Origin of the sequence: Maribacter algae (genome assembly GCF_047345745.1) — a bacterium.
GTDB lineage: Bacteria > Bacteroidota > Bacteroidia > Flavobacteriales > Flavobacteriaceae > Maribacter.
This window is the reverse complement of record NZ_JBLFES010000005.1, coordinates 287450-345120: the sequence shown is the minus strand read 5'-3', so window position 1 is coordinate 345120 and position 57671 is coordinate 287450. Positions and strand designations below refer to the sequence as shown.

Here is a 57671-nt window from a genome sequence, read left to right as displayed (position 1 = left end):
GTTGTAAGCTCATTGTTGTGGCCTGTAATACGGCGACCACAAATGCAATCGATTATTTGAGGAAAAACTACGAAATTCCCTTTATAGGAATCGAACCTGCCATAAAACCAGCTGCACTGCATACAAAATCTAAAAAAGTGGGTGTTTTGGCTACGAAAGGAACGTTGAGCAGTGCATTATTTCACAGTACCGCGCAATTGCATGCCAGTGGGATTGAAATTTTGGAAAGGCAGGGAAAAGGTTTGGTAGAACTTATTGAAAACGGCGAAATGAAAAGTGAGGAAACTCGCGCCCTTCTGCAGGAATATGTAAACCCGATGTTGAAAAAGGATATCGACTATTTAGTATTGGGATGTTCCCATTATCCATATTTGATTCCATTGTTGAGGGAAATACTGCCGAACAATGTAACGGTAATAGATTCTGGCGAAGCTGTTGCCAGACAAACAAAATCTATATTGGAAGAAAAAGAACTTTTAAACAGTGATGATAGCAACGGGAAGCATCTGTTTTATACCAACGTTGCTACGGATACGTTGGAAATGATTTTAAAGAATGCTACTGAAAATCTAATAATAGAACAATTGGATTTTTAATCGTTTGTCCATTCGTTTTGATTACCTAGTATAAAGGTTAAAACCCTAGAATTCCATTGCAGTTACTTTCAGTTTCCTTAAACTTTTTAAGAGTATCTGTCATTTCGAACGCAGTGAGAAATCTCATGATGAAATGATGCCGTGGGATTCCTCGTCGCCGTGCTCTGTCGGAACGACTCTTGCTCAAAAAGAATTTCGTTCTTTAAAGAAAACTATGGATTTTAAATCTATTGTTATTTATTCTTTCTGACATAGGTCAGATAGGTAAAAGAGTATTGATGCTTTTCGTCCTTTGGATGAAATTCATCTTTAATTAATTCCCATTTGTTTTCATCGATTTCAGGAAAAAAAGTATCGGCCTCAAGAGTAGCATGCACTCGGGTCAATTCAATTTTGTTCGAATACTTTTCGCCTTGGGCGTAGATTTCTCCACCACCGATAATAAAGACGTTTTCATTTTTTATTAATTCCAAAGCTTCGTCCAAGGAATGTACCACAAGGCAATCATCAAAGGCTATTGTATACTCTTTGTTTCTGGTAATAACAATATGAGTTCTATTGGGGAGCGGTTTTGGAAAACTTTCAAACGTCTTACGTCCCATAATAATCTTATGCCCGGTCGTCAATTTTTTAAAACGTTTAAAATCGTCCGGAAGGTGCCATAGCAAATCGTTATCCTTCCCTAAAGCATTGTTTTCCGCTGCTGCGGCAATCATGGTAATCGCGTTCACGTTAATTTCTTCACAAATTATACAAGATAGAACAACAAAAAGCAAGCCAACAAAATAAGAGGATGACTATCTTTATGACAAAGATACTTTAATAGAAAAGTTTTCTTAAGAATTTGTATTGCAGAATTATCATTTATATGCTTTTGAGCGATTCATGAAACAATTACTTATTATAACCTATTTACTTTTTGTTCAAGGTTGTTTTTCCCAAGCCGAGGTTCAAGAAAAAACACTATCGGATTATGCACTGCAACTTACCGAACAGGACGTGACCTATGATGGAAGTTATTTTTCCATTGGATATCCAAACGGGGATGTGCCAAGGGATAAAGGGGTTTGTACTGATGTCATAATCCGGGCCTACCGCAAGATGAACATCGATTTACAAAAAGAAGTACACGAAGACATGTTGAAATCCTTTGATGCCTATCCTAAAATCTGGGGACTAAAACGTACGGACAAAAATATTGACCACAGGAGAGTTCCCAATTTAATGATGTTCTTTGAAAGGCAGGGTGCGTCGCTACCGGTTACGAGTAATCCAAAAGAGTATCTTCCCGGAGATATCGTATGTTGGAACTTGGGCGGTGCCATTACCCATATCGGAATTGTGGTCGACAAAAAATCAGCGGACGGAAGAAGAAGCCTTATCGTGCATAATATTGGTGCAGGTCAGGTAATGGAAGACTGTCTTTTCAATTTCAAAATAATAGGTCATTATAGATACATGAATTAAATGGAAAAAATAAGAAATAAATTCCCGGCCCTACGCAAGGGTATATATGCGAATACGGCAGTATATGGGGCATTGTATGACGAACTCATTGATTGGCGACAGGAACATGACCTGGATTTTTTGCTTCACGCCAGTGATATGCGAGAAAAATCGTTGCAACTCATAGCCGATACGCGAACTGCTGTGGGGGATTTTTTCAATTGTAAGCGAGAGAACATTGCTTTGGTCAATAATTTTTCAACTGGTTTGAATATATTATTGGAAGGCATGCCGCAAGGGAAAAAAGTACTACTTCTAGAAAACGACTATCCCTCGGTGAATTGGTCTTTTGAGAATAGGGATTTTACTATTTCCTATCTTAAGATTGAAGCCGATGTTGAACAAAAAATAAAAGATGCCGTAACAAAAGATCATATTGATGTTCTCGCACTCAGCTTAGTGCAATGGCAGGATGGGTTTTTAATAGACCTTGATTTTCTAAAAAAATTAAAGCAGGAACATCCAAATCTATTCATCATTGCGGATGGCACACAATTTTGTGGCGCAATGGATTTTGATTTTAATGCTTCCGGTATCGATGTACTGGGAGCCAGTGCCTATAAATGGTTGTTGGCGGGTTATGGAAATGGGTTTATGCTATTTTCGGACCAATTGATAAATGAGATAACTATTCAAAATATAGGTTTTAATGCAGCTGATGGCGATTTCGACAAAAAAGATAGGATCAGATTTGCCAAAAGGTTTGAAGCCGGTCATTTATCCTGTCTCAATTTTGGTAGTTTAAAGTTCTCCCTAACCTATTTTCAAAAAATAGGAATGGACAATATTACTCGGCACAACCAGGTTTTGTCCCAAAAAGCAAAAAAAGAGTTTGCGGCATTGGGTCTTTTGGAAGAACACATAGTAGCTAGAAAAAGGCATAGTACTATTTTCAACATTAAAGGGGATGATAAGGTTTTTCATCACCTGTTGGAAAATGATATTTTATGTGCGCAAAGGGGAAATGGAATCCGACTTAGTTTTCATTTTTACAATAATGGGGATGACATTGATACCATTGTTAAAACCTTAAAAAAGTTGTTGTAGAAATTATCTAATTGTCATATTGGCAAGGGATAGATTTGACAACTTATGTTAAATGTTATTATATTTTTATCAAATTGATAAAAATGACATTAGTCATTGGAAATGAGCGTTTTAATGTAGTAGTTTTGCCTCTTAAAATAACATTCAAAATAAGTACCATGGCAATTGCAAAACAATATTTAAAAACAAAACCGGTATGTAAGGTAACATTTACCGTACCGGCGGAAGAAGCTAAAAAAGTAGCTGTAGTGGGTGATTTCAACAACTGGAATGCCAAAGATAGCACTTTAAAAAAATTAAAGAACGGTACGTTCAAGGGAACATTTGATCTACCAAAGGAAAGTACTTATGAATTTAAGTATTTAGTAGACGGTGAATACGTAAACGAAACATCAGCAGATCGTTACCAATGGAACGACTATGCAGGTTCTGAAAATGCCGTACTGGAATTATAGTACGCATCTAAAATGAATAAAAGAGGGGAACCCGCAGGGTTCCCCTCTTTTGCTTTATATCATTTTGTTACTTCTACCCCTTTCCAAAAAGCGATCCTACCTTTTATCCCTTTGGCAAGTTCACTTACTTCCGGATAATACCAAGCAGCATCTGGATTTGTTTCCCCATCTACTTCTAGACTATAATAGGAAGCCTGTCCTTTCCATGGGCAAGTAGTGTGTGTTTCACTTTCTTTGAAAAATTCTTTTTTAATACTATCCGCTGGGAAGTAATGGTTGTTTTCTACCACTACGGTATCGTTACTTTCAGCGATTACGGTGTTGTTCCAAATAGCTTTCATATTATTTTTAATTATTAGTTTGCCTACCCTTTCCTAAAAACATAGTTTTTGTATAGAGACTCGGCATCACTAAACTCGGTTAGAATCTCTAATCCTGCATTTTCGCACAGCCAAGCAACTATTTGGTCGTCATATTTTTGAGAAATTTCAGTATGGATGGTTTCCCAGGTATTAAAATGTACTTCTAGGTCTATTTTATCAATATGTACGGTTTGTTCTTTTTTGGAAACCAAAAAACTTTTTGCCGTCCCGGTTTCCGGATCATATGTTTCCCAGTGTAAAAAGTTATCGACTTGAAAATCGGCATCCAACTCATCATTCATACGAACAAGAAGATTTTTGTTGAATGCTTCGGTGATGCCCTGGGCATCATTATAGGCATCCAGTATGGTCTGCGGGTTCTTCTTTTGGTCAAAACCCATGAACAGTAGGTCATCCGGAGTCATTAGGTCTTGAATATCGTTCAAGAAATCTATGGCTTGATCGTGCAAAAGATTACCGATGTTGGAGCCTAGAAATAAAATTACTTTAGGGTCTGTATTCAGTTTTGAAATTGCTTCCAACGTTTCAAAATACGTGCCCTGCATTATTTTGGTAGAAACTTTTGGCAATTCTTCTTGGATGGAATCCGCGAGTTGGTCCAATGCATTTTGGCTAATGTCAATGGGTAAATAATTAAAATTGATGTTGTTCTCCGATAGATGACGAAGAAGAATTTTTGTTTTCTTTCCATCTCCGGCACCCAATTCTATAAGATTGAAGGTTTTGTTTCCTTTGGAAAAAAGAGAACAGATGGCTTCTTTATGTTGCTCCAAAATATTGAACTCACAATCCGTAAGATAATATTCTGGCATCGCCATAATATCCTGAAACAGTTTATCACCTTTTTTGTCATAAAAATATTTGGAGGATAAGTGCTTTGGAAAATCGGTAAGACCTTTGCGAACATCCTTTTCAAAATCGGACGTTAAGACAGGAGTTAGAGTTTCTTGCATAAATTGTTAGTAGAGTGTTTATCGTGCCAATCTCAATCCGGTGTACTGCCACCTTAAATTGGTCTGAAAAAAGTTTCGGTAAGTATGTCGCGTATGTTTTGCTGGGGTGGCTACGGAACCCCCTCTGAGCACTTTTTGGTTCACCATAAATTTCCCATTGTACTCGCCTAGGGCACCATCTGCCTTCTGATAGTTGGGGTAGGGCAGGTACGCACTTTCCGTCCATTCCCAGCGTTTCCCCCAAGGAAAAAAGGATTGGGCAGTTTCCCATTCAAATTCTGTGGGCAGCCGTAATCCTTTCCATTGTGCGAAGGCAAATGCTTCAAAATAGGAGATATGGGAGACCGGAGTTTTTGGGTCAATTTTTTCGAGTCCTTTTAGGGTGTAATGATACCATTCTCCATCTATTTTATGCCAGTAAAGAGGAGCCTTTATGTCATTTGTGTTCACCCAATCCCAACCTTCGGCATGCCATAAATCAAACTTTTGATATCCATCGGTTTCAATAAAACCTATAAATTCTTCATTTGTCACCAGTTTATTCGAAATTTCATAGGCATGGAGATAGACTTTATGTCTTCCCAACTCATTGTCATAACAAAATGCTTCCTTATGGTGGCCTATTTCATAAACCCCTTCGTCCATCGAAATCCAATCCTGTTGGTGTTTTTCTATTTGATGCTCTTTGAACGTGTCAGAATATTGGGGTAATAAAGGATTGTTTCCTAGAATATATTTGATATCTGTCAACAATAATTCTTGATGTTGCTTTTCATGGTGAATTCCAATTTCCAATAAATCGGTCAGCTTCGTATCCTGATTTTCAGAGAACAACACTTTTATGGCATCCGTTACATACTTGCGGTAAGCATATACTTTTTCTACGGAAGGCCTGGATAGGTTCCCACGGTCCGAACGTACAACGCGTTTCCCAACGGTTTCATAATAGCTATTGAACACGAAAGAAAAATCTGCATCAAAGATTTTATAATCGGGCAAATGGGATTTTAAAATAAACTCCTCAAAAAACCAAGTGGTATGTCCTAAATGCCATTTTGGAGGCGAAACATCCACAATGGGCTGTACCACATAGTCTTCAATTTCTAAGGGAGCGCATATAGTTTCTGTGTGATTTCGGGTTTCTGTAAAGAAGTCCAAAAGAGAATCGGTAAGCAGCATTAAAACAATTTTCCTTAAAGATAAAGAAAATACTGAGTGTACTATTGCAACAAAAGGTTAATAGATTGCTATTATACCGCTACCATGCCTTTTATGTGTGGATGGGGATTATAATCGACCAGTGTGAAATCTTCAAACTTAAAATCAAAAATATCCTTGACCTCAGGATTAATGACCATTTTTGGTAAAGGTCTTGGTTCCCTGCTTAACTGCAATTCCACCTGTTCCATATGGTTGTCATAAATGTGCGCGTCGCCAAAAGTGTGAATAAAATCACCTGCCTCGTAACCGCAAACCTGTGCCATCATCATGGTGAACAAAGCATAGGATGCAATGTTGAACGGCACACCTAAAAAAATATCCGCACTTCTTTGATAAAGTTGTAGGGATAATCTAGGTTTGGCACCCTCACCCCCTTCTGGGGCCGGGGGGCTTACATAAAACTGAAAAAAAGCATGGCATGGGGGGAGCGCAGCCTTACCATTAGCTACATTCTCAGAGAAGGATTTTGAGGTATCCGGCAAAACACTGGGATTCCAAGCAGAGACCAGCATACGTCTACTGTTCGGATTATTTTTTAAAGATTGGATTACTTCTTTTATCTGATCAATCTCATCATTGTTCCAATTTCGCCATTGATGTCCGTAAACAGGTCCTAAGTTGCCGTTTTCATCGGCCCACTCGTTCCAAATACGGACTCCGTTTTCTTTAAGGTAATTAATGTTCGTATCACCCTTTAAAAACCATAACAATTCATATACGATGGATTTCAAATGCAATTTTTTAGTGGTAACCATGGGGAATCCTTCGGATAAATCAAATCGCATCTGGTAACCGAATACGCTTTTGGTACCCGTCCCGGTACGGTCCCCTTTTTGGTTTCCTTCCGCTAAAACATGCTTTAATAAATCGTGGTATTGTTTCATTGCCCCAAAGGTAAAAGGTAATGGGTAAAAGATTAAAAGTCTAATGCTTTGAGTTATTATATTTTATTAACGATGCTATTCGTTTTTGCAAAACTTGTGTTTTTCTAATTATTTCGGATATTTTTTCATTACTCACAAATTCCAAATCGCCACAGAGTATCAGATGCGATTCAAGTTCATAAGCAGAACCTAAACTTATTTGTAGAAAACGGACAAAATCTTTTTGAGAATATTTAGCAGAACCCTCTGCGATATTTGCTGGAATGGAAACTACACATCTATTGATTTGTGAGATAAGCCCAAACTTTTCGGATTCAGGAAGCAATTTACTTAATATATAAACTTCTTTGACTAACTTTCTGGCATCCTTCCAGACTTCAAGTTCTCGAAAATTTCTCATTTGATTCAGAAGTTTACCTTTTTCCCAAAAAACTTTTGCCTTTTACCTGTATTTACCCCAAAATCATTCCTGCAATCGTTGCGGAGAGCAAAGAGGCCAATGATCCACCGAGAACGGCCTTCATTCCAAATTCGGAAAGTGTTTTACGTTGTCCAGGAGCTAAAGAACCAATACCCCCTATTTGAATACCAATAGAAGCAAAATTGGCAAATCCGCAGAGCATATAGGTCGCCATGATTACAGATTTATTAAACTTAAGATGTGGGAGAGTGGTTAAATCCTTTAATTCGGCCAATTGTATATAACCTATGAATTCACTTGCCGCCAGTTTAATTCCCAATAACTGCCCCATGAGCATGACATCTTCTTTTGCTACACCAATAAGCCACATTAAAGGAGCGAATACTGTTCCCAAAATGGCTTCCAAAGAAAATTTCTCATAGGCGGTATGTTCCGCAATCCAAGAATTTAAGGAAGTCCATTCGCCAATACCGCCCAAAATACCATTGATCATGGCTATGAAAGCAACGAACACTAAAAGCATGGCCCCTACATTTACGGCTAATTTCAATCCTTCTGTAGTCCCATTGGCGATGGCATCCAAAATATTGGAGCCTATCCTATCTTGAGAAACTTTTACATCCGTATTAATCGTTTCGGTCTGCGGATATAATATTTTAGAAATGACGATAGCACCAGGAGCCGCCATAACGGATGCAGCCAACAAATGTTTAGCAAAAATAAGCTGTAACGCAGGATCGTCTCCCCCTAAAAAACCAATGTAGGCTGCGAGCACTGCCCCCGCAACGGTGGCCATTCCTCCGATCATGACCAAAAGAATTTCAGATTTGTTCATTTTTTCCAAATAGGCCTTTATAAGCAATGGAGCTTCGGTCTGCCCCAAAAAGATATTTCCCGCAATGGATAAACTTTCCGCACCCGAAATCCCCAAAGATTTGGTTAATAGCCATGCCAATGCTTTTACTACTTTTTGGATAATGCCCAAATAAAAAAGAACAGAGGTCAGGGCCGAAAAGAAAATAATGGTGGGCAATACCTGAAATGCAAAAATATAGCCGAAAGTGTCCATATCTACAACAAGCCCTTCAAACAAAAATTTGCTTCCCGCTCTCGTAAATTCTAAAATATCTATGAAGCGTTCCCCGATCCATTCAAATACAATTTGTACAAAAAGAACTTTTAGAACGCCAACAGCTATGAGCAACTGCAGTGCCAAGCCAATCCCGACCGTTTTCCAATTAATGGCCCGTCTGTTGGAACTGAATAAAAAAGCAATGACTAGCAAGACGAGCATTCCAAGCGCGCCACGCCCCAGACTATTTATGGAAAAACCTTCATTGGGAAGTATTTCCGATTGCTCTACCGGCACTATATCATTGAAGGTAATAGTGTCTACAGTGTTGTTTATCGTTTCCGGGATTTCCGAATCTTGAGAGAATACGGCAAAAGTATAAAGCGAAAAAATTAGTAAAAACCCTATTTTTTTATACATATAGAAGAGATTGCTCCATCAATTTCTTTTGGATATCTCATCCCTAAGTTTAGCCGCTTTTTCGTAGTCCTCATTGGTAACGGCTTTTTTGAGTTCGGCCTCTAATTCATCTATAGTGAGTTCCGTGTAGCCGTCAGTAGCTCCGGACTCGATAGCTACCGTTTCTCCCTCTTGGAGAATTTCATCTACCATAATGCTGCCTTCGGTCTCTTTTTTGTCTTTATCCTTGGAAGAGAATTTCAAGAAAATACCGGCCTTGTCCAATATGGTTTTGTAAGTGAAAATAGGAGCTGAAAAACGAAGGGCCAGCGCTATGGCGTCGCTGGTGCGGGCATCGATAATCTCTTCTATGCCATCGCGTTCGCAGATAATACTGGAGTAGAATACACCATCTACCAATTTGTGGATGATGACCTGCTTGATGACAATATCAAACCTATCCGAAAAATTTTTGAAAAGGTCATGTGTCAAAGGTCTTGGTGGTTTTATTTCCTTCTCCAAGGCAATGGCGATCGATTGTGCTTCAAAAGCACCGATAACGATTGGCAGCTTTCGTTCCCCATCCACTTCATTTAAAATAAGGGCATAGGCACCATTCTGTGTTTGGCTATAAGAAATCCCCTTTATTTTTAGTCGTACTAAGCTCATGTAGGTCGTGTAAAATAAAAAAGGCCGTTCAAACGATTAGGACCCTAATAATTTGAACAGCCCTTTCGGGCACAAAATAACAAAAATTAGCTGTTTTGGGCTTTAAAATCCTTTAATTTTTCAATCAATTCCGGGACAACTTCAAAAGCATCACCTACAATGCCGTAGTCGGCCGCTTTAAAGAAAGGAGCTTCCGGATCCGTATTAATGACCACTTTGGTCTTGGACGCACTCACACCTGCCAAATGTTGAATGGCTCCAGAAATACCGATGGCAATGTATAAATTGCTGGCAACAGGTTTTCCGGTCTGCCCAACGTGCTCACCATGCGGTCTCCAACCTAGGTCGGATACCGGTTTTGAACAAGCGGTAGCCGCTCCAAGAACATCGGCCAATTCTTCTATCATTCCCCAGTTTTCAGGTCCTTTAAGACCACGACCTGCGGAAACAACAATATCGGCATCTGCAATAGTAGCTTTTCCTACTACTTTATCAATTTCGGTCGATTTAGTGCTGAATGCGGAATCCGCTAAACTTGCATTAAAATCTTCAACCGTAACATCCTTATTATTTTCAACAGTCCCGAAAGCATTGTTGGAAACACCGATTACTTTTATATCCGCATTTACCTGGGTATGCGCAAAACCTTTATTACTGAAGGCTGTCCTTTTTACGGTGAACGGACTTGTGCTTTCCGGGGCGGCAACTACATTGGGGACGTAACCAGCTTTTAAGGAAGCGGCCAATAAAGGTGCCATAAATTTGGTGTCCGCACTGGAACTTACTATGATTACTGTTGCGCTTTCTTTTTCAACGGCCTGTGCAATCATATTGGCATAAGCTTTGGCATTGAATACTTTTAAAGCATCGTTCTGAACATTCAATACTTTAGAAACGCCATATTTTCCAAGTGATTCATTATCGGTAGCGTTCACGGCTATTGCCGTTACTTCCGTTCCCATTTGTTGGGCCACTTCCGCAGCATAGGAAGCTACTTCAAAAGCGTTTTTCTTGAATTTTCCGTTATCGGATTCTGTATATACTAGAACTGACATATTTTTTTGATTAGAAATTTTAAATCACAAATCCCAACTCAAAGTTTGGGCATCTGACTTTTCGATTTCGGTTTTAAATAACTTTAGCTTCGTTGTGCAATAGGTTCAATAAATCATCTACATTGTCGGATAGTTTCACGGCTCCTTTGGCAGCAGGTTTGTCAAAACTAATGTCTTCCGTAGTTTTTGGTGCTTCGATAGGCTCTACAACATTTAATGTTTTTTTCCGAGCCATCATGATGCCCCGCATATTCGGAATACGTAAATCGCTTTCTTCCACCAAGCCCTTTTGCCCACCAACAACCAAGGGAAGTGATGTGCTAAGTGTCTCCTTACCTCCGTCTATCTCACGAACGGCGGTAACATTTGTACCATCGACCTCTAAACTAATACAGGTGTTTACAAAGTTCATGTCCAATAAGGAAGCGATGATTCCGGGAACCATACCGCCATTATAATCAATGGATTCACGACCGCCGATAACTAAATCATATCCTCCGTTTTTTATTACTTCGGCCAATTGGGAGGCAACAAAAAAACCATCGGTCGGCTCTGCATTAACACGAATAGCTTCATCGGCACCAATAGCCAAGGCTTTTCTCATGGTAGGTTCTACGGAAGGACCGCCAACGGTTGCAATATGTACTTCGGCACCTTGTTTTTCTTTGAACCACATGGCTCTGGTCAAACCAAATTCATCGTTTGGATTAATGACAAACTGTACCCCGTTGGTATCAAATTTAGTATTGTCATCCGTGAAATTTATTTTAGAAGTAGTGTCCGGGACATTACTTATACAAACCAATATTTTCATTTATTAATTTCTTTAAAAATGCTGTGCGTAAAGATAACTATTTCTTTATTATTTATTATGCATGCATAATAAATTTATAACTTTTTTTTGATTCTTTGACGGGCTAAATTGATATATAATTTCCTATTTTTGCTTGCTTTCAAAGAGAGCTAATCAGCTAATTTATCCATTCAGATGAAAACGATACAATTTAGGGAGGCCATAGCAGAGGCCATGTCAGAAGAAATGCGCAGGGATGAGTCCATCTACTTAATGGGCGAGGAAGTAGCGGAATATAATGGTGCGTACAAAGCTTCTAAAGGAATGTTGGACGAGTTTGGTGAAAAACGTGTCATAGATACGCCAATATCCGAGCTTGGTTTTGCCGGTATCGGTGTGGGCTCTACCATGACGGGAAATAGGCCCATCATAGAGTTTATGACCTTTAATTTTGCATTGGTCGGGATAGATCAGATTATCAATAACGCAGCAAAAATCAGGCAAATGTCCGGTGGACAATTTCCATGCCCCATTGTATTTAGAGGACCTACCGCTTCGGCAGGTCAGCTGGCGGCAACGCATTCACAAGCTTTTGAAAGTTGGTATGCCAACTGTCCCGGTCTAAAAGTAATTGTACCATCCAATCCAGCGGATGCAAAGGGTTTATTAAAATCGGCCATTCGTGATGATGACCCGGTTATTTTTATGGAATCCGAGCAGATGTACGGGGATAAAGGAGAAGTACCAGAGGGCGAATACACGATTCCCATCGGTGTGGCGGATATCCGAAGAGAAGGAAAAGATGTTACCATAGTTTCTTTTGGAAAAATTATTAAAGAGGCCGATAAAGCTGCGGAAGAATTGGAAAAAGATGGAATTAGCTGCGAAATCATTGATTTACGTACCGTAAAACCTTTAGATTATGAGGCCGTTTTGAAATCGGTTAAAAAAACCAACAGATTGGTCGTGCTGGAAGAAGCTTGGCCGTTTGGTAATGTGGCCACGGAAATCACCTATCATGTCCAGGCCCATGCCTTTGACTATTTGGATGCGCCTATTGTAAAAATAAACACTGCCGATACTCCGGCACCTTACTCTCCGGTACTTCTAGCGGAGTGGTTGCCAAACCATGAGGATGTCATCAAAGCCGTTAAAAAAGTGTTATATAAATAGGAGAGAACTATTGTAAAAGTATCTTAGCTTCTTCGACCAAGGTGGAGGAAGCTTTTTTATTGGTATGCTATTTGTTATATAGCTTCCTGAGAACACATCATCATTCATGAGACGATTACTTTTTACCTTTTTGTTTTTCTTGGTTTGCTTTTTGAACGCACAGACAAAAGTCAGTGGTATTGTAATAGATGGGACCGGGGAACCGGTAGCATTTGCCAACGTTTTTTTCAAAAGTTCTACGGAGGGTACTATTACCAATGATAATGGCCGATTTTATTTGGAATCGGAAAATACCTATGATACCTTGGTCATATCGTTCATTGGCTACGAAAACCAAGAAATTGAGCTTGTTTCCCGGGTTACGTATGAAATGAACATCAAAATGGAAGAAGCTACCGAACAGTTGAACGAAGTAGTCCTGATTTCCGGGAAGCAATCCAAAAAGAACAATCCGGCTATTGATATCCTCCGAAAGATATGGTCCAAAAAACGGGAAAACGGTATTAGAAAGTTCAAACAATATGCTTTTGATAAATATGAAAAAGTAGAATTTGATTTGAATACTATTGATAGCGTATTGATGAAACGTAAAATATTCAAGGGCTTGGAATTTATTTTTCAAGATTTGGATACATCGCGCATTACCGGAAAAACATATTTGCCCATTTTTTTGAACGAAACCTTTTCCAAGGTATCCGGTGATAATATTCTGAATGAAGAAAAAGAACAGGTCTTGGGAAATAAAAATTCGGGATTTGATAACAATCAGGCCATTATTGCTTTTGTTCAAGATCTGTATCAGAATTATGATATCTATGACAATTATTTAAAGTTCTTTGATAAAAGTTTTACGAGTCCCCTTTCCAGAACAGGGATAGACACCTATAATTACGCCTTACGGGACAGTGCTTTCATAGATAATAAGTGGTGTTATAATATTGTGTACTATCCCAGAAGAAAAAATGAATTGACCTTTAAAGGCGATTTTTGGGTGAACGATTCCACTTGGGCCATAAAAAACATAAACTTGGAAGTCACAAAAAGTGCGAATATCAACTGGGTAAAAGAAATTTATATTGAACAGGATTTTGATGTGATGAACGATTCTGTTTTTCTTTTGAAGAGAGATTACATGCTCAGTGATTTCAGTTTTCAGAAAAAAGAAAAATCCAGGGGCGTATATGGTAAAAGAACCACGGTTTATGATAACTACGACTTTGATATCCCAAAACCGAAAGAATTTTATAGGAAGGAAAAAAATCCTTTGGACCCAGCTTTAATAGTAAAGGGCGATGCATTTTGGGAAAAGAACAGACTGGAATCCTTGAACAAGGATGAAGCAGGTATTTATAAGTTGTTGGATACCTTAAAGACCGTCCCCAAGTTTAAATCCTATTATAATCTGGTAAGTATCTTAGGTTCCGGATATGTAGAAATCGATAAATGGAACCTGGATATTGGTTCCGTGTACGATGTTTTTGGTTTTAATGATGCGGAGGGCCCTAGATTGAGAATAGGGGCGCGAACCTACTTTGGTCAAAATGATCCTTGGCGTGTAGAAGGGTATGGGGCTTATGGTTTTAAGGACAACAAGTTTAAATATGGCCTCTCTGGAAAGTTTCTTCTGGACAAAAGGAGCAGACTGATCGTTTCGGGCGGAAACCGCAGGGATATAGAGCAACTAGGGGTCAGTCTCACGGCAACAAATGATGTTTTAGGTAGAAGTATCGCCTCATCGGCACTGCTCACAGTGGGAGCAAATAATAGGTTGACCAATATAAATTTAAGTGCCCTTAATTTTGAGATAGAACCTATAAACAACCTACGGGTGGGATTGGGAAGTACTTTTAGAACCTTAAGCTCTGCATTGCCCAATGATTTTAGCCTTGATTATATTGATGCTGAATCCCCAAACGGGATATCTTCGGAAATAAGACAGTTTGATGTCAATGCCATACTGATCTATACTCCGGGAAAGAGAACAATAGGCTATGGAGTGGAGCGTAGGGATGTTAACGATACGTATAGCACCCTAATTCTAAATTATACAAGAGGTGTTGAGGGACCGCTTGATAGTGATTTTAACTACAACAAATTACAGTTTTCTTATAGCCAACCTTGGCAACTCGGAGGTTTTGGTCGGCTTTTAAGTACCGTGGAACTGGGAAAAACATTTGGAGAAGTACCTTTGGGCCTCTTGAGCGTTGTTCCAGGGAACCAAACGTTCTTTACCAATTATGGAACCTTCCCCAATCTAGATTTTTACGAATTTGTGACGGATACCTATGCTTCGGTTCATTTGGAGCATAATTTTAACGGAAGGTTATTTTCCAGAATTCCGTGGTTGCGAAAGCTCAATTTAAGGGAGATTATTGGTCTTAGGGGAGTGTGGGGAGACCTTTCGGACGAGAATATCGCGTTAAGCGCTCCAGCTACGGTGAACACTCCCTTACGGGCACCTTCGGAAACTATTTATTACGAATATTCAGTTGGTGTGGGAAATATCTTTAAAGTATTTAGAATCGATTTTAACTTCCGGGGCAACTATTTGGACAGCCCTAATGCCAGGCCCTTTGGCGTAACGGGAACTTTTGGGTTTAATTTTTAAAATGAATTTATTTTCATTCCTTCGGAAGCGCTAATCTCATTAACTTTGTGTATTCTTTTGAATCCGAAAATCTTTACGCTTTATTAGTAATTTTCACCTAGTTTTTGCGTTCACCTACATAAATTTTAAAGTCTTAAAAAACTACACATGTCAGATAAACAAATAGTCACTTTTGATGTCCTCATAGAAATCCCAAAGGGGAGTAGAAATAAATACGAATATGATTTTACATTGAACAAGATTCGTTTTGATCGTACGCTGTTCTCTTCTATGATGTATCCCGGAGACTATGGTTTTGTTCCCGAGACATTAGCTTTGGATATGGACCCCCTTGATGTTTTGGTAATGACTACGGAACCCACATATCCTATGGTAGTCATGGAAGTGAAACCGATCGGGGTCTTTCATATGACCGATGAAAAAGGACCGGACGAGAAAATTATCTGTGTACCAGTTTCCGACCCTATTTGGAATCAAAAAAATGATCTATCGGACATCAACCCGCACCGAAAAAAAGAAATCGAGCATTTCTTTCAAGTGTACAAGGATCTGGAAAAGAAGAAGGTTGATGTAGGCGGTTGGGGAAATGCGGACGAGGCCGTTAAAATATACCATGAATGTGTAAAACGTTATGCTGAAAGTGATCATAAGGATAAACGCACTTTTATGATATAGCTAAAAAACACTGATGTAAAAGCCACTTTTTGCAAAATAAAGTGGCTTTTTTTATTCACCTCAATTTTACTACTTTAGCAGCCGTTAAAAAAACTAATAAAGAATCAACAAAATGGAATTAATTGTACAGTTTTTACCTGCATTTGGGGTCTTGGCACTCTTGTTCGTAGCGATCAAAAATGCTTGGGTAGGCAAACAGGAAGTCGGTGACGCCAAAATGGCGCGTATTGCTAAAAATATTGCAGATGGCGCAATGTCTTTTTTAAAAGCGGAATACAAAATCTTATCGATTTTTGTTGTTGCCGTGGCCGTTCTTCTTTTCTTCAAGGGAAATAGTGAGGAAGGTTCAAATGGAATGGTTGCCGTGTCCTTCATTGTAGGGGCAATTTGTTCTGCACTTGCTGGATTTATTGGAATGAAAGTGGCTACCAAGGCAAACGTAAGAACAACGAATGCTGCTAGGCAGTCTCTGGGAAAAGCTTTGGAGGTCGCTTTTGCAGGAGGAGCTGTAATGGGTCTTGGTGTTGTAGGTCTTGGTGTTTTAGGTCTTAGTGGTTTGTTTATGATATATAGTGGTCAAGGTTGGGCACTCGGTGAAGTATTGAATGTTCTTTCCGGTTTCTCTTTAGGAGCTTCATCTATAGCATTATTTGCCCGTGTTGGTGGAGGTATCTATACCAAGGCGGCCGATGTTGGAGCGGATTTAGTAGGAAAGGTTGAGGCTGGTATTCCAGAAGATCACCCATTAAATCCTGCTACTATTGCAGATAATGTTGGTGATAATGTTGGTGATGTTGCCGGGATGGGAGCTGATCTTTTTGAATCTTATGTAGGTTCCATTATCGGTACAATGGTTTTGGGTGCTGCCTTTACGCAGATTCCCGCTTTTGCCTCCTCTTTTGATGGTCTTGGTGCAGTATATCTACCATTGGTATTGGCCGCAGTAGGTATCATTATGTCTATAATCGGTACTTTCTTCGTAAAGGTAAAAGATGGTGGCAACCCTCAAACGGCATTGAATATTGGTGAATTTGGTTCGGCTGGTTTAATGTTGGTAGCATCTTTCTTTATTATCACAAATATGTTGCCTGAAACTTGGACTTTCGGAGGTGCTGAGTACGGTGCAATGGGTGTTTTCTGGGCGGTACTTGCCGGTTTGGTAGCAGGTCTTGCCGTAGGTAAAGTTACAGAGTACTATACAGGTACGGGTACTAAGCCGGTGAATTCGATAGTGCGTCAATCAGAAACGGGCGCTGCCACAAACATCATTGCTGGTTTGGGTGTCGGTATGATGTCCACAATGATTCCTATTTTATTGATTGCTGCCGCTATTTTGGTTTCACATCATTTTGCAGGGCTATATGGTATTGCAATCGCCGCGGTTGGGATGTTGGCCAATACGGGTATTCAATTAGCGGTTGACGCTTATGGTCCTATATCCGATAATGCAGGTGGTATCGCTGAAATGGCGGAGTTGGAGCCGGAAGTTCGTGAGCGTACCGATAAATTGGATGCTGTGGGTAATACAACGGCTGCAATTGGTAAAGGTTTTGCAATCGCTTCTGCTGCCTTAACGGCATTGGCATTATTTGCTGCTTTTATGCAGACGGCAAACGTAACGGCAATTGATGTTTCCAAGCCTACGGTAATGGCAGGTTTGTTGGTAGGAGGAATGCTACCTTTTGTATTCTCCGCACTTTCTATGAATGCGGTAGGTCGTGCCGCAATGGCCATGATTGAAGAAGTTCGTCGTCAGTTTAGGGACATACCACAATTAAAAGCGGCGTTAGAGGTGATGAGAGCCGTAGATTCCGATATGTCAAAAGCTACACCCGCGCAACGAGAAATCTTTGATGCTGCTGACGGTGTTGCCGAATATGATAAATGTGTCGCGATTTCTACACAGGCTTCTATAAAGGAAATGGTATTGCCGGGTCTTTTGGCCATAGCGGTTCCAGTTGCCGTTGGTTTCTTGGGTGGTGCAGAAATGTTAGGAGGTCTCTTGGCCGGTGTTACCACCTGTGGTGTTTTAATGGCTATATTCCAATCCAATGCTGGAGGTGCTTGGGATAATGCGAAGAAAATGATAGAGTCCGATGGACGTAAAGGTTCGGACGCTCATAAGGCCGCGGTAGTGGGTGACACTGTTGGTGACCCGTTCAAGGATACTTCTGGGCCTTCTTTGAACATCCTATTAAAGTTAATGTCGGTTGTGGCATTGGTCATTGCACCAAGTATTGCTTTAAACGGTGACACTGGGATGGCGAACGTAACGGAAGAAGTTTCCAAAACGATTACCATGAATGTGGAAAACGATGGCACGGCAGAAGCTATTGTCCATTATAGTACGATCGTAAATGGAGAGGAAGTTTCCGAAGAAAAAGTATATACGGGAACAAAAGCCGAAGTAGAGGCCCAGTTGGCTTCTTTGGAAAACGTTACAAACAATAGTAAAGGCAAACTTACAGAAGTCGAAATAGAGAAGAAGATTCAAAAGTAACTTCTGTTTTCAATAATTAAAAAAAGGGCTTTGAATAATTTCAAAGCCCTTTTTCGTATTTCACTTTTTGAGGAATCAAGTTGCTTTGGTCTCTAATATGATGGATTCTTTCTCGGGGGCATTCTCCACTTCATAACCATTGGTGTCATGTATCGTTTTCCATTCCAATGCAATAAAAACAATTGCCAATAAAAGTAGCAGGGCAATAACAAAGTACAACCCAGTTTTGGGGTTTAGGTCTTTATCACGATACTTTTTGGGCTGCATATCCTAATTTTTATAAAAAAGTAACCATCCCAAAGCTTGGGATGGCTTACGTAAATCAAAGTTTATGCCATTTCTTATTGTAGCTTAAAGGTAATTGGAATACTAAAAGGTACTTTCACGGCATTTCCACGTTGTTTTCCTGGGGTCATTTTAGGGAGTTTTGAAATAATTCTAACGGCTTCCTGTTCTAAATTTTTGTCCGGTCCCCTAAATTTTATATCTCCGATGGTACCGTCTTTTTCTATCGTAAAAGTTGTGTATACTTTTCCTTGTACGCCCATTTCTTGGGCAATAGTGGGGTATTTAAAAACTTTACGAATGTGTTTTTGCATCATTTTGTTAAAACAACTTCTCTTATCCTTTGTATTTTCGCAACCGGGAAATACGGGTACATCCTCAATAACTGAAAAAGGAACAGTTACATCTACAGGTACTTCAATTATTTCGAAATCGTCTGCTTCTAATACTTCTTTGTCTTGGTCCGTATCAACAGCGTCAATTATTGTTTCAATTATAGGGTCATCATCTTCAACGACCTCAATTTCAGTCGGTATTACCGGCGCAGGTGGAGGCGGCGGTAGCGTTTCCAATTGAAAAACCGGAGCTTCTTCGTCAAGTAACTCATCAACATCATTCATACCAATATCTGGTTTATAAGCATTATCATAGGTCTTCCATTCCAGTGCTATATAGGAAAGTGCCATTACGGACAGCAGTCCAATTACGAAATACAGACCGCTTTTTTTGTTGAGGTCTTTTTTGGGATTCTTTTTTGGTTCCATTTTTTTAAAGTTTTTATGTTCGCATTTAAGCGAAATGGGTTAAACATGAATTAATCGTCACCTAAATCTACTGCCAACAAATGGCTTAAAATAGGAACAATGAGGGAACACGGCTTTTAAATGAGGGAATAGGATTTATATCAAATGAGTTTGGATACGGATGAATTGGAATAACGGAATACCTTAAAACATGATACTTTTGTTTTATGACAGTATTCAAAAAAGATAAACTACAGATTATAGGGTTTCAAAGTTATGGTACGCCTTCAAAGTTATATGTACGCGGACGTGCATTGGAGGATGAGGAAATAGATTTACAGCAAAAAGGAATTTTTAATCTATTGCTAAATACATGGAAACGTTTTGAGACGGATGAAATAAAACATACACCGATCAACATTCATTTATCGAACAAAAAGACTTTTCGTGCCGAAACCGACAAAGACGGTTATTTTACAGTGGATGAACCACAAGAAAACCTAGAAGAATTGATCAATAGTGAAGGTTGGTTAACCTTTGAAATTTCTTATGCCGATACCCATTTGAAACGAGAAATAATACATCAAAACAAATTTCCCGGAGAGATGCTTATTCCAAGTAAAACTTCGGAATATGGTGTCATTAGTGATATAGACGACACCATTCTGCACACGGGCGTGGTATCTTCCCTCAAATGGAAGGTGCTGTTGAATACGGCTTTCAAAAGGGCCACAAAACGAAATGCCTTGGAAGGCACGGCCGATTTTTACCATCAGTTGCATCGCGGTAAAACTGGTGCCGCTGTGAACCCAATTTTTTATGTAAGCCATAGCCCTTGGAATTTGTACCGATATTTAGAGCTTTTTTTGAAGACCAATAATTTCCCAAAAGGACCTATTTTATTGCGGAGCATGGCAAGTTTCAGGTCTAGGAATAGAATAGGTCCGGCACCGCAAAAGCAGCATGAAATCATTAATATACTAAAAACCTACCCAGCATTACCGTTCATATTGATCGGGGATAGTGGTGAAAAAGATGGGGATATTTACATCACTATAGCAAAAAAATTTCCCGGTCAGATAAAAGCGATATACTTAAGGAGTGTCAGTGATCTAAAAAGAGTACAGCGTATTGAAGATTTATTTCAAGAATATACGCAAATTCCTTTTCTATTGGTTAAAAAGACAGCGGATGCCATTGCACATGCCAAACAGCATGGTTTTATTTAGAACAAGCCGTGAATTTCGGCATCAATCTTATTGATAACGCTTCCCAAGTCTTCGGGTTTGTCCACAAAATCCAGTTCATCAACGTTGATGACGAGTAGATTTCCTTTTTCGTAACCATGTACCCAAGCTTCGTAACGTTCGTTTAGTCTGCTTAAATAATCAATAGAAATAGTGTTCTCATATTCCCTACCGCGTTTATGTATTTGTTTTACTAGATTGGGAATAGAACTGCGTAGGTAAATCAGTAAATCTGGTGGCTGTACAAGACTTTCCATCAATTCGAACAAACTCGAGTAATTTTCGAAATCGCGATTGGTCATCAACCCCATTGCATGCAGGTTAGGCGCGAAGATATGGGCATCCTCGTAAATGGTCCGGTCTTGAATGATGTTTTTGCCGCTTTCCCTGATCTGAAGAATTTGTCTATAGCGACTGTTCAAAAAATAAATTTGAAGGTTAAAACTCCAGCGTTCCATCTGTGTGTAAAAGTCATCTAGATAAGGGTTGTCCACCACATCTTCAAAGTGTGCCTCCCATTGGTAATGTTTAGAAAGTAGTTTGGTGAGTGTGGTCTTTCCGGCCCCAATGTTTCCTGCTACCGCAATATGCATTTCACTTTATTTTTTGGTTAGTGTCTTCATAGAAGAGTACCGCACAAGATACAAAGTCTAATGGGTTTGAGAAAAAAATGTAGATGAAATGCAGATAATATTTTAGGTCTATTTTAAGATAAAAAAGGAAGTGTTTAATTTTTAAAAGGAACAATTTTCATATTTTTGGCATTCAATAATGAGGAAGGATTTGACTGATTGCAACCTCGGTAAAAAATGCTAAAAAGTGGTGCGAACTTCTTTGAGCCTTTCCGTCAAATCTTCTCGACAATTTTATAATAGAATGGCTTATTTATTTACTTCTGAATCTGTTAGTGAAGGACACCCGGATAAAGTTTCCGACCAAATCAGTGATGCACTTTTGGATAATTTTTTAGCTTTTGACCCACAGAGCAAAGTGGCCTGTGAAACGTTGGTAACCACGGGACAAGTGGTACTTGCGGGAGAGGTGAAAAGCCACACCTATTTGGATGTTCAGAACATTGCCAGAGGTGTCATCAATAAGATTGGGTACACCAAAGGAGAGTATCAGTTTAGTGGCGACTCTTGTGGGGTCATTTCATTGATTCATGAACAATCCCAAGACATCAATCAAGGAGTGGACAGGGGCACAAAAGAAGAACAAGGCGCGGGAGATCAGGGGATGATGTTCGGTTATGCCACCAAAGAAACGGAAAATTACATGCCGTTAGCCCTGGATATTTCACACCGAATTTTACAGGTTTTGGCCGATTTACGCCGAGAAGAAAAAGAAATAACCTATTTACGACCCGATGCCAAAGCTCAAGTTACCATAGAATATTCGGACGATAACCAACCCATTAGAATCGATACAATCGTTGTTTCCACGCAGCACGATGCTTTTGATGCCGATGATGAAAAAATGTTGGCCAAAATTAAATCGGACATTGTTTCAATTCTCATTCCAAGGGTAAAATCACAATTACCGGAAGCAATTCAGGAACTGTTCAATCAGCAAATCAAATATCATATTAATCCAACCGGAAAGTTTGTGATAGGTGGTCCTCACGGGGATACAGGATTAACGGGTCGTAAAATCATAGTGGATACCTATGGTGGAAAAGGAGCGCACGGTGGTGGTGCTTTCAGTGGAAAAGACCCCAGTAAAGTAGACCGTAGTGCAGCCTATGCAGCAAGACATGCCGCCAAAAATTTAGTGGCCGCAGGTGTAGCGAAAGAAATTCTGGTCCAGGTGAGTTATGCGATTGGAGTAGTAGAACCGACTTCTATTTTTGTGGATACTTATGGTACTTCGAACGTGGATTTATCCGATGGTCAAATAGCGGAAAAAGTAGCACAATTGTTCGATATGCGTCCGTTTGCCATAGAGGAGCGCTTAAAATTGCGTAATCCCATCTACCTGGAAACCGCGGCATATGGCCATATGGGAAAAGAACCAAAAACAGTGACCAAAATATTTGAAAGCCCCTATAACGGTCGCGTTGAAATGGAAGTGGAATTGTTTACTTGGGAAAAATTGGATAAGGTTTCTGAAGTAAAAACCGTTTTTGGGCTTTAAAATTACAGTAGCGGTCAAATTGAGCGGAGTCGAAATGGTTATCAACTAAATTCTATTTTCCAAACCTAAAAAATGAGAGTAGGAATAGATTCCTGACGAGGTCAGGAAGAAAGGGGAGATATTTTAAGTGTACCTTTTATCTTTACTTTTCAATCCCTTCGTGAATTTTGCTTTGCTCATTGCCACCTCCCTTTGCTAAAGGGAGGAGCTTTCTAATTGCGGTAACGGTCACATTGAGCGGAGTCGAGATGTTTATTAGCAAATCCTCTTAATCTTTAGTAGTTTTAATATTTAAAATAAATTCCATGAAAAAATCCAAAGCTAAATATCTTATTCTTTTCATTGCGCTATTTGCTATAGTGCTGTCCTGTTCAAAAACCAACAAAACCACCTCGGAATCCAAAATTTCAGAGACTTATGTGATAGACCACTATACCAAAAAAGAAGTGGATATTAAAATGCGGGATGGTATCACATTGCATACCACCATTTATGCTCCAAAAGACACTTCCAAAGAATATCCCATTATCATGCAACGTACGCCATACAGTTCAAGACCTTACGGAGAGGGTGAATTTAAAACCCAGATAGGCCCAAATATCCATATGATGCAGGAAGGCTATATTGTAGTGTACCAAGATGTCCGCGGGCGTTGGTTGAGCGAGGGGCATTATGAGAATATGCGTGCCTATATCCCTAACAAGGAAACGGATGCAGATGTGGATGAAAGTTCGGATACCTATGATACGATTGAGTGGTTGGTGAACAACGTGGAAAATAATAACGGTAGGGTCGGTATTTGGGGAATTTCATATCCCGGATATTATTCCACTTACGCCACGGTAGATGCGCATCCGGCCTTGAAAGCGGCGTCTCCACAGGCGAGTATCGGAGATTTCTTTTTTGACGATTTTCATCACAACGGAGCCTATTTATTGAGTTATTTTAGGGCAACATCCCTTTTTGGAACGCCACGGCCCAATGGAAATCAGCCCATAGACACCGCTTGGTATCAATTGCCGGATTTAGGTACAGAAGACCAATACCAATTTTTCTTGGACAAAGGACCTTTGAAAAATCTGAATTCTTTCTTTGAATACGACTTAAAGGACCAGGTTTCTATTGCTCCCGATGAAATGACGGATGATTTCTTTTGGAACGAATTGAAGGAACACCCCAACTATGATGAATTATGGCAAAGTAGAGGGTTGGTTCAGCATTTGAAAGATGTAAAAAGTCATGTGGCCACTATGGTCGTTGGTGGTTGGTTTGATGCCGAGGATTTATATGGCCCATTGGAGACCTACAAGAATATAGAAAAATATAACAAGGACAATTATAATACTTTGGTTTTCGGTCCTTGGGACCATGGGAGATGGGCAAGAAGAGATGGGAGAACCGTAGTGGGGAACTACTATTTTGGCGATGGAATCTCGGAGTTTTTTCAGGAGAACATCGAAACAAAATTCTTTCATCATTTTTTAAAGGGCGAAGGCGATAAAAATAGCGGTTTGCCAGAAGCTTATGTGTTTGATTCTGGTAGAAAAGAATGGAAACAATACGATGCTTGGCCGCCAAAAGAAGTAGGGAAACAGGAAATGTTCTTGTCCGAAAATCAGGAACTGACTTCTGAATTGAAAAATACCGAAGGAATCCAATTTATTAGCGATATTAAAAAACCGGTCCCGTATTCCGAGGATGTAAAATCTGTTTTTACCCCCAGAAAATATATGACGGACGACCAGCGTTTTGCCGCGCGCCGTTCCGATGTTTTGGTGTTTGAGACCGAAGTAATGGATGAGGATTTTACCCTAGCGGGAGATATCATGGCAAAACTAAAAGTAGCCACCACGGGTGATGCCGCGGATTGGATCGTAAAAATAATTGATGTACACCCAGCAGTTGCAGAAACCAACGAAGAAATGCAGGACCATTTAAAGATGAGCAACTACCATTTAATGGTACGTAGCGAGGTGATGCGTGGGCGATTCAGAAATAGTTTTACCAATCCGGAACCCTTTGTCCCTAATCAAAAGACCGAAGTAAACATTAAACTACAGGATGTTTTCCATACCATCAAAAAAGGGCATAAACTACAGGTACAGGTGCAAAGCACTTGGTTTCCCCTTATTGATTTAAATCCGCAGACCTATGTGGAGAATATTTTTAAGGCGGATGAAGAAGATTTTAAAACCCGGACTCATACAGTGTTTACGGATTCTAGTATTGAGTTTTCGGTGTTGGAGTAAAAACAACGTTTTTCAACGGTTTTATACCAAAATGGGCGTATAAAGATGTATTATATATTTATATAAACAAGTTGTACACAATATGAAAAAAGCACTTTTTCTTCACTTAAAAGTTATTGGAATTTTAAGCATTCTGATTTTTTCAAATTGTGTAATGAAAACCGAACCAGAAACTTATTTAATTCCGTCAGATTTTAGAGGTCGGGTGAACATTATTTATGACCAAAAATGCGGAATGGAAACCGAATTTGAAAATGATAGAAGAGTTTATCGAATTCCTGATGATGGAATTTTATTGACAAAATTTAAAACACCATCTGGACTTATTGACCATAAATACTTCCTAGTTGATAATAATGGAAATCGAACCGAATTGACAAAAATGGATGTTCGTGACTACAACGAAGAATACACTAATACAAAAAATCCGAATGAACCACCACGCGATACTCTAGGAATATTTGGCTGGGGAGGTTTAGGGAATATGATTGGAACAGGGTATACTGAAAGTGTTTCATTCCAGTCTTTTTCAGTTTCTACTTATGACAGTTTGAATAATTTCAAAGGTAGAAAGTCTATGGATTTCGATAATCTGATTCAAAAAAAGATTACGGATTGTAAGTAAAACGCAAAAATACTGTGTACAACAAAACCTATAAACAATACGGGTTTCGGGCTTAATCGCAAGGTTTGTGTATTTTTATGAAGTCCGCAAAATCTTTTGGATTTTGCTCTGTATAGGAAAAAATAAATCAAAACAAAAAGATTTTGCTATGTGCGTGGCGGAAAGCAAACGCTAGTTTGCTCCCGTACTGTTCATAGCTCAACCGTTGTGCAACATATTGCCATGAGAAAGTTTCTGATTATTTCACTTATAATATTATTCCACGGTTGTAAAGAACAATCGACAAAGAATTTTGAAGATTATAATGAAGAGAACTTTGTTGAAGTGCAAGGACTTATAATAAAAGTCGAAAAGGAATTTGCCTATCAAAACAGAAAAGTGGACGTAACATACATTTACGATTTAGAAAAGGATAACCCAACCATTGGCCATGAAAAGAATTCTCCATTTATTCCTATGGTTGGACAACCTAAGGTAATTATGGTACATAAATATGAGGACAATGTTTCCTTTTTAGGTGTAAATACTTATGTAGAAGATGAAAACGATTTAGTAAAAAAATACTTGGAAAAGAGCGACCGATTTGGAGTTGAATATTACGGAGTTGACCAAAACGCATTGGATTAATAATACTGCGAGAAGTAAGGAAAAAATAAAATACGTTGCACAACACGGTGTATAATTAATTGCGGTCGGAATTTCCACTTGGAAATTCCTGCAATCAATTATCTTTAGTCTCAGGCGGACATTTTCCATTGGAAAAGTCCGCAACGAATCCATACACGAACCGTTGTGCTTCATTATAACCAATCACTAACCAATGATAAAATTCTTTAGAAAAATTAGACTAAACTTGCTTTCAGAAGGAAAAACTGGAAAGTATTTTAAATATGCTGTCGGAGAAATTGTTCTTGTTGTCATAGGAATCCTTATCGCACTTCAAATTAATACTTGGAATCAGAAGAAGAAAAACCAAAAATTAGAACAACAATATTATTGTAGATTATTGGAAGATGTCGAACAGGATTATATTAACTACAACAATTCTATTGACTTACTGAACGAAAAAATTAACACTAATAATACCTTAATTCAAAAGTTACTTGACAATAAAATGCCATTAGATAGTATTTCACCATACATTATAAAATCAATAAAATATTCTATTAGAAATGTAAGTGCCACAACAGATGCGTTTGAGGATATTAAGTCAAGTGGAAACTTAAATATAATAAAAGATTTTTCAGTTAAAAATAAATTGACATCCTATTATGAATCACTAGGGAATACAAACTCTATTATAGAAAGTAATGGAAAAGCGATAACAGAGAAACGTTTTTTTGAAAGTGAGGATTTACTAAGCTCAGGTTGGATACAATTCTTAGAAGATTTCAATGAAATTGACACGTCAAAAGTCAGCCTTAAGTTACTAAAATCAAAGGTTAAGTTTACAAACGAAGCTAGATTAAGAATGACAAATGATGCAATATTTTATTTAGCAATCAACTCTCGAAACAAACAACTTTTGAAATTGCTTGAAAATGAAATATTGTCAACAAAAAGTTTACTTGAAGAAAAATGCCAGAATCAGAAAGATTGAATAATATAAAATAACGAAAGCACAACAGTGGCTCCTATGAAAAGCCTTAGTCCAGTTTCTTTAAAGTCAATGAGCAAATTTAGTAAAAGTCCATATTTGATTTTTTTTATTGCCGCAGCTGTAACCATGCTAGTAGGAATTTTGAGCAGAGATGCCACATTGGATATAAATATTCATGATACTTATTTCATAATTGGGTATTTACACCTTGCTGTATTGATTTCAATATTTTTCGGATTAATTGGTTTGGGGTATTGGATTATGCATAAAATGAATAAAAGACTTTCCATGTGGTTGAATTGGACCCATATTTTATTGACTATTGGGGGATTAATAGTGTTGTTCATGACTCCATATTTTTCATTCACTTTTAAGGACCAATCTGCATTTCCCCTTTTTGACGAACTTGAAAGAAAAAATCTAATAATGATATCTACAATTAGCTTAATGATTATCGCTCAATTTATTTACCTCATAAATCTGATTATTGGAATGTTTAGAACAAGATAAAAACCAAAGAATATGAACCGTAGAAAGTTATTGATTTTCATGTTTTCGCTACTACTCTTCTTAACAAGCTGTAGAGAAGTTAAAAAAGAAACCCAAGACCTTGAAGTCGTGGAACCTGATGAAAACACAATTGACAAAAGTGTTTATGCCATGTGGAATGACTTCACTGAATCAAATCCTGGATTTAAAAATGAGAAAATGCCTGAATCATGGTTCTTTCATAACAATGAGCAAGATGCCAATCGGTTGGCTGACTTGACGGTAAACAGAAAAAAGCAAGCCAGTTCTGGTTTGTATGTTTGGTATAAAGAGGCCAATGCAGATTTACCAAAAATCGGTACAAAACATATTATAACGGATTTTAATGAAAAAGCCCGAGCAATAATTGAAATTAGAAAGGTTGATACCATCCCGTTTCATCAAATTTCCGAAGAATATGCGAAGATGGATATGGGTACAGAAATAGAGCCGCTCAAAAAATGGAAAAAAGCGCATTGGGATTTTTTTTCCAAGGCTTTGGAGGAGAGTGGTGAAAAGCCAACGGAAGAAATGTTGGTAGTTTGCGAAAGCTTTGAAACCATTTGGCCAATAAAGTAGATGATGTTATGAGGTTTCTCAATCGCCAGTGCCACGTCTTCAACGTTTTACTTCGAAAGAATACTAGAGAACAAAAGTCATTTTGAACCCAATGAAATGTGTGTTAGAAGTCTTGATACTTGAAAAAAAGTATGATTCTTTGAAATTTCCAATACAATCATGATTTTTTCAGACCTAAACGACTTTCCCTTTTAAAGCAATTTCCATCGTCCACCAATAGAAATTTGCTCCATTGAATCTGTAAAACGGATTTCTATTTTGTTTCATGGCCAATACATCCCAATGGCCTAAATAGGTCCATTCCCATGTGCCAAAAAGGGACCACTTAATTTTTTTTCGAATGGCCGTGAGCTCAGATTCGGTAAACCCTAAATGTAAAAGTGTTGCTTTTTGCTTTTCAGCTTCTTCCTTTTCAATTTCAGTATCCAAAAATTCATTACAGAGTAGACTCCAGACATCAATTTTATTGGACTGTTTTATGTGATTTCGTTCTGCGAAATTTTTAATTTCTTCGGTATCGCCATGATTAAAAAAGATGATTTCACCGTTATCTATTTTCATAGTATAAGGAAAGGTGTTAAAATCTACTTCTTTGATCCTATTAAGCGTTAGAACTTTGTTTTTTCGTAACGAGCTGAAATGGAATTCGTAAAAATCAAATGCTATTTTATCTTCGTAAATTTTGTATTTGCTATATTTCATTTTTACCGAATTCAAAAAATCCCTCGACCGCCCGTCTCCGATAGTTTTATCTTGAAATGACATAGAGGACGAAAGTCATTTCGAACCCAATGAAACGTGTACGAGAAATCTAAAATTTTTCAAAAACTATGTCAATTCCCAAGCTACAACTTACTTTCTAATAAAAACCTTCTTTATGCCCTTATATAGAACAAGGGCCAAAAATCCGGCAATCAGCCCTACCACAAACTCCACAAGAATACTCGGTACGGCTGGAAAAATACCATGAAGAAAATCCAGATTATGTACAAAAATACCACCTGAAACCAGTAATAGGGCTATTGTACCGATAACGGATAATGATTTGATGACCATAGGCAAGGCCTTCACAAAAAACCGACCGATTTTATCCGAGAGACTATCATCACTTTCGGTTAGGTTGATCAAACGAGCTCCAAATTCATCCATTCTTACAATCAAAGCCACAATACCATAGACCCCTACGGTAGCAATAAGTGCTACCACGGAAACCACTACAATTTGGGTAGTCAAGGGTTGGTCCAGCACAGTGCCCAAAGCAATGATGACAATTTCGATAGAAAGGATAAAATCCGTCACAATGGCCGATTTGATCTTGGCCTTTTCCATCTCCAAGATGTCCGTTTTACTGGGTGTTTCCATATCGGAAGGAATAGATGCACTTTCGTGAGGCACAAAGAATTCGTATATTTTTTCGGCACCTTCATAGGCAAGGTAGAGCCCACCCAGAACAAGGACCAACGTCACGGCCCATGGTAAAAATGCACTTAATAAAAATGCAATGGGTAAAATAATAATTTTATTGAGAAGTGAACCTTTGCTGATGGCCCAAAGTACCGGAAGTTCGCGTTTGGAGACAAAACCGGATGCTTTTTCCGCATTTACGGCCAAGTCGTCACCCAGAATTCCTGCGGTCTTTTTGGTCGCTATTTTACTCATAGATGCTACATCGTCCAATAGTGCTGCTACATCATCTAAAACTGCAAAAAATCCTGAAGCCATAACGTTTTTGTATAGGGTTCAAATATAAATCAGGAAATTGGGTTGGCTGAATTCATTTGTCAAAAATAGGAACTCAAAGTAAAAGTAGTGGTTATGTAGTTTTTAGAAAAGCTATGATTTTGTTTTGATTTCCCGATTGTCTTCCCTCGGTGTTCTCGTTTCTGGATAAAAAAGAATTGAAAGTCATTTTGAGCCAAATGCAATGTGCGCGAGAAATCCAGAAAACTATTTGAAAACCCTTTAAAATAATCGGTTTTTGAGAAATTTTAAAAATTCATTAGGTTTTTAGAAGTTTCTGACTTTAATTTGTCCTTTCAAAGTTCAAACACGTATTGAATAGTTATCAAGAAAGGTGGAGGGATTAGACCCTTTGAAGCCTTAGCAACCCTTGTTTTCCCCGATTCCTGATCGGGACCAAGAAGGTGCTACATTCTACCAGAAACTCTGGAAGGATAACCGTAACAAATTACCATCGGTAGTTTTTCACTTTCTTATAACTTTTTGATTTTACCTAACCGCAAGTCGGCTGGCTAGGGTTTGGCTTTACATTATTTATCTTTTGTCATTTCGGGCGAAAGCTAAAAGTCATTTAAAAACTAGTATTTCTAAAAAAGAGGATACACAAAACCTTTAAATCATGAGTAATCAAAAATTTGAAACAAACGCTTTACATGCAGGGCACGACACTACACAAAATGGAGGAACCAGAGCGATTCCTATCTATCAGTCCACAGCATACGTATTCAATAATACGGAGCATGCGGCCAACTTATTTTCCTTGGCGGAACTGGGCTTTATTTACACACGTTTAAACAATCCTACGAACGAAATTCTACAGAACCGTTTGGCAGCATTGGAAGGTGGTGTTGGTGCTGTGGTATTCGCTTCGGGTACATCTGCAATTTCTACAGGTTTAATGACCTTATTAAGGGCGGGAGACCATATCGTTGCTTCAAGTAGTTTATACGGAGGTACTTATACACTATTGAGCGTAACCTTACCAAGACTGGGTATTACGACCACATTTGTAGACCCTTCCGATCCTGAAAATTTTAAAGAAGCTGTACAGGAAAACACAAGAGCCTTTTTTGTAGAGTCCTTAGGAAATCCAAAGTTGGATGTATTGGATTTAAAAGGAATATCCAAAGAGGCGAAAGTTGCAAAAGTTCCTTTTATTGTTGATAATACGGTAGCTTCCCCGGCATTGTTAAACCCTATTGAGCATGGGGCCAATTTAGTGATTCACTCCCTTACAAAATACATCAACGGCAATGGTACCGCACTTGGTGGTGCTATAATCGATGCCGGAACTTTTGACTGGACCAATGGCAATTTTCCTGAATTTACCGAGCCTTCTGCAGGATATCACGGTTTGGTATATAGCGAGGCTTTAGGGGCTGCTGCTTTTACCTTTAAATTGATTTTAGAAGGATTACGGGATTTTGGTGGTGCCTTAAGTCCATTCAACGCTTTTCAAATTTTACAAGGCTTGGAAACTTTACCCATTAGAATGAAGCAACACAGCCAAAATGCTTTGGCCTTGGCAGAATGGTTAGAATCCAGGGAAGAAGTGGCATGGGTGAATTACCCGGGGCTTAAAAGTAGCGCTTACCACGATTTGGCTAAAGAATACCTGCCAAAGGGACAAAGTGGTTTGGTTACTTTTGGGATTAAGGGTGGCTTTGAATCGGCCAAAAAGGTGACGGACGCTACCAAGATTTTCTCGCTATTGGCGAATATTGGTGATTCCAAATCCTTAATTATTCACCCTGCAAGTACAACGCATCAACAATTGGACGACGCTGCCCAAGAGGCAAGTGGGGTTACTAAAGATTTAATCCGACTTTCCGTTGGGTTAGAAGATATTGAAGATTTAAAAACCGATTTGGTGAATGCTTTTTCAACAATAGATAAATCTGTTTTGGCATAATGGTCACTTCGGCTCCGCTCAGTGACCCTAAATGGTGGCTGAGCGTAGTCGGAGCCACAAAAGATGAAAAACAATAAAATGTTACATCAATTAGATATAAAAAAATATACCACCATTAGTGGTGTGACCCAAGACATTCAATTGTCCTATCAAGTATTTGGCAGGGAGCTCCACACGGCACCTATTATTTTGGTAAACCACGCTCTGACCGGGAATTCCAATGTGACGGGGAAAGACGGTTGGTGGTCCGCTTTGATTGGGGACGGTAAATGCATAAATACCAAAAAATACACGGTTTTGTCCTTTAATATTCCGGGTAACGGGCACGATAAATTCGTCATCGAAAATTATAAGGATTTTGTGGCAGGGGATATGGCGCATATTTTCTTGTTGGGACTGGAAAAATTGTCCGTCAGTCGCCTTTTCGCCATTATCGGCGGTTCCCTGGGCGGAGGAATTGCTTGGGAAATGGTTGCCTTGAAACCTAATCTTGCGGAACACTTGATTCCGGTAGCATCGGATTGGAAATCAACGGATTGGTTGATTGCTAATTGCCAAATTCAGGAACAGTTTTTGGTCAACTCCAAGCAACCCGTTCACGACGCGCGCATGCATGCCATGTTGTGCTACCGCACGCCGGAATCCTTTAAGGAACGTTTCAAACGCAGTACCAATGAAGAGCTTCAGGTGTTCAATGTGGAAAGTTGGTTGATGCACCATGGAGAGAAGCTGCAAGAGCGATTTCAATTATCGGCCTATAAACTCATGAACCAATTGTTAAAAACGATTGATGTTACCCGAGATGGGGAGGAAAACTTCATCAAACTACAAAATAGCGATACCAATATTCATATTATCGGTGTGGATTCCGATCTGTTCTTTACGGCACAAGAAAATAAGGATACGTTCAAACAACTGGCACAGGCAAATAGCAATGTTACGTATGGTGAGGTACAATCGCTCCACGGTCACGATGCCTTTTTGATAGAGTTTGAGCAGATGGAAAAGCTTTTGGATGGCATTTTCAACAGCAATGGGAAATCCGGAAAAGTCAAAGTCTTAAAATTTGGAGGAAAATCCCTGAGCAATGGCGAAGGTCTGGAACGTGTTTTGGACGTCATCGTATCCAAAGCCAATGCCGGGGAAAATATTTCAGTGGTCCTGTCCGCACGTGAAAAAGCAACGGACCAATTAGAGCTAATTTTAGAAAAAGCGGCCAAGGGAAAGGATTATAAAAAGGATTTTGAGGCTTTGGAAAAGTATCAACAGCATACCTATACCAACATCAACCTCAATAATGAGTTCAGGGCTTTGGCAAAACTCTTTGAGGGTGTTTTTTTGCTAAAGGATTATAGTGCCAAGATAAAAGATGAGGTACTCGCGTATGGCGAAGTGATTTCGGCAAAACTGGTAACCAAGTTATTGATCGGAAAAGGAGTGAAGGCCAAGTTCTTGGATTCGAGAAAATTGATAAAAACGGATAACACTTTTGGTGATGCCAAAGTACTGGAGGCCGTTTCCAAAGAGAATGTTTTGCTCGCCTTTGCGGCATTGCCCAATAATACCGTTCCGGTAACAACCGGTTTTATAGCCTCTACCCTAGAAAATGAAGTGACCACATTGGGCCGAAATGGCAGTAATTACTCCGCTGCGCTAGTAGCCAACTTTTTAGATGCCGAGGAACTGCAAAATTATACGCACGTAGACGGTATTTATACGGCCAACCCGGATTACGTAACCGAGGCAAAACGAATTTCCAATCTTTCCTATGCCGAAGCGAACGAGCTGGCCAATTTTGGAGCTACCATTTTACATGCCAAAACCATAATCCCTTTAATTGAAAAGAACATTCCCTTACGAATCCTGAACACCTATAATGACGATAACGAAGGCACGTTGATCAGTGCAAAATCAAGTAAGGAAGGTATCAAATCCTTATCTGTCATCGAGGACGTGGCCTTGATCAATCTAGAGGGTAGGGGGTTGTTGGGAAAAGTGGGTATAGATGCCCGTATTTTTAAGGCTCTGGAGGCCAATAACATTAGTGTCAGTATTGTTTCCCAAGGTTCTTCGGAAAGGGGCATAGGTCTGGTCGTGAAGAGGAGCAAGGCGCAAAAAGCTAAGCTGGCTTTGGACGGTGAATTTATAAATGATTTCCATACACAGGATATCAATATGATCAAAGTGGTCAACGATGTTTCGGTCATTTCCATCGTAGGTCAGGATTTGAGCACTTTTCATAAACCGTACAATGCCTTGATCAAAAATCAAATAACACCTTTACTGTTTAACAACACAGTGTCGGGTAAGAACGTAAGTTTGGTCGTGAAAAAGGTAGATTTGACCAAAGCGTTAAATGTAATGCACGGTCAGATTTTTGATGTAAGCAAAAGAGTAAATCTAGCCATTTTTGGACATGGTAATGTAGGCGGAACATTGATAGAACAAGTTCTCAAATCTGCGAAAACCATTGAAAACCGAAAAGGGGTGGATTTAAGGATCTTTGCTATAGCGAATTCCAAGAAAGTGCTTTTAAACGCAAAAGGCATTTCAAAAAATTGGAAACGAAATATAGTATCAAAAGGAAAATCGTATCAAATAGATAATGTTATCAATTTTGCGAAAGACAACCATTTGGAAAATTTGATCGTGATAGACAATACCGCAAGTCAAGACTTTGTGGCACATTATTTTGATTTTGTCGAAAATGGTTTTGATATCGTCTCTTCCAACAAAATTGCCAATACCTTAAGGTTTGATTATTACCAATTATTACGCGAGGAGTTGGAAAAAAACCAGAAGCAATATTTATATGAAACCAATGTAGGCGCCGGTTTGCCCTTAATCGATACGATAAAATTGTTACATTTATCGGGAGAAAATATCACTCGTATCAAAGGAGTTTTCTCGGGATCTTTGAGCTATATTTTCAATACATTTTCAGAAGTGGATACTTCGTTTTCCTCCATTTTGAAAGATGCCATGCAAAAAGGCTTTACAGAACCGGATCCTCGCGAAGATTTATCCGGGAACGATGTTGGCAGAAAATTATTGATTCTGGCCCGTGAGTTGGATTTAAGCAATGAATTTTCCGACATCTCTATCGAAAACCTTATTCCAACTGCCCTGCAAGAAGGTTCACCCGAGTTTTTCATCAAAAATATGGATACGCTGAATGATACGTTCAATCAGATAAAAAAGAATCAAAAACCAGGTCATGTGCTGAGGTATGTTGGAGATTTACACGGTAATTTGCAAAAGGAAAAAGGAATATTGGATGTAAAGTTGATCTCTGTCCCCAAGGAAAGTGCTTTAGGACAGGTCAAAGGTTCCGATTCCATTATAGAAATCTATACCGAATCCTATGGAGAAAATCCATTGGTAATTCAAGGAGCAGGAGCAGGTAGTGCCGTTACGGCCAGAGGTGTCTTTGGAGATATACTACGAATTGCGGAAAAACAATGACTTCGACTTCGCTCAGTCACCGGAACCTCAATTATCTTGTGTAATAATTAGATTGGTGGCTGAGCGTAGTCGCAGCCACCAAAGACGAAAAAATGAAAGGTTACGTATACATTTTGGAATGTAATGACGGGAGCTATTATACCGGTAGCACTGTAAATTTGGAAAAGAGATTAACGGAACATCAGAATGGAAAAGGAGCTAATCACACTAAAAAACGTTTACCGGTAAAACTGGTTTATGTTGAAGAATATCTTAGAATTGATTCAGCTTTTTACAGGGAGAAACAGATACAGGGGTGGTCAAGAATAAAGAAAGAAGCATTAATAAAAGGTGAAATAAAAAATTTGCCCATTTTAGCGGAATGTAAAAATAAAACGCATTACAAATATTACAAAGAAGAAGGTTAACTTTTTGGAGGCTAAGTGACCCACAGCTGATAAAAATAAATACTTTTATATCGTTGGCAAAGTATAGTTGAAGCCACAAAATTGAAATCAATGAAAGAGAAAAAATTCGAAACCAACGCAGTACGCACACAGGCAAAACGCTCTGAAAATTTGGAACATTCGGTGCCCCTTTATTTGACTTCCAGTTTTGTGTTTGAAGATGCGGAAGATATGCGGGCCTCGTTTGCCGAGGAGAAAGAGCGTAATATCTATTCACGTTATTCCAATCCAAATTCATCGGAATTTATAGACAAGGTATGTCTAATGGAAGGTGCAGAGGCCGGTTTTGCTTTTGCCAGCGGTATGGCAGCGGTATTTTCAACCTTGGCCGCATTGTTGGATAGTGGGGACCACATCCTTTCAGCGGGAAATATTTTTGGATCTACACATACACTTTTTAATAATTTCTTTCCTAAATGGAATATATCACATAGCTATTTTAAGATTGATGATTTTGATGCCATTGAAGGACTGATTACGCCAAAAACCAAATTGATTTATGCCGAGTCACCTACTAATCCCGGTGTAGATGTATTGGATTTGGAAGCCTTGGGCAAGATTGCCAAAAAGCACAATTTGATATTGATTATTGACAATTGTTTTGCATCGCCCTATTTGCAGCAACCCATAAAGTTTGGAGCAGATTTGGTGATACACTCCGGAACAAAATTGATGGATGGCCAAGGACGTGTTTTGGCAGGAATCACGGTGGGCAGCGCAGATTTGATTGATAAAGTATATCGGTTTTCGAGAATCACAGGTCCGGCATTGTCACCTTTTAATGCTTGGGTCTTGTCCAAGAGTTTGGAAACTTTGGCGATACGAGTAGACAGGCATTGTGAAAATGCGTTAAAACTAGCGGAATTTTTAGAAGGACATCCTGGAGTAAATTGGGTGAAATATCCTTTTTTAAAGTCGCACCCCATGTACAAAACTGCCAAAAAACAAATGAAGGCAGGAGGTTGTGTTGTGGCCTTTGAGGTAAAAGGCGGGCTGAAAGCGGGTCAAAAATTCTTTGATTCCATTAAGCTTTTGTCTCTTTCTGCCAACTTGGGCGATTCCCGGAGTATCGTAACACATCCAGCTTCTACAACGCACAGCAAACTGAGCAAAGAAGAACGCCAAGCTTCCGGAATTACGGATGGGATGGTACGTGTTTCCGTAGGTTTGGAACATATAGATGATATAATTGCCGATATTGAGCAGGCTTTAAAAGTTTAAGATTGATATATTGAGCAAAGGTCGGGGCCAAGATATTGGCCCCGACCTTTCGTTATTCTAATTATAGATTAGCCCCTCTGTATTTTCTAATCGAGCAATAATGCCCCAACCGAAAAAGTAATTGGTAATTCCTATTAATAGTTCATTGGTGCCCGATTTAAAAGGTATCTTGAAAGAAGTGTTCTCCAAGGAGGCCCTACCGCGAGGCTCTTTCATACCCGGGGAGCCAAAATAATTCTTATCTACGTGCAAAGGTTGCCCATTGATAAAGACCCAAACTTCATCACTAAAACCAAGTTTCAACAACTTCTCTTGCTCCTTTTCGGAACTAATGGTAGTCTTTAGCCAAGTTAGTCTTCTCTCGCCATTTTTTGTGGCACCAAATTTATGGGTCAAGTTCACTACGGAACGGTATTCTGCCGCTACAGGTTTCCAGATAGCGGTACTATCCAAATAAGTCGGGTCTATTGTTACACCTGGACTAACGGGTATGCCCAACATCAAATCTTTCCCAAACGGAAAATCTTTGGGTTCTGTTATTTGCCAACTACGCAAATAATTTGGATCGTTGTATGTGGGGTCATATCCTTTTGTCGCGGGCAAAGTGTCTACTGCATTTGGTTTTATCGTTAAATTGGCATAGATAACGTTGCCGGAAAGACCTATACCACCGGATTTGGTGATACCTTCCAGTGATGGTACTAGTAAGGCAGGTTGGGCCATATCGTTCACGAATACTTTCATCTGCTTACCATGAACCACCAATTTTATATGGTTCCATTTATTCTCATGAATTGTAGCTGCGGCTTGATAATCATCCGTTAGGTCCCATAGATTAACACCATCGATAACAGCTGCATACTGCATTGTGGTTCTTCGTAAGGGATCCGGTTTTCCAAAATGGCGGAGGTAGAAAATTTCTGAATTTAAAGTATCCTTACTGGTACGGAAGTTAATGCCCGGAAAGCCCTGTCCTTTGAGTTCCACATCAAACTCAATGGTGCCATTGATAAACTCATAGTCTTTTAACACGATGCCAAAACCTTTGTCATCATTACTTTTAACAGCCTTGACGGATTTATAAGTGGTGAATTCAACATTTTTGGTGACCGGTGCCCAGTATTCTTCGGTCATTGGAAATTGGAGCGTTTTTTCTTTATTTTTTTGCTGCCCAAGGGAAGGTAAGATTGCCCCTATCATAAATAAGATTAGGAATTGTCTTTTAATTGTAATTTTCATTTTTGTTCGATTTTTGATTAAAGTCTAAATTTGATTGGGATAAAAGTAATTGCATAAGTGTTTTTTTTGCTTGTTCAATCTGTTCAATCCTGTTTAATTCTGTTCAAAAAGTCTAGTATTATTAATCCTTTTTAGTTTTATGGATAAATCCAAATTATACATGCTTAGAGATTTGATAGCTCTGATAGAAAGAGAATTAAACTGGGGCAAAGGCGAAAATTGGAGCAATAAGGACTTTGAGGAATTAAGTAAGCTTATTTTAAAAAAAACCAAGAAGAGGCTTAGTGTAACTACATTAAAAAGAATTTGGGGTCGTGCGGAACGTATTGCCAATCCCAGTTCCGCAACTTTGGATATTCTTGCCGAATATACAGGTTTTTCCAATTGGCGTGCGTTTGTGAATACAGCTGGACTACCAGTTAGGTCTAAAGTCGAGGAAAAGACAACTTTAAAACGAGTCATTCCCTTTATAATAGGAATACTTCTATTGATTGGGATTTTATCTGCTTTCTATTGGCCTACAGCTCAAGAAACGACTATGATGCCTGAGCAGGTGATTGCGAATAGGAATTTTAGTTTTAAAAATAGAGCGGTAAGCAGTGGTTTGCCCAATTCAGTAGTTTTTGAGTACGATATTTCCGCTGCAGCGGAAAATGCTACCACCCAGATACAGCAAAGCTGGGATAGCAGTAAACGTATTTCTATTTCTAAAGAAGATAGTATTGCCACCTGTATATATTACTACCCGGGTTTTTTTCAATCAAAATTGGTAGTAGACGATGTCATTGTGGCCGAGCAAGATGTTTTTATACCTACCGATGGTTGGTTGGGCGTTATTGAGCGTGATTCTATTCCTATATATTTAAACAAAGATGAAATTGTACGGAACAATCAATTGGCAATAGCCAAGGAAACCATTGCCGAATATGGTTTGGACCCAAGAACTGAAAAGGTAGCTGTTAGTTTTTACCAAGTGCAGGATTTCGGGGCGTTGTACACCAACGATTTTGACATAAAGCTATCGTTGAAAAATACGATGCAAAATGGATTTAGTAGTTGCCAGTGGGTACAAATTTATGTGCTCTACGAAGGTGGTGCAGTGGGTATTCCTTTAGGTAAAAAGGGCTGTGCCTCCGAAATGGATATGATGGTATTCGGAAAATTTATTAATGGAAAGAAGAACGATCTCTCTGGTTTTGGGGTAGATTTTTCTGAATTTGTAGACCTACGCTGTACGGTCAATGACAATATATTTAAAATACTGGTCAACAACGCCATTACCTATAAAACACCTATGCCCGATACTATTGAAAAAATAAGGGGTATTACAATACATTTTGAGGGTGCCGGTACCGTAAGCAGTTTGGAAATGGGCACTGCATCCGGTTCCATATATACTTTTCCAAAATAAAATTTGAAATTAAAAGTTTGATATTATTCTAGGTTGACCCATATGAAAGAGTTCTGAAAATTCGCATAGAACTTGATGTATTTATCGTACTCCGTTCCAAATATCCAGATACATTTTCCATTGATCGTTTACCTTCTTCCATACAATTACGTATTTGCCTTTCCAAGAAGAAGTGCGACCATCTTTGTGTTTGGTCTTACCTTCGTAATATCCATAATCATAAGCTGTATTTTCAACAACAGTTATTTCACTTTGCGAGATTTTATGATATGCTGTGTTTACACCTTCAGGTAGTGTCCAGTATTTGATAATATCTTCTCCCTCTAGTATTTTCGTATTGTTAGGAAATATTTTAGCATCTTCAGTATAAGATGCAGCTATCATTTCATAGTCGGATGCCATTACGTATTCAGAGAAATGCTTAGTGTTTTCTATAATTTGATTTATATCATTTTTGCTTCCAATGTATTCTTGGGCAAAATTGACATTATAAACAAATAGCAACAACAGTATAGTTATGTTTAATTTCATGGTGTCCTTTTCAGTTATTGGTTATCTATTTGTTTTGTCTGTAGAAAATCTTGTTTACCACCTTCCATTCTCCATCAATCTTCAATAGGTTCATATAATCTATGAAATTAAAGCGCTCGTATTCAATTTTCAACTTTGCCGCGGCGGCGTTACCGGTAACATCAGTAGATACTATACTCGTTTTTCTATTTTGTTTTGGACCAGGTTTTACAGCTTTTTTAAAAAACTTTATAGCATTGACCTCCTTATATTCCCCGTTTCGTATAAATTTCATGGTCGCGTCTTTGTGAAACGCTTTTTTTAGCGTTTCAAAGTCGTTATTTGTACCGCCATCCAAATAATACGAGACCGTTTTTTCAACTTCTCTTTTGTCATTGTCCTGTGCATGGGTAATGCATACAATACTACATGCAATAATGAAGAAAATGTTTTTCATGTTTTCGATTTTAAATTGATGATTTATGTAACAATGATAGCGTAAATGGACTGTAAAGGAATCCATGGAAAAAAGAAAGAACTACAGATTTATAAATTCGGAAAGAATAAAACTAGCTGCGCATTTGTTTTTTATACTTGGCTGGAGTGATACCTTTTATTTTTTTGAAAGCAGCGTAAAAAGTAGAGTTGGAATTAAAACCACATTCGTTACCTATGGCTTCCAATGTAAGTAACTCATTGGAGAGCAGCATATTTTCCACTGCCTTGATTCTATATTCGTTCAAATACTGGGAAAAACTTTTACCAACATTATCATTTAAATACTGAGATAAGCGGTGTGGTAGAATATGAAGCTCCTTGGCCAAATCGGATAATTTCAAATCAGGATTTGAATATAGCTGCTTTTCGATCATTAGTTTTTCCAAATTGTTGGCTATAGATTTCGCTTCGGCTTCATCTATTTTCTTATTGGCGTATTTAATATCTTTTTCAAAGAAGATAGAATTCTTATTTCGCTTAAAGAACCATAAAAGCATCAGAAGGTAAAAAACAAAGGAGAACGATAACGCTCCAATAATATACGAGGTGTATCTGCTTGTGGAGTACGCTATCCAAATAATCGTAGTTCCAACATAGATACTTAAATGAAAAACTTCAACATCATTGAGTTTTTTCTTCTTTGAAAAGAATTTTTTAAAAGTGTTTTTCAAATAAAATCCTGTGATGAAGATGTACACAAACCACTGAAAATAAATTAGCTTAACGAGATAAGGAGCCCATAAATGCCTATACTCGCGGTATGGAATAAAAAACCACGCGATGATACCGAGAATGAGAAATGGAATTACATGAAATAGCCATCTATTTTTATGATTAGTTTCTGCTGTGGCCGAAGTAATGTATAAGTATAGAAAAGGACCGATTAACATACAAGCGGATAGCCCCACCTGTATGAACATTTGTGATAGATCGGAATTAAAATAGAAGAAAACCGATTTTATAATGCGGATACTCAGCACCATCAATAAAGCACTCAAGAAATAATTGGAAATAGTATTTTGTTTACTTAAAAAAGCAAAATAGATACTCAGTACCAATCCGTTGATGGCGCCCAAGGCACTGAACAAAAATAAAATTTGAGTTTGAAATTCCATGATTTGATTGATAAAACAAATATATAAGCTTTGATTTAGAGATGGCTTAATGAATTCTTTGCAATTTATGACGCTAAAAATTGGTTTCTATTTTCCCTATCTTAGCCCTATGCTCTCCAAAAAAACAAAATACGGACTCAAAGCCTTGGCGTATTTGGGTTTACAATCCGATAAAAAACCTGTTCAAATAGCCGAAATTTCAGAAAAAGAGAATATTTCCCAAAAGTTTTTGGAAAGTATATTATTGTCCCTTAGAAAAACAGGTTTTTTGGGTTCCAAAAAAGGGAAAGGTGGTGGCTATTACCTTATCAAAGCACCAGAAGATATTCTGATGACGGATGTCATGAGGGTTCTAGAAGGACCAATATCCATGGTTCCCTGTGTAAGTCTCAATTTCTACGAAAAATGCGATGACTGCCCTAGCGAAGAAACCTGTTCCGTAAACAAGCTCATGCTTAAAGTACGTGATGCCAACTTAGAGGTATATCGTAATACCACTTTAGCGGACGTATTGAAATAGCTATAAATACTTTTTGCATCTATCATATCCTTAGTTTTTACGGATATTTCTTAATAATCTATTAAATCTATAGGATAAAAGTAATTTTTGTGGATTTTTCCGTCCTACATAAAAAAAATATTCTATTTTTGAATCCTACTAATTTAGTAGGGTAATAATTTTGACGAGAAATGATATTAGATCAACTAGTTTTAGATAAGAAGACACCAAAGAGCAAGTATGCTGAGGATAAGAAATCAGAAAAACCCATACGAAGTGTAGCCAAAGCAATAAGTTGGCGCGTCATCGGAACCTTGGATACCTTGTTAATATCCTATTTGTTGACGGGTAAAATAACAATTGCGGCATCTATTGCGTCAATTGACTTTGTAACCAAGATGTTTTTGTATTTTTTTCACGAACGTCTTTGGAATAGAATTAATTGGGGCAAATAAAAAAGGATACTATGGCTTTTACACAAGATCAAATAGACAAGCTCAATATTCAGTTCAAAGGAATACCACCGGAGGAAATTATTTCTTGGGCCATAAAGAATGCTGAGAAGCCTTTGGTAACTACCAATTTTAGACCTTATGAGGTGGCAATCCTTCATGCGGTTTCTCAGGTTAAAAGTGATATTCCGGTTGTTTGGTGTGATACGGGTTATAATACGCCTAATACTTACAAACATGCCGAGGATTTGATTGAAAGGTTGAATTTGCAAATAGATCTATATGTTCCCAAACAGACAACGGCACATAGGGATGCCGTAATGGGAATTCCTCAAATAGACGATGACAGACATGCTTTGTTCACGGAACAAGTAAAGTTGGAACCTTTCAAAAGGGCGATGAAAGCACACCGGCCAGATGTTTGGTTCACCAATTTAAGAAAGGGGCAAACGGCCTTGCGAGATTCCTTGAACATTCTAAGCTTAAGCAAAGATGGCGTTCTGAAAGTGAGTCCGTTTTATCATTGGAGCGATACACAACTAGATGCTTACCTTTCTAAACATGATTTGCCCAACGAACATAAATATTTTGACCCGACCAAAGTGTTGGAAAATCGCGAATGCGGTTTACATAATTAAAAATAGTGTTTGGAAAGAAATTCAAAACACAACAGTATTTATAAAATTAGATTATGAATTTAGACACCATGCTTGAACCGGAATTAAAATTGGCAAAGGACACTTCGCAGATAAATGCATTGGAGAATGAGGCCATTTATATTTTCAGGGAAGTAGCCGCACAATTTGAAAAACCGGTACTCTTATTTTCCGGAGGGAAAGACTCCATTACTTTGGTACGTTTGGCGCAAAAAGCGTTTTGGCCGGCAAAGATTCCTTTTCCATTAATGCATATAGATACAGGACATAATTTCCCCGAAACCATTGCTTTTAGAGATAAGTTGGTAGCGGAGTTGGGTGTGAAACTTATTGTTAGAAATGTTCAGGATTCCATTGATGCCGGAAAGGTAAAAGAAGAAACCGGAAAATATTCCAGTAGAAATCATTTACAGACCACCACTTTATTGGACGCTATTGAGGAGTTTAAGTTTGATGCATGTATTGGCGGTGCTCGTAGGGATGAAGAAAAGGCAAGGGCCAAAGAGCGTATATTTTCGGTTCGTGATGATTTCGGACAGTGGGACGAACGTAACCAACGCCCGGAATTGTTCGATATGTTGAACGGTGAAATTGAATTGGGACAAAACGTTCGCGTATTCCCGATTTCCAATTGGACAGAGTTGGATGTTTGGTCCTATATCCGAAACGAAAAAATTGAGATTCCATCCATTTATTTCGCTCATAAAAGAAAAGTTTTTTTAAGGGACGGGATGATTTGGTCACACTCGGACCATGTTTATCAAGATGAAGATGAAGAGGTTTTGGAGCGTATGGTACGTTTTAGAACGGTTGGCGATATGAGCTGTACAGCGGCGGTTTTTTCAGAAGCTACGGATATTGAGGGTGTGGTGCAGGAAATTCGGGATTCGACCATATCCGAGAGAGGTGCTCGTATAGATGATAAACGCTCGGAAGCGGCAATGGAAAAAAGAAAACAACAGGGATACTTTTAAAATTTGCGAAAACAAATTTTGCTTTTAGTTTTTGTTGATTAGCCATTAGCGAAATAAAAAGAATATAAAAAATAGGTGAGGCAATTAGTCAATAGCTAAAAGCCGATAGCCAACAGCCAATAAAAAATGGAAGTACTAAAAATAGCAACGGCAGGTAGTGTAGATGATGGTAAAAGTACCTTGATAGGAAGACTTTTATATGATACAAAATCACTGACCACGGACAAATTGGAGGCCATAGAAAAAACCAGTAAACAAAAGGGATATGATTACTTGGATTTTTCCTTGGCTACGGACGGTCTAGTGGCAGAGAGAGAGCAGGGCATCACTATAGATGTTGCCCATATTTATTTTTCTACGCAAAAGAAAAGCTACATCATCGCGGATACTCCAGGTCATGTGGAATATACTAGGAACATGGTGACCGGGGCATCTACGTCTCAAGCAGCCATTATTTTAATCGATGCAAGAAAGGGAGTCATTGAACAGACAAACCGTCATTTTTTCATCAATAACCTACTTCGGATCAAGGAAGTAATTGTGGCCGTTAATAAAATGGATTTGGTCGATTTTTCTGAATCGATATACAATGAAATCAAGGCCGACTTTGAAGAATTGATGAGTAAGCGCGATTATGCAGATCAGAAAATCACTTTTATTCCTGTTAGTGCCCTAAAAGGTGATAATGTTGTGAACAAATCGGAGAAGACACCTTGGTATAAAGGGGAAACTTTGTTGGAACATTTGGAAGGTTTGGATTTGGCAGCGGTATCCAACGTGGGTACGCCAAGGTTTCCTGTGCAATACGTCATTAGGCCCAAAACAGAGGAGCATCATGATTTTCGTGGGTTTGCTGGTAAAGTATACGGAGGGGAATTAAGTGTTGGTGATGAGGTAGTGGCACTGCCGTCGCAAACAAGGTCTAAAATCAAGGATATTTATTTTTATGACAAACAATATCAAACCGCCTCCAGAAGGTCTTCGGTTACGATTACTTTAGAGGATGAAATTAACTTGAGCAGGGGAGATATGTTGGTCAAAGTAGATGATTTACCCACTATTGAAAAACAATTTACCGCCACAATTTCTTGGATGGATTCCAAACAATTAACGGCTGGGAACAAATACATTGTTCAACATGGGGTCAATAAAGTATTGGCCAAGGTAGATACGGTACACCATAAAATAGCACCGGACTATTCCGGGGTCGATACGGAGACGAACGCTTTGGGAATGAATGATATTGCCGAAGTGAGCTTTAAACTGAACAAACCCATTTTCTATGATAAATTTAAAAATCATAGAACCAACGGTTCGTTTATTTTAATCGATACACAGACCAATAGTACCGTAGGAGCAGGATTTATCAATTAAATGTAAGTTCAAAGAAATTAAAAAGACTAACAGTCCGTAAATGTTTAACCTAGTAAGTCTATGGGAATTATAATTTATTAAGTCCGGTAGAAAAACTAGAAATCATCAGCCTAATAATATGCAAAGTTTTAGAACAGAAATAGAGAATCCGGTAGTTCAGAAAGATATTCTGGAGTTGGAACGCAAAATACATGAGTTTCATGGCGGAAAACTGGATGAGGAGAAATTCAGGAGCCTTCGTTTGGCGCGCGGTGTGTATGGTCAACGCCAAGAAGGAGTGCAGATGATTCGTATTAAGTTGCCTTACGGGAAGGTTACTTCCAAACAGTTGCATAGAATTGCGGATGTTTCCGATGAATACTCAAGGGGAAGGTTACATATTACCACGCGTCAAGATATACAGATTCACTATGTAGATTTGAATCGTACGCCCGAGCTTTGGGCAGAGTTGGAGAAAGACGATGTAACGCTTCGCGAAGCATGCGGAAATACAGTTCGTAATGTTACGGCAAGTGAAACAGCGGGGATTGATGTGGATGAACCTTTTGATGTTTCGCCGTATGCGGATGCCCTTTTTAAATACTTTTTAAGAAATCCCATCAGTCAGGAAATGGGAAGAAAATTCAAGGTTTCTTTTTCTGCTTCTGATGCGGATACCGGATTGTCTTACATGCACGATTTAGGCTTTATTGCTAAAATAGAGAACGGTGTAAAAGGTTTCAAAGTAATGTTGGGTGGTGGCCTGGGCTCTCAACCAAGACACGCGGATGTGCTTTTTGAATTTTTGGCTACGGATAAAATTATTCCTTTAATGGAACAGGTAGTGCGTGTTTTTGATAGGTATGGGGAACGTAAAAGCCGCGCTAAGGCTCGTATGAAGTTTTTATTGAAAGATATTGGTCTAGACGGTTTTAAAGCTTTGCTGCAAGACCAACAAAAGGCAATTCCTTTCCATACGTATCCAATTGATGCAGATAATTATCCTGAGGTAGTAGTAGCAAATATAGCAGTTCCCGAGGTTGAGATATCAAATACAGATGCCTTTGAAAAATGGAAGTCTACAAATCTAGTACCCCAAAAGCAAAAGGGTTTCGTAGCTATCGGAATTAAAGTTTTATTGGGCGATTTCTATACAGATAAGGCTAGATTACTAGCGGATTTAGTACAGAAATATGCGGCTGGTGAGTTGAGGTTGTCCTTACGTCAAAATATATTGATCCCTTATGTAAAGGAAGAATTGGTTCCTTTTTTCTATTTGGAATTGGAGAAATTGGGTTTTACGGAAGCAGGGTACAATAAAGCATTGGATATTACCGCTTGTCCGGGAACGGATACGTGTAACTTGGGAATTGCCAGTAGTACCGGCATCGCCGAGGAATTGGAGCGAGTCATTAAGAAAGAATACCCGCAATATATCAGCAATGCAGATGTAGTTATTAAAATTAGTGGCTGTATGAACGCTTGTGGTCAACATAATATGGCCAATATCGGTTTTCAGGGAATGTCCGTTAGGACAAAGGACAAATTGGTCGCGCCTGCACTACAGGTGTTATTGGGCGGCGGAAATATCGGAAATGGCGAGGGCCGTTTTGCGGACAAGGTCGTAAAAGTGCCCAGTAGGAGAGGCCCTGAGGCATTGCGAATTATTTTGGATGATTATGATGCCAATGGGGGCGATTTATCATATTCGGATTATTATTCGGAAAAAGGAGAACATTATTTCTACGATTTATTAAAACACCTTACTGATGTGGACAATCTTACTGCTGAGGATTTCATCGATTGGGGAACCACGGAGAAATACAAGAAAGAAATCGGTATAGGTGAATGTGCCGGTGTGGTCATAGATTTAATAGCAACACTATTGTTTGAAAGTCAGGAAAAAATAGAAAATGCAGAAGCGTTTCTTGCGGAAGATAAATGGGCGGCCAGTATCTACTATTCCTATACTTCCATGGTAAATTCTGCCAAAGCCTTACTTACTGCAGAAAAAGTCAAAGTGAATACACACAACGGCATTATTAAGGATTTTCAGGAAAAGTTTGTGGTAGCTGGCAAATTGGATATAGCGGGGGGCTTTGATACCAAAGTGTTCCAAATCAACGAAAATGAGCCGACAGCGGAATTCGCAAAAAGTTATTTGGCAGATGCAAAGGAATTTTTATCGGCCGTAGCGGATTTTAGAAAATTAGAATTGGCAACGGTGTAGGTTATGTTTGGAAATTACTCAAATACTATAGCATCCGTTACCGAAGGGAAGGAAGGTCCAAATCGAGGTTTGCTAACCGTTATAGGTGCTGGCCCGGGAGACCCGGAACTCCTCACGTTAAAAGCTATAAAAGCGTTACAAAAAGCGGATGTTGTTCTGTACGATGCTTTGGTGAATACAGTTCTTTTAGAATATGCGCCTAAGGCAGAACAGTTATTTGTGGGTAAACGCAAGGGATGTTATGCATATCAACAAGAGCAGATTAATGAACTCATTGTTCAAAGAGCGCAGCAAGGAAAAAAAGTAGTACGATTAAAAGGAGGTGATCCTTTCGTATTTGGCCGTGGTGCGGAAGAGATGGTATATGCTGCCAAGCATAATATAGAAGTTGCTATGGTACCCGGTATCTCTTCCTGTTTATCCGTTCCTGCCTTTCAAAATATTCCGGTGACCAAAAGAGGTTCGGCGGAAAGTTTTTGGGTGATTACGGGGACTACAAAACAACATAAAATATCAGGAGACGTAGCACTTGCGGCTAAGAGTAATGCCACGGTGGTCATCCTCATGGGGATGTCCAAATTATCACAGATCGTAGCCTTGTTCAAAGAAGAGGGGAAATCGGAAACTCCCGTTGCCGTTATTCAAAATGGTACACGAAAAGATGAAAAAATAGGACTGGGAACCATAGTTACCATTGAAAAAGAAGTTGAGAAACAAAAATTATCAAATCCGGCGATTATCATTATCGGAGAAGTAGTTAAGCACCGGGAACAAATTTTAGAGATAAAAGAAAGATATAAAAATAAGAAAGAGTATCAAGTACTTGGTACATAGTATTGAATGGCCAAAGTGCCATCTCAATATTTCATGTACGCAATATGAATTACTGAATATTTAAATTATGATTAAAACAGATATACTTATTATAGGGGCAGGACCAACGGGGTTGTTCACTGTTTTTGAAGCAGGATTGTTAAAATTAAAATGCCATATTATTGATGCCTTGGCACAACCTGGCGGGCAGTGTTCGGAGATATATCCAAAAAAACCTATTTACGATATTCCTGCATTTCCGGAAATATTAGCGGGTGATTTAGTGGATAATCTCATGGAGCAGATTAAACCTTTTGAGCCAGGTTTTACATTGGGCGAACGTGCCGAAACTTTGGATAAGCAAGAAGATGGTTCCTATATCGTTACCACGAACAAAGGAACACAACACCATGCACCAGTTGTGGTAATCGCTGGAGGTCTAGGTTCTTTTGAACCGCGTAAACCGCCCATCGCCAATATAGCGGATTATGAAGACAAAGGAGTAGCCTATATTATAAAAGATCCTGAGATCTACCGCAACAAAAAGGTGCTCATCGCCGGAGGCGGGGACTCGGCTTTAGATTGGTCTATTTTCTTGGCAGATGTTGCCAGTGAAGTAACCTTGGTACACCGTAGAAATGAATTTCGTGGGGCATTGGATTCTGTGGAAAAAGCATCGGAATTGGCAAAATTGGGCAAAATAAAACTATTGACCGAGGCACAAGTAACAGAATTGCATGGAACCGATGAACTTAGCGGATTGGTAGTGAAACACAATGATACCGAGAAGGAGGACAGCTATGTAGAAGTAGATAATTTTATACCGTTGTTCGGGCTTTCCCCTAAGTTGGGACCTATTGGAAATTGGGGCTTGGAGATTGAGAAAAATGCTATCAAGGTCAATAATGCAAAAGATTATCAGACCAATATTCCAGGGGTTTTTGCCATTGGAGACGTAAATACCTATGAAGGAAAGTTAAAGTTGATACTGTCCGGTTTCCATGAGGCGGCGGTCATGTGCCAATATGCCTATCAAATCATAAACCCGGACAAACGTTTCGTAATGAAATACACCACTGTGGGTGGTGTCACAGGATTTGATGGTTCCAAGAAAGAAGCAAAAAAAGAAGTTGTGCAAAGTATTTTATAATTTTGTTCTTAGTGTTTTTTAGCTATTGCCCTTCAATCTTATCTCAAGATTGAAGGGTTTTTATTATCAATAAGAGAAACAAAATACACCTATTAATTTGCTTTTCATAAAGCTGTACTGTTACTTTGCAGTCCGTTCATAAATTTACTATTGTTATCAAGAAAGGTGGAGGGATTAGACCCTTTGAAACCTTAGCAACCCTTGGTTCTCCTGATGCTGATCAGTGACTGAGAAGGTGCTACATTCTATCGGATGCGTAAATTTTGGACATCTCGGCAGATAACCAAAAAAGGTCGTTTAACCTATTTCCTACTTGATGATATTATAGCATTCCTATGCAAGGGCATAGTCGGGCTTTCGGTAGTCGCTTTTTAATAGATCACTTCAGCTAAGCTGAGTGAAAATTAAAAGAGCTTCAACAGAACCTCAATCCCTAATGCAAGAACGAAGATTAAAAATTAAAATGGCAGACATAAAAGACATATTAAAAGAGCGTATTCTGGTGTTGGACGGTGCTATGGGAACCATGCTACAACGTTATAAATTCACTGAGGAGGATTTTCGTGGAGAACGTTTCAAGGACTGGGAACATCCGTTACAGGGCAATAACGATTTATTATCGCTCACGCAGCCGGAAGCGATTGCAGAAGTACATAGGAAGTATTTTGCTGCAGGCGCGGATATCGTAGAGACCAATACTTTTTCTGGGACCACCATCGCCATGGCCGATTATCATATGGAAGATGTGGTGTATGACCTGAACTATGAATCGGCGAGAATTGCAAAAGAAGTAGCTACTGAATTTACGGCAAAAGAACCGCATAAACCTCGTTTCGTTGCCGGGAGTATAGGACCGACCAATAAAACGGCCAGTATGTCTCCAGATGTAAACGACCCTGGTTTTAGGGCTATTTCTTTTGAGGAGTTACGACTAGCATATAAACAACAGGTCGAGGCTTTGTTGGATGGTGGTGCGGATATCCTTTTAGTAGAAACTATTTTTGATACGCTCAATGCAAAAGCGGCACTTTTCGCCATAGAAGAAGTAAAAGAAGAACGAAATATTGAAGTGCCAATAATGGTCAGTGGCACTATTACGGATGCTTCGGGAAGAACATTATCTGGTCAAACGGCAGAGGCATTTCTGATTTCTATTTCGCATATTCCAATTCTTTCCGTAGGATTTAATTGTGCATTGGGGGCAAGTCAATTAGTGCCACATTTGGAGGTAGTTTCCTCCAAAACGGATTATGCCGTTTCAGCTCATCCCAACGCAGGATTGCCGAATGCCTTTGGAGAATACGATGAAACTCCTGAGCAGATGGCTTCACAGATTAAGGAATATGCCGAGAAGGGATTGGTAAATATCGTTGGTGGATGTTGTGGGACAACCCCGGAACATATTACGGCAATAGCGGAAGTTGTGAAAGAATATAACCCTAGACCGTTGTCCGTTGCTCGTTAACGGTTTATCGTCGATTACTGAAAAGTTTAAATGGATTATAAAGAATTAGATATTTGGGTTCAAGCAAGGAAATTGGTAAAAACAGTTTATGTTTTGACAAAATCATTTCCAAAGGATGAACGATTTTCACTTACTTCTCAAATTAAAAGATGTGTAATTTCAGTTCCTTCAAATATCCCTGAGGGGTGCGGAAGACAATCTAGTAAAGAAACAATACATTTTCTTCATATTGCAAGGGGCTCGCTTTTTGAACTAGAGACTCAATTGATTTTAGCAAATGATTGGGGTTACCTGTCTTTTGATTTAAATAATGTTTTACCAGAATTGGAACGAGTTAAAAAGTTGTTGAACGGATTCATTAATTATCACAAAAAATTATGAGTGCATTCAACGAACAACGATTCCTTAAACTCTCAGGTCTTGAACCCTTGGTCGTAACGCCGGAGACTAATTTCATCAATGTTGGGGAGCGCACCAATGTGGCAGGTTCTAAAAAATTTCTTCGATTAATTAAAGAAGAAAAGTTTGAAGAAGCTTTGGATGTTGCACGTGACCAAGTAGAAGGGGGAGCTCAGATCATCGATATCAATATGGACGATGGTTTGATCGATGGTAAAGAAGCTATGGTCAAATTCTTGAATCTGGTCATTGCAGAACCGGACATAGCCCGGGTTCCTATTATGATAGATAGTTCCAAATGGGAAATTATTGAAGCGGGGCTTCAGGTGGTTCAGGGAAAATGCGTGGTGAATTCCATCAGCCTAAAGGAAGGCGAAGAAGAGTTTATTCATCACGCAAAATTGATAAAGCGTTACGGCGCTGCCGTTATCATTATGGCTTTTGACGAGGTGGGGCAGGCAGATAATTATGACAGGCGCATAGAAATTTCAAAACGCTCGTTTGATATTCTGGTAAATCAAGTTGGGTTTCCACCGGAGGATATCATTTTTGATTTGAATATTTTCCCCGTAGCTACGGGGATGGAAGAGCATAAATTGAATGCGCTGGATTTCATCAATGCGACCAAATGGGTACGGGAAAATTTACCATGTTGTAGCGTTAGTGGCGGTGTGAGCAATGTTTCTTTTTCGTTCAGGGGAAATAACCCGGTACGCGAAGCCATGCATTCGGTCTTTTTGTACCACGCGATTAAGGCGGGTATGAATATGGGAATTGTAAACCCGGCAATGTTGGAGGTTTACGATGATATTCCCAAAGATTTATTGGAACATGTTGAGGATGTAATTCTCAACCGTAGAGATGATGCCACGGAACGTTTATTGGAGTTTGCCGAATCTGTTGTGGGAAAAGCAAAAGAGAGCACAGTAGATTTATCATGGCGGCAAGAACCTTTGCAAAACAGAATTACACGTGCTTTAGTAAAGGGAATTGACCAATACGTGGTAGAAGATGTAGAAGAGGCAAGACAGGTTTCAGATAAACCTATCGAGGTTATTGAAGGATATTTAATGACCGGGATGAACGTTGTGGGCGACTTATTTGGAAGCGGAAAAATGTTTCTGCCACAAGTGGTAAAATCTGCCCGCGTGATGAAAAAAGCAGTTGCGTATTTACTCCCATATATTGAAGAGGAAAAGTTAAATAACCCCCAGCCGCAAAGTGTTAATGGAAACGGTAAAATCCTCATGGCTACGGTAAAAGGAGACGTACACGATATTGGTAAAAATATTGTGAGCGTAGTGTTGGCCTGTAACAATTATGAGATAGTGGATTTAGGGGTGATGGTACCTCCGGAAAAAATAATCAAAGCTGCTATAGAACATAATGTGGATATCATTGGTCTAAGCGGACTCATAACTCCATCTTTGGATGAAATGGTATTTCTGGCCAAGGAAATGGAACGTCAAAACTTTAAGGTTCCACTTTTAATTGGCGGTGCCACGACCAGTAAAGCACATACGGCGGTAAAAATAGACCCACAATATAGCAGTGCCGTGGTACATGTAAATGATGCTTCCCGAGCTGTAACAGTGGTGGGCGATTTATTGCAACCGGACAGTTCAACCTCATATAAAAAGAATTTGAAGCTGGATTATGAGGAGTTTCGGGATAAGTTTTTAAAACGAACCAAAAAGAAAGAATATAAAACCATTGAAGCGGCACGTGCCAATAAGTTTAAAATTGATTGGAATACCGCTGAAATCGTAAAACCAAAAAAACTGGGAATCCAAATTATAGAAGATTTGGAATTGAAGAAGTTGGTCGATTTTATTGACTGGTCGCCATTTTTTAGAAGTTGGGATTTACACGGAAAATATCCGGATATTTTGAATGATAAAATTGTCGGCGAACAAGCCAAAGAGCTTTTTACCGATGCTCAAACCATGTTGAAAGACATCGTTTCCAATAAAAAATTGAAGGCTAAAGCTATTTTTGGACTATTTCCTGCTAATTCCATAAACGATGATGATATCGAAGTTATGTTTTCTCCCCTTTCGGGGGAGATGTCCAAAGGTCAGAGGGGGATTTTTAGAACCCTCCGCCAACAGCTAAAACGTCGGGAAGGCGTTCCTGATTACGCGTTAGCCGATTTCATAGCTCCGAAAAAATCGGGAATTCAAGATTACATTGGCTGTTTTTGTGTAAGTACAGGATTTGGCACGGCTGAGTTGGCAAAAGAATACGAGAAGAATCTTGACGATTACAGTGCTATCATGATAAAAGCTTTGGCCGATCGTTTTGCTGAGGCATTTGCCGAATATTTACATAAAGAAGTGAGAACCAAACATTGGGGATATGCTACCAATGAAGGTTTGTCCAATGAGGAGCTGATAAAAGAATCGTACAAAGGAATAAGACCTGCACCGGGGTACCCGGCCTGTCCCGACCATTTGGAAAAATTAACGATTTGGGAACTTTTAAAGGTAGAGGAGAAAATTGGGGTGAAACTAACGGAAAGTTTGGCCATGTGGCCTGCAGCTTCGGTGAGTGGGTATTATTTTGGAAATCCTGAGGCCAGGTATTTTGGATTGGGAAAAATAAAGGAAGACCAAGTGGCAGATTTTGCCCGGAGAAAAGGAATATCTTTGGAAGAAGCCATGAAGTGGTTGGCGCCTAATATTGATGAGAGTTAATGGTTCAGAGTTGATAGTAAAAAAGAATGGATTATACGGAATTAGAAGTATGGAAAGAATCACGCAAATTGGTGAGTGGTATGTATATGGTCACAAAATCTTTTCCAAAAGATGAATTATATGGTTTGACTGGTCAAATGAGAAGATGCGCAGTTTCAATTCCGTCAAATATCGCTGAGGGTTGCGGTCGAAGAACTTCAGCGGACACCGTTCAGTTTCTTCATATATCAAAAGGTTCTTTGTATGAACTTGAGACTCAACTTTTTCTAGCCCTAGATCAAAACTATTTAGATGGTGAAAGTTTTAAAAATCAAATCACACAAATAACCCTTTGTAAAAAATTGCTAAGCGGTTTCATCAAGTATTTTAAAAATAAGAAATAATCACTGAATCTTTTTTCAATTTCTACAAACCATCAACTCTCAACCGTCAACTATTTAGAGAATGAAAGTAACAGAGCATATAGAAAACGCAAAAGGAAAAACCTTGTTTTCCTTTGAGATCATACCACCGGTAAAGGGTCGGAATATTCAAGAGTTATATGATAATATAGACCCGTTGATGGAGTTTAAGCCTCCTTTTATTGATGTGACCACATCTCGTGAAGAGACCATTTATGTGCAAAAAGAAGGGCTGTTGGATAAGAAAACCACACGTATGCGCCCTGGTACGGTAGGTATTTGCGCCTCAATTCAACATAAATACGATGTGGATACCGTGCCGCACGTAATTTGTGGTGGTTTTACCAAGGAAGAAACGGAATATATGTTGATAGATTGTCATTATCTAGGCATTCAAAACGTAATGGCCCTACGGGGCGATGCTATGCGTGAGCAACAGTATTTTGAACCTACAAAAGGTGGTCATGCTTATGCGAAAGGCCTAGTGGAACAGATTCAAAACTTAAACTGTGGTACCTATTTGCATGAGGTTATAGAATCCGATAATTGTGCCGATTTCTGTATCGGCGTGGCAGGTTATCCAGAAAAGCACTTGGAGGCACCCTCTTTACAGTCCGATTTAAAACGATTGAAACAAAAAGTGGACGCCGGAGCGGATTATGTAGTAACCCAGATGTTTTTTGACAATCGGAAATATTTTGAATTTGTTGAAGCCGCCAAAGAAATGGATATTAATGTACCGATAATTCCAGGGATTAAACCTATTGCCGTTAAGCGGCACTTGCAATTGCTGCCCCAGGTTTTCCGTATCGATTTACCACAAGATCTGATCGATGCTCTAGACGCTTGTGAGAACAATAAAGCAGTAAGGCAAGTGGGCATAGACTGGGCCATACAACAATCCAAAGAGCTTAAAGAAGCCGGAGTGCCTGTTCTGCACTATTATTCCATGGGAAAATCGGACAACATCAAAGCGATTGCAAAAGAGATGTTTTAAAGGGTCGATAGTAGATAGTTGTTCGTTGGTGGCTATTCGTTTAAAAACCATCAATGGTCAACGATAAACCAACAACAAGTCCTATTTTTACATCCCATGAAGCTTAGATTTCTTTTTTGCCTACTTTTTTCAATCGTGTATTGTACTGCCCAAGATGGGGAAGAGGTGAAAAAATATACCTTGGATGCCAGTCAGTTTTATGGTTCTGTCCTTTTACACAATCCGGATATTTCACATCTGATCGCGAACCATCCGGGCGGGATTATTTTAGGTTTTAATCGTAAGACCTATGGCTATAAGGAATGGGAAAGTTTATACAACTATCCGGATTATGGGGCTTCGTTTATTTATCAGGACATGAACAATGAGACGTTGGGCAAGAATTTTGGTCTCTATGCGCATTACAATTTCTATTTTTTTAAACGAAACATGCAGTTTAGGGTGGGGCAGGGCATTGCCTACACCACGAATCCATATGATAGGGAAACCAATTTTAGGAACAGTGCCTATGGTTCGGATTTTTTGAGCTCTACCTATTTAATGCTCAATTACTATAAGGAAAATGTATATAAAGGTTTAGGTTTTAAAGCAGGTGTTTCTATCATCCATTACTCCAATGCAAATTTTAGGGCTCCCAATACCTCTACCAACACTTTTGCCTTCAATGCCGGGTTGACCTATGATTTGGATGGCGGCAAAGAAGTGATGTACTTGCCCAAGGCGGAAAAAGTAAAAGTGACGGAACCTATCAAGTATAATTTAATATTGCGGAGCGGTTTAAATGAAAGTGATGTCATTGGCTCGGGCCAATACGGATTTTTTATTTTTTCCGCTTATGCGGATAAGCGTTTGGGCAGAAAAAGTGCCATTCAATTGGGTACGGATGTTTTCTTTTCTAATTTTCTAAAAGAATTGATTCGTTTTCAGGCCACTTCTTTTCCTGAAATGGAGGTTGCCGCGGATACGGATTATAAAAGGGCAGGGGTCTTCTTGGGGCATGAATTGTTTATCAATAAAATGAGTATTGTCGCCCAGTTGGGATATTATGTATATTATCCGTTTGATTTTGAAGGTCGTGTGTATAACCGTGTTGGTCTAAAGCGATATTTTGGTGATAAGATTTTTGGCGCTATTACCCTAAAATCTCATGGAGCTGCGGCAGAAGCGGTAGAATTTGGAATAGGAATACGACTATGAGGAGATTAATAGAATATAGCTGTCCAGTCGAGCGGAGTCGAGACCTACTTTGTACACTTTTGGTCGGTTTTGGTCTTTTACTTTTGTCTGGCTGCAACTCCGAAAATGCTCCTGATTGCTTCCAGAATGCTGGCAATTTGGTTCGAGAGGAAATTGCACTTCCTACATTTAATAAAATCACCGTATTTGAAAAAATCGCTTTAATCGTAAAACAGGGCGATGTGCAAAAAGTAGAAATAGAAACGGGTGAGTTTTTATTGGAAGAAGTCAGTGCAAATGTTGAAGAAGGTAGATTGATCGTAAGAAATGAAAATGGTTGTAACCTTTTTCGCGAGTATGGCATTACGACGATTTATGTAACATCGCCCAATATTAATGAAATACGAAGTAGTACGGGTCTCAAAATCAGTAGTGACGGTATTCTAAATTATCC

General features: G+C 39.0%; 55 protein-coding genes and 2 riboswitches (2 of these 57 running past the window's edge). Of the genes, 36 read left to right on the top strand and 19 right to left on the bottom strand.

Annotated features, from left to right (window positions below):
- Positions 1-596 carry the 3' portion of a glutamate racemase gene (murI, locus tag ACKWBX_RS18090; RefSeq protein ID WP_413970127.1) on the top strand. 193 nt of this gene lie to the left of the window's left edge, so only the last 596 of its 789 coding nucleotides appear in the window; its start codon lies off the left edge, out of view; its stop codon occupies positions 594-596.
- Between the two features lie 233 nt (positions 597-829).
- On the opposite strand, the gene ACKWBX_RS18085 is transcribed toward murI, so the two are convergent.
- On the bottom strand, positions 830-1312 hold the full coding sequence (locus ACKWBX_RS18085) for a dihydrofolate reductase (protein WP_413970190.1): 483 nt from the start codon (positions 1310-1312) through the stop codon (positions 830-832).
- A gap of 169 nt (positions 1313-1481) precedes the next feature.
- On the opposite strand from ACKWBX_RS18085, the gene ACKWBX_RS18080 reads away from it, so the two are divergent.
- The 3 genes from ACKWBX_RS18080 (at position 1482) to ACKWBX_RS18070 (ending at position 3604) form a co-directional block, all read left to right on the top strand.
- Positions 1482-2063, top strand: coding sequence for a DUF1287 domain-containing protein (locus tag ACKWBX_RS18080; protein ID WP_413970126.1), 582 nt, complete (start codon positions 1482-1484; stop codon positions 2061-2063).
- Positions 2064-3149: an aminotransferase class V-fold PLP-dependent enzyme gene (locus ACKWBX_RS18075; protein WP_413970125.1), complete on the top strand. Its 1086-nt coding sequence runs from the start codon at positions 2064-2066 to the stop codon at positions 3147-3149. It abuts the gene before it with no gap.
- A gap of 158 nt (positions 3150-3307) precedes the next feature.
- Entirely contained in the window at positions 3308-3604 is a 297-nt protein-coding gene (locus ACKWBX_RS18070; RefSeq protein WP_413970189.1) for an isoamylase early set domain-containing protein, read from the top strand.
- 59 nt (positions 3605-3663) lie between these two features.
- Here ACKWBX_RS18070 and ACKWBX_RS18065 read toward each other — a convergent pair whose 3' ends face one another.
- From ACKWBX_RS18065 to ACKWBX_RS18025, 9 genes are all read right to left on the bottom strand, one after another.
- Complete coding sequence (locus tag ACKWBX_RS18065; RefSeq protein WP_413970124.1) at positions 3664-3945, bottom strand: DUF427 domain-containing protein; 282 nt, start codon at positions 3943-3945, stop codon at positions 3664-3666.
- Between the two features lie 23 nt (positions 3946-3968).
- Positions 3969-4940, bottom strand: coding sequence for an L-histidine N(alpha)-methyltransferase (gene egtD / locus ACKWBX_RS18060; RefSeq protein WP_413970123.1), 972 nt, complete (start codon positions 4938-4940; stop codon positions 3969-3971).
- A gap of 18 nt (positions 4941-4958) precedes the next feature.
- Entirely contained in the window at positions 4959-6119 is a 1161-nt protein-coding gene (gene egtB / locus ACKWBX_RS18055; RefSeq protein ID WP_413970122.1) for an ergothioneine biosynthesis protein EgtB, read from the bottom strand.
- 71 nt (positions 6120-6190) lie between these two features.
- Positions 6191-7045 (bottom strand): thymidylate synthase, encoded by an 855-nt coding sequence (locus tag ACKWBX_RS18050; protein ID WP_413970121.1) that lies wholly within the window; start codon positions 7043-7045, stop codon positions 6191-6193.
- Between the two features lie 40 nt (positions 7046-7085).
- On the bottom strand, positions 7086-7445 hold the full coding sequence (locus ACKWBX_RS18045) for a four helix bundle protein (RefSeq protein WP_413970120.1): 360 nt from the start codon (positions 7443-7445) through the stop codon (positions 7086-7088).
- A gap of 52 nt (positions 7446-7497) precedes the next feature.
- Complete coding sequence (locus ACKWBX_RS18040; protein WP_413970119.1) at positions 7498-8958, bottom strand: NupC/NupG family nucleoside CNT transporter; 1461 nt, start codon at positions 8956-8958, stop codon at positions 7498-7500.
- 18 nt (positions 8959-8976) lie between these two features.
- Positions 8977-9606, bottom strand: coding sequence for a bifunctional nuclease family protein (locus ACKWBX_RS18035; RefSeq protein ID WP_413970118.1), 630 nt, complete (start codon positions 9604-9606; stop codon positions 8977-8979).
- 86 nt (positions 9607-9692) lie between these two features.
- Entirely contained in the window at positions 9693-10661 is a 969-nt protein-coding gene (locus tag ACKWBX_RS18030; protein ID WP_413970117.1) for an electron transfer flavoprotein subunit alpha/FixB family protein, read from the bottom strand.
- Between the two features lie 73 nt (positions 10662-10734).
- Positions 10735-11475 carry an electron transfer flavoprotein subunit beta/FixA family protein gene (locus tag ACKWBX_RS18025; RefSeq protein WP_413970116.1) on the bottom strand — a complete coding sequence of 247 codons (741 nt, stop codon included), beginning with the start codon at positions 11473-11475 and terminating at the stop codon, positions 10735-10737.
- Between the two features lie 174 nt (positions 11476-11649).
- Between ACKWBX_RS18025 and ACKWBX_RS18020 the strand changes: the two genes are divergently transcribed.
- The 4 genes from ACKWBX_RS18020 to ACKWBX_RS18005 all read left to right on the top strand — a co-directional run bounded on the left by ACKWBX_RS18020 (position 11650) and on the right by ACKWBX_RS18005 (position 18410).
- Positions 11650-12627, top strand: a complete 978-nt coding sequence (locus ACKWBX_RS18020) for a pyruvate dehydrogenase complex E1 component subunit beta (RefSeq protein ID WP_413970115.1) — start codon at positions 11650-11652, stop codon at positions 12625-12627.
- A 106-nt stretch (positions 12628-12733) separates the two neighbouring features.
- Positions 12734-15235 carry a DUF5686 and carboxypeptidase-like regulatory domain-containing protein gene (locus tag ACKWBX_RS18015; protein WP_413970114.1) on the top strand — a complete coding sequence of 834 codons (2502 nt, stop codon included), beginning with the start codon at positions 12734-12736 and terminating at the stop codon, positions 15233-15235.
- A gap of 147 nt (positions 15236-15382) precedes the next feature.
- The gene (locus tag ACKWBX_RS18010) at positions 15383-15910 is read left to right on the top strand and encodes an inorganic diphosphatase (protein WP_413970113.1); all 528 of its coding nucleotides are present in this window, start codon (positions 15383-15385) and stop codon (positions 15908-15910) included.
- A 112-nt stretch (positions 15911-16022) separates the two neighbouring features.
- A complete protein-coding gene (locus ACKWBX_RS18005; protein ID WP_413970112.1) occupies positions 16023-18410 on the top strand; it encodes a sodium-translocating pyrophosphatase in 2388 nt (795 codons plus the stop codon).
- A gap of 75 nt (positions 18411-18485) precedes the next feature.
- On the opposite strand, the gene ACKWBX_RS18000 is transcribed toward ACKWBX_RS18005, so the two are convergent.
- Positions 18486-18677: a hypothetical protein gene (locus ACKWBX_RS18000; protein WP_413970111.1), complete on the bottom strand. Its 192-nt coding sequence runs from the start codon at positions 18675-18677 to the stop codon at positions 18486-18488.
- A 74-nt stretch (positions 18678-18751) separates the two neighbouring features.
- Positions 18752-19459, bottom strand: coding sequence for an energy transducer TonB (locus ACKWBX_RS17995; protein ID WP_413970110.1), 708 nt, complete (start codon positions 19457-19459; stop codon positions 18752-18754).
- Between the two features lie 206 nt (positions 19460-19665).
- Here ACKWBX_RS17995 and ACKWBX_RS17990 point away from each other — a divergent pair, with 206 nt between their 5' ends.
- Positions 19666-20667, top strand: coding sequence for an App1 family protein (locus tag ACKWBX_RS17990; protein ID WP_413970109.1), 1002 nt, complete (start codon positions 19666-19668; stop codon positions 20665-20667).
- Here ACKWBX_RS17990 and ACKWBX_RS17985 read toward each other — a convergent pair.
- Complete coding sequence (locus tag ACKWBX_RS17985) at positions 20664-21278, bottom strand: deoxynucleoside kinase (RefSeq protein WP_413970108.1); 615 nt, start codon at positions 21276-21278, stop codon at positions 20664-20666. The two genes, ACKWBX_RS17990 and ACKWBX_RS17985, sit on opposite strands and share 4 nt — an antisense overlap.
- A gap of 283 nt (positions 21279-21561) precedes the next feature.
- On the opposite strand from ACKWBX_RS17985, the gene metK reads away from it, so the two are divergent.
- From metK to ACKWBX_RS17950, 7 genes are all read left to right on the top strand, one after another.
- Positions 21562-22818, top strand: a complete 1257-nt coding sequence (gene metK / locus ACKWBX_RS17980; RefSeq protein WP_413970107.1) for a methionine adenosyltransferase — start codon at positions 21562-21564, stop codon at positions 22816-22818.
- 305 nt (positions 22819-23123) lie between these two features.
- The gene (locus ACKWBX_RS17975) at positions 23124-25067 is read left to right on the top strand and encodes a CocE/NonD family hydrolase (protein ID WP_413970106.1); all 1944 of its coding nucleotides are present in this window, start codon (positions 23124-23126) and stop codon (positions 25065-25067) included.
- An 82-nt stretch (positions 25068-25149) separates the two neighbouring features.
- Positions 25150-25692, top strand: a complete 543-nt coding sequence (locus ACKWBX_RS17970) for a DUF6843 domain-containing protein (protein WP_413970105.1) — start codon at positions 25150-25152, stop codon at positions 25690-25692.
- A 222-nt stretch (positions 25693-25914) separates the two neighbouring features.
- Entirely contained in the window at positions 25915-26319 is a 405-nt protein-coding gene (locus ACKWBX_RS17965) for a hypothetical protein (RefSeq protein WP_413970104.1), read from the top strand.
- A gap of 193 nt (positions 26320-26512) precedes the next feature.
- Positions 26513-27292 (top strand): DUF6090 family protein, encoded by a 780-nt coding sequence (locus ACKWBX_RS17960; RefSeq protein WP_413970103.1) that lies wholly within the window; start codon positions 26513-26515, stop codon positions 27290-27292.
- A 36-nt stretch (positions 27293-27328) separates the two neighbouring features.
- The gene (locus ACKWBX_RS17955) at positions 27329-27802 is read left to right on the top strand and encodes a cbb3-type cytochrome c oxidase subunit I (RefSeq protein WP_413970102.1); all 474 of its coding nucleotides are present in this window, start codon (positions 27329-27331) and stop codon (positions 27800-27802) included.
- A 12-nt stretch (positions 27803-27814) separates the two neighbouring features.
- Positions 27815-28399 carry an ASCH domain-containing protein gene (locus tag ACKWBX_RS17950; RefSeq protein WP_413970101.1) on the top strand — a complete coding sequence of 195 codons (585 nt, stop codon included), beginning with the start codon at positions 27815-27817 and terminating at the stop codon, positions 28397-28399.
- Between the two features lie 174 nt (positions 28400-28573).
- On the opposite strand, the gene ACKWBX_RS17945 is transcribed toward ACKWBX_RS17950, so the two are convergent.
- Both ACKWBX_RS17945 and ACKWBX_RS17940 read right to left on the bottom strand, forming a co-directional pair.
- On the bottom strand, positions 28574-29101 hold the full coding sequence (locus ACKWBX_RS17945; RefSeq protein WP_413970100.1) for a hypothetical protein: 528 nt from the start codon (positions 29099-29101) through the stop codon (positions 28574-28576).
- A 150-nt stretch (positions 29102-29251) separates the two neighbouring features.
- Entirely contained in the window at positions 29252-30121 is an 870-nt protein-coding gene (locus ACKWBX_RS17940; protein ID WP_413970099.1) for a DUF808 domain-containing protein, read from the bottom strand.
- 337 nt (positions 30122-30458) lie between these two features.
- A riboswitch (SAM riboswitch) is annotated at positions 30459-30580 on the top strand.
- Between the two features lie 178 nt (positions 30581-30758).
- On the opposite strand from ACKWBX_RS17940, the gene ACKWBX_RS17935 reads away from it, so the two are divergent.
- The 4 genes from ACKWBX_RS17935 (at position 30759) to ACKWBX_RS17920 (ending at position 37183) form a co-directional block, all read left to right on the top strand.
- On the top strand, positions 30759-32051 hold the full coding sequence (locus ACKWBX_RS17935) for an O-acetylhomoserine aminocarboxypropyltransferase/cysteine synthase family protein (protein ID WP_413970098.1): 1293 nt from the start codon (positions 30759-30761) through the stop codon (positions 32049-32051).
- 78 nt (positions 32052-32129) lie between these two features.
- Positions 32130-35516: a bifunctional aspartate kinase/homoserine dehydrogenase I gene (thrA, locus tag ACKWBX_RS17930; RefSeq protein WP_413970097.1), complete on the top strand. Its 3387-nt coding sequence runs from the start codon at positions 32130-32132 to the stop codon at positions 35514-35516.
- A gap of 92 nt (positions 35517-35608) precedes the next feature.
- Positions 35609-35923 (top strand): GIY-YIG nuclease family protein, encoded by a 315-nt coding sequence (locus ACKWBX_RS17925; RefSeq protein ID WP_413970096.1) that lies wholly within the window; start codon positions 35609-35611, stop codon positions 35921-35923.
- A 90-nt stretch (positions 35924-36013) separates the two neighbouring features.
- The gene (locus tag ACKWBX_RS17920) at positions 36014-37183 is read left to right on the top strand and encodes a trans-sulfuration enzyme family protein (RefSeq protein ID WP_413970095.1); all 1170 of its coding nucleotides are present in this window, start codon (positions 36014-36016) and stop codon (positions 37181-37183) included.
- A gap of 57 nt (positions 37184-37240) precedes the next feature.
- Here ACKWBX_RS17920 and ACKWBX_RS17915 read toward each other — a convergent pair whose 3' ends face one another.
- The gene (locus ACKWBX_RS17915; RefSeq protein WP_413970094.1) at positions 37241-38422 is read right to left on the bottom strand and encodes a family 16 glycoside hydrolase; all 1182 of its coding nucleotides are present in this window, start codon (positions 38420-38422) and stop codon (positions 37241-37243) included.
- 139 nt (positions 38423-38561) lie between these two features.
- On the opposite strand from ACKWBX_RS17915, the gene ACKWBX_RS17910 reads away from it, so the two are divergent.
- A complete protein-coding gene (locus ACKWBX_RS17910) occupies positions 38562-39833 on the top strand; it encodes a hypothetical protein (RefSeq protein ID WP_413970093.1) in 1272 nt (423 codons plus the stop codon).
- A gap of 81 nt (positions 39834-39914) precedes the next feature.
- Here ACKWBX_RS17910 and ACKWBX_RS17905 read toward each other — a convergent pair whose 3' ends face one another.
- The 3 genes from ACKWBX_RS17905 to ACKWBX_RS17895 form a co-directional block, all read right to left on the bottom strand.
- The gene (locus tag ACKWBX_RS17905) at positions 39915-40340 is read right to left on the bottom strand and encodes a YybH family protein (protein WP_413970092.1); all 426 of its coding nucleotides are present in this window, start codon (positions 40338-40340) and stop codon (positions 39915-39917) included.
- A gap of 49 nt (positions 40341-40389) precedes the next feature.
- The gene (locus tag ACKWBX_RS17900) at positions 40390-40800 is read right to left on the bottom strand and encodes a nuclear transport factor 2 family protein (RefSeq protein WP_413970091.1); all 411 of its coding nucleotides are present in this window, start codon (positions 40798-40800) and stop codon (positions 40390-40392) included.
- Positions 40801-40912: 112 nt separating this feature from the next.
- The gene (locus ACKWBX_RS17895; protein ID WP_413970090.1) at positions 40913-41956 is read right to left on the bottom strand and encodes a helix-turn-helix domain-containing protein; all 1044 of its coding nucleotides are present in this window, start codon (positions 41954-41956) and stop codon (positions 40913-40915) included.
- A gap of 109 nt (positions 41957-42065) precedes the next feature.
- On the opposite strand from ACKWBX_RS17895, the gene ACKWBX_RS17890 reads away from it, so the two are divergent.
- The 15 genes from ACKWBX_RS17890 to ACKWBX_RS17820 form a co-directional block, all read left to right on the top strand.
- Positions 42066-42476 (top strand): RrF2 family transcriptional regulator, encoded by a 411-nt coding sequence (locus ACKWBX_RS17890; RefSeq protein WP_413970188.1) that lies wholly within the window; start codon positions 42066-42068, stop codon positions 42474-42476.
- A 170-nt stretch (positions 42477-42646) separates the two neighbouring features.
- The gene (locus ACKWBX_RS17885; protein WP_413970089.1) at positions 42647-42910 is read left to right on the top strand and encodes a DUF2061 domain-containing protein; all 264 of its coding nucleotides are present in this window, start codon (positions 42647-42649) and stop codon (positions 42908-42910) included.
- Between the two features lie 11 nt (positions 42911-42921).
- Positions 42922-43545, top strand: a complete 624-nt coding sequence (locus ACKWBX_RS17880) for a phosphoadenosine phosphosulfate reductase domain-containing protein (protein ID WP_413970088.1) — start codon at positions 42922-42924, stop codon at positions 43543-43545.
- A gap of 53 nt (positions 43546-43598) precedes the next feature.
- A complete protein-coding gene (cysD, locus tag ACKWBX_RS17875; RefSeq protein WP_413970087.1) occupies positions 43599-44537 on the top strand; it encodes a sulfate adenylyltransferase subunit CysD in 939 nt (312 codons plus the stop codon).
- A 126-nt stretch (positions 44538-44663) separates the two neighbouring features.
- Complete coding sequence (locus ACKWBX_RS17870; RefSeq protein WP_413970086.1) at positions 44664-45911, top strand: sulfate adenylyltransferase subunit 1; 1248 nt, start codon at positions 44664-44666, stop codon at positions 45909-45911.
- 118 nt (positions 45912-46029) lie between these two features.
- Positions 46030-48120 (top strand): nitrite reductase, encoded by a 2091-nt coding sequence (locus ACKWBX_RS17865; RefSeq protein ID WP_413970085.1) that lies wholly within the window; start codon positions 46030-46032, stop codon positions 48118-48120.
- A 3-nt stretch (positions 48121-48123) separates the two neighbouring features.
- On the top strand, positions 48124-48954 hold the full coding sequence (cobA, locus tag ACKWBX_RS17860; protein WP_413970084.1) for a uroporphyrinogen-III C-methyltransferase: 831 nt from the start codon (positions 48124-48126) through the stop codon (positions 48952-48954).
- Between the two features lie 67 nt (positions 48955-49021).
- The gene (locus tag ACKWBX_RS17855) at positions 49022-50083 is read left to right on the top strand and encodes an NAD(P)/FAD-dependent oxidoreductase (RefSeq protein ID WP_413970083.1); all 1062 of its coding nucleotides are present in this window, start codon (positions 49022-49024) and stop codon (positions 50081-50083) included.
- A gap of 150 nt (positions 50084-50233) precedes the next feature.
- Positions 50234-50369: riboswitch (SAM riboswitch) on the top strand.
- A gap of 177 nt (positions 50370-50546) precedes the next feature.
- Positions 50547-51548, top strand: a complete 1002-nt coding sequence (locus tag ACKWBX_RS17850; RefSeq protein ID WP_413970082.1) for a homocysteine S-methyltransferase family protein — start codon at positions 50547-50549, stop codon at positions 51546-51548.
- A 30-nt stretch (positions 51549-51578) separates the two neighbouring features.
- On the top strand, positions 51579-51929 hold the full coding sequence (locus ACKWBX_RS17845; RefSeq protein WP_413970081.1) for a four helix bundle protein: 351 nt from the start codon (positions 51579-51581) through the stop codon (positions 51927-51929).
- Positions 51926-54643, top strand: a complete 2718-nt coding sequence (gene metH / locus ACKWBX_RS17840) for a methionine synthase (protein WP_413970080.1) — start codon at positions 51926-51928, stop codon at positions 54641-54643. Before ACKWBX_RS17845 ends, metH begins: the two co-directional genes overlap by 4 nt.
- A 26-nt stretch (positions 54644-54669) precedes the next feature.
- A complete protein-coding gene (locus ACKWBX_RS17835) occupies positions 54670-55026 on the top strand; it encodes a four helix bundle protein (protein ID WP_413970079.1) in 357 nt (118 codons plus the stop codon).
- Positions 55027-55087: 61 nt separating this feature from the next.
- A complete protein-coding gene (metF, locus tag ACKWBX_RS17830) occupies positions 55088-56041 on the top strand; it encodes a methylenetetrahydrofolate reductase [NAD(P)H] (RefSeq protein ID WP_413970078.1) in 954 nt (317 codons plus the stop codon).
- A gap of 96 nt (positions 56042-56137) precedes the next feature.
- A complete protein-coding gene (locus ACKWBX_RS17825) occupies positions 56138-57238 on the top strand; it encodes an acyloxyacyl hydrolase (protein WP_413970077.1) in 1101 nt (366 codons plus the stop codon).
- Positions 57235-57671 carry the 5' portion of a head GIN domain-containing protein gene (locus tag ACKWBX_RS17820; RefSeq protein ID WP_413970076.1) on the top strand. Its footprint extends 364 nt past the window's final position, so only the first 437 of its 801 coding nucleotides appear in the window; its start codon is at positions 57235-57237; its stop codon lies beyond the right edge, outside the window. Before ACKWBX_RS17825 ends, ACKWBX_RS17820 begins: the two co-directional genes overlap by 4 nt.

Excerpts from the sequence above, each read along its gene's own strand:
- ACKWBX_RS18085 (WP_413970190.1), bottom strand. The coding sequence starts at position 1,312 with ATGATTGCCGCAGCAGCGGAAAACAATGCTTTAGGGAAGGATAACGAT.
- ACKWBX_RS18080 (WP_413970126.1), top strand. The coding sequence starts at position 1,482 with ATGAAACAATTACTTATTATAACCTATTTACTTTTTGTTCAAGGTTGT.
- ACKWBX_RS18075 (WP_413970125.1), top strand. The coding sequence starts at position 2,064 with ATGGAAAAAATAAGAAATAAATTCCCGGCCCTACGCAAGGGTATATAT.
- ACKWBX_RS18070 (WP_413970189.1), top strand. The coding sequence starts at position 3,308 with ATGGCAATTGCAAAACAATATTTAAAAACAAAACCGGTATGTAAGGTA.
- ACKWBX_RS18065 (WP_413970124.1), bottom strand. The coding sequence starts at position 3,945 with ATGAAAGCTATTTGGAACAACACCGTAATCGCTGAAAGTAACGATACC.
- egtD (WP_413970123.1), bottom strand. The coding sequence starts at position 4,940 with ATGCAAGAAACTCTAACTCCTGTCTTAACGTCCGATTTTGAAAAGGAT.
- egtB (WP_413970122.1), bottom strand. The coding sequence starts at position 6,119 with ATGCTGCTTACCGATTCTCTTTTGGACTTCTTTACAGAAACCCGAAAT.
- ACKWBX_RS18050 (WP_413970121.1), bottom strand. The coding sequence starts at position 7,045 with ATGAAACAATACCACGATTTATTAAAGCATGTTTTAGCGGAAGGAAAC.
- ACKWBX_RS18045 (WP_413970120.1), bottom strand. The coding sequence starts at position 7,445 with ATGAGAAATTTTCGAGAACTTGAAGTCTGGAAGGATGCCAGAAAGTTA.
- ACKWBX_RS18040 (WP_413970119.1), bottom strand. The coding sequence starts at position 8,958 with ATGTATAAAAAAATAGGGTTTTTACTAATTTTTTCGCTTTATACTTTT.
- ACKWBX_RS18035 (WP_413970118.1), bottom strand. The coding sequence starts at position 9,606 with ATGAGCTTAGTACGACTAAAAATAAAGGGGATTTCTTATAGCCAAACA.
- ACKWBX_RS18030 (WP_413970117.1), bottom strand. The coding sequence starts at position 10,661 with ATGTCAGTTCTAGTATATACAGAATCCGATAACGGAAAATTCAAGAAA.
- ACKWBX_RS18025 (WP_413970116.1), bottom strand. The coding sequence starts at position 11,475 with ATGAAAATATTGGTTTGTATAAGTAATGTCCCGGACACTACTTCTAAA.
- ACKWBX_RS18020 (WP_413970115.1), top strand. The coding sequence starts at position 11,650 with ATGAAAACGATACAATTTAGGGAGGCCATAGCAGAGGCCATGTCAGAA.
- ACKWBX_RS18015 (WP_413970114.1), top strand. The coding sequence starts at position 12,734 with ATGAGACGATTACTTTTTACCTTTTTGTTTTTCTTGGTTTGCTTTTTG.
- ACKWBX_RS18010 (WP_413970113.1), top strand. The coding sequence starts at position 15,383 with ATGTCAGATAAACAAATAGTCACTTTTGATGTCCTCATAGAAATCCCA.
- ACKWBX_RS18005 (WP_413970112.1), top strand. The coding sequence starts at position 16,023 with ATGGAATTAATTGTACAGTTTTTACCTGCATTTGGGGTCTTGGCACTC.
- ACKWBX_RS18000 (WP_413970111.1), bottom strand. The coding sequence starts at position 18,677 with ATGCAGCCCAAAAAGTATCGTGATAAAGACCTAAACCCCAAAACTGGG.
- ACKWBX_RS17995 (WP_413970110.1), bottom strand. The coding sequence starts at position 19,459 with ATGGAACCAAAAAAGAATCCCAAAAAAGACCTCAACAAAAAAAGCGGT.
- ACKWBX_RS17990 (WP_413970109.1), top strand. The coding sequence starts at position 19,666 with ATGACAGTATTCAAAAAAGATAAACTACAGATTATAGGGTTTCAAAGT.
- ACKWBX_RS17985 (WP_413970108.1), bottom strand. The coding sequence starts at position 21,278 with ATGCATATTGCGGTAGCAGGAAACATTGGGGCCGGAAAGACCACACTC.
- metK (WP_413970107.1), top strand. The coding sequence starts at position 21,562 with ATGGCTTATTTATTTACTTCTGAATCTGTTAGTGAAGGACACCCGGAT.
- ACKWBX_RS17975 (WP_413970106.1), top strand. The coding sequence starts at position 23,124 with ATGAAAAAATCCAAAGCTAAATATCTTATTCTTTTCATTGCGCTATTT.
- ACKWBX_RS17970 (WP_413970105.1), top strand. The coding sequence starts at position 25,150 with ATGAAAAAAGCACTTTTTCTTCACTTAAAAGTTATTGGAATTTTAAGC.
- ACKWBX_RS17965 (WP_413970104.1), top strand. The coding sequence starts at position 25,915 with ATGAGAAAGTTTCTGATTATTTCACTTATAATATTATTCCACGGTTGT.
- ACKWBX_RS17960 (WP_413970103.1), top strand. The coding sequence starts at position 26,513 with ATGATAAAATTCTTTAGAAAAATTAGACTAAACTTGCTTTCAGAAGGA.
- ACKWBX_RS17955 (WP_413970102.1), top strand. The coding sequence starts at position 27,329 with ATGAAAAGCCTTAGTCCAGTTTCTTTAAAGTCAATGAGCAAATTTAGT.
- ACKWBX_RS17950 (WP_413970101.1), top strand. The coding sequence starts at position 27,815 with ATGAACCGTAGAAAGTTATTGATTTTCATGTTTTCGCTACTACTCTTC.
- ACKWBX_RS17945 (WP_413970100.1), bottom strand. The coding sequence starts at position 29,101 with ATGAAATATAGCAAATACAAAATTTACGAAGATAAAATAGCATTTGAT.
- ACKWBX_RS17940 (WP_413970099.1), bottom strand. The coding sequence starts at position 30,121 with ATGGCTTCAGGATTTTTTGCAGTTTTAGATGATGTAGCAGCACTATTG.
- ACKWBX_RS17935 (WP_413970098.1), top strand. The coding sequence starts at position 30,759 with ATGAGTAATCAAAAATTTGAAACAAACGCTTTACATGCAGGGCACGAC.
- thrA (WP_413970097.1), top strand. The coding sequence starts at position 32,130 with ATGTTACATCAATTAGATATAAAAAAATATACCACCATTAGTGGTGTG.
- ACKWBX_RS17925 (WP_413970096.1), top strand. The coding sequence starts at position 35,609 with ATGAAAGGTTACGTATACATTTTGGAATGTAATGACGGGAGCTATTAT.
- ACKWBX_RS17920 (WP_413970095.1), top strand. The coding sequence starts at position 36,014 with ATGAAAGAGAAAAAATTCGAAACCAACGCAGTACGCACACAGGCAAAA.
- ACKWBX_RS17915 (WP_413970094.1), bottom strand. The coding sequence starts at position 38,422 with ATGAAAATTACAATTAAAAGACAATTCCTAATCTTATTTATGATAGGG.
- ACKWBX_RS17910 (WP_413970093.1), top strand. The coding sequence starts at position 38,562 with ATGGATAAATCCAAATTATACATGCTTAGAGATTTGATAGCTCTGATA.
- ACKWBX_RS17900 (WP_413970091.1), bottom strand. The coding sequence starts at position 40,800 with ATGAAAAACATTTTCTTCATTATTGCATGTAGTATTGTATGCATTACC.
- ACKWBX_RS17895 (WP_413970090.1), bottom strand. The coding sequence starts at position 41,956 with ATGGAATTTCAAACTCAAATTTTATTTTTGTTCAGTGCCTTGGGCGCC.
- ACKWBX_RS17890 (WP_413970188.1), top strand. The coding sequence starts at position 42,066 with ATGCTCTCCAAAAAAACAAAATACGGACTCAAAGCCTTGGCGTATTTG.
- ACKWBX_RS17885 (WP_413970089.1), top strand. The coding sequence starts at position 42,647 with ATGATATTAGATCAACTAGTTTTAGATAAGAAGACACCAAAGAGCAAG.
- ACKWBX_RS17880 (WP_413970088.1), top strand. The coding sequence starts at position 42,922 with ATGGCTTTTACACAAGATCAAATAGACAAGCTCAATATTCAGTTCAAA.
- cysD (WP_413970087.1), top strand. The coding sequence starts at position 43,599 with ATGAATTTAGACACCATGCTTGAACCGGAATTAAAATTGGCAAAGGAC.
- ACKWBX_RS17870 (WP_413970086.1), top strand. The coding sequence starts at position 44,664 with ATGGAAGTACTAAAAATAGCAACGGCAGGTAGTGTAGATGATGGTAAA.
- ACKWBX_RS17865 (WP_413970085.1), top strand. The coding sequence starts at position 46,030 with ATGCAAAGTTTTAGAACAGAAATAGAGAATCCGGTAGTTCAGAAAGAT.
- cobA (WP_413970084.1), top strand. The coding sequence starts at position 48,124 with ATGTTTGGAAATTACTCAAATACTATAGCATCCGTTACCGAAGGGAAG.
- ACKWBX_RS17855 (WP_413970083.1), top strand. The coding sequence starts at position 49,022 with ATGATTAAAACAGATATACTTATTATAGGGGCAGGACCAACGGGGTTG.
- ACKWBX_RS17850 (WP_413970082.1), top strand. The coding sequence starts at position 50,547 with ATGGCAGACATAAAAGACATATTAAAAGAGCGTATTCTGGTGTTGGAC.
- ACKWBX_RS17845 (WP_413970081.1), top strand. The coding sequence starts at position 51,579 with ATGGATTATAAAGAATTAGATATTTGGGTTCAAGCAAGGAAATTGGTA.
- metH (WP_413970080.1), top strand. The coding sequence starts at position 51,926 with ATGAGTGCATTCAACGAACAACGATTCCTTAAACTCTCAGGTCTTGAA.
- ACKWBX_RS17835 (WP_413970079.1), top strand. The coding sequence starts at position 54,670 with ATGGATTATACGGAATTAGAAGTATGGAAAGAATCACGCAAATTGGTG.
- metF (WP_413970078.1), top strand. The coding sequence starts at position 55,088 with ATGAAAGTAACAGAGCATATAGAAAACGCAAAAGGAAAAACCTTGTTT.
- ACKWBX_RS17825 (WP_413970077.1), top strand. The coding sequence starts at position 56,138 with ATGAAGCTTAGATTTCTTTTTTGCCTACTTTTTTCAATCGTGTATTGT.